Here is a 57,671-nt window from a genome sequence, read left to right as displayed (position 1 = left end):
TTTCATGAATACCTTTTACTGATGAGCGATTGAACAGTCTTCAAAACAACGTGCGCAAACCATAGAAATAACCCTAGCCAGATCGAAATCACGAAACCGGGGATATTGGTTGGGAAGACCAAAAACGAAAGGAACCAGAACGAGACCAAAAAGACCAGCGCGTATACCGCAAAGGTAATTCTCGAAGTCCTGAGGCACCCCACAACAATCCCTGTGATCGCACCGACGGCGACGCCGAAGCTTAACATGCCCCAAAGCCCCAAGTCGTTTAACAGGGAGGCTGGCCCAGGCACCCAAAACCCTTCAAAGACTGAGGCCGGCGCTTCCGCACCTAATCTTACGAAAAGGACAGAAAACAGCCCCTGAGGGGAAATCCAGCCACCCGACCAACCAGACTGAATGATTTCCTCAGTTAACCAGGCCCCATGAACACCATACAGAATCACGAGATGGAGATAATTCGCCAAGTCCTTTAAAGGCCCGGTTTGAACACCGAAATCACATTCCAGCGAAGTGTTTTTCGTGAGGTGCCCACAAATATTGAGAAAATAGGAAAGAGAGCCTCCATCTCCGAACGCCTGGCTTCTGACCCAGAAAAACAGACCAAAGGAAATCGTTGCGAGTACCGCGAACAGTAACAATCGGGAATAGCTAAAGAATGAGGGGCGGTAGGGTTTCCCTAATAAGCGCCGCACCACGAAGCTGGCAAGGCACACCATGATCGTGAGGAGGATAGCCGTCCGGCCTCCCATCAAATAGCTGATGCTGGCCAATTCGAGCAGTATTATTACGGCAATGGCAAAACGGACACGCGGCTTTCTTTCTTCCCAAAGGAGAACAAGGCGAATAAGCGGGAAGAGAAAACTGAACAGGAAAAAATTACCAAATACGCTGAAGAAAGAACTCGCATGGTCACCCTGATTGAGCAGCGCCCTGCTCTTTGCTACCCCAACTGAGAAATACTCAATCCCTCTCAGGAAATATCTATCGTAAAAAAACGCGACAACTGCCACGGCTCCTATCACAAGCAAGACAGCATCCCAGTGAATGTCAGAAGCTTCCAGCGAACTGCCAACATGCTCCGGCTGACCAGGGATTAGCGTCACTACAAGACCAAAGCCTACAATAAAGGCTATGATCCACACCTCCATGAGCCCCAGATACCCCCAAGAATAGCTGCCGAATACCCAGCCTGTGTACGCAAAAGCCAAAAAGACCGCTGCCAGGGGCAACAGCATCCACGCAGAGCCAATTCGAGATCTCATATCAAGTGCCGCAGCGCCAATTCAAGGCCTGCCTTCCTCGTTTCGGATCACTCCATTAACTCGCTGAATAAAATAATAGAACAGCACCACAACAACGGCCGCAACGAACGATTGCAAAAATATCAAACCAACAGCGAGAGCAACACCAATGCCGATCGGATCGTCTGAACGCTGGGCAATCACTTTTGCTTCAGCTGATTGAATCCCCTCAAGCCTTCCTCTTACCGACATCAGGTATTCGATAGCTGAGGATTCTGAGGACTCAGAGGCATTGTCAATCTGACCGACGCCAGGCGCCCGCTCCGCTGCTTTAATCTGGGCTTTTAGCTTCTCCCTCAGAATTCGCTCCAACTCAGCCTGACTCACTACCAGTTTTTCTGCCACAGATTGATGAAACCATCTAATGCCGTCACCTGCACTTGAGGGAGCAACAGTCGACAGAAGAAAGTGTGTCCTACCAACTTCAGAAAAGTCGACATTAAATTTCGGCGTGTATCCTCGGCCATCTTTGAACGCACTGGCAACTTCAGGCAACCAACGACTCTCAATGTTTGCAAGAACGTCGTCTCTCGATTCCAAAAGTGTTCCCTCTCCGTCCTGTGCAAGTTTGATGAGAGTGACGTATTTATAGGAAGAAGGCGTGAGTAACACATACCCTAGCCCAATGCACAGAACCATCAGAAAAGTCGCTACAAACAGCTTTTTTTTCCTGATAAGCGCAACAGTTAGATCAACCAGAAAATTTTCTGATGAAGACATTCAGCCCCCCCAGGAAAAAGTGTTTGAGCTGTCAAGTGAAGACTCAGGGCACCAAGCTACTACACATATTCTTGCCTGAATTGCCTTTTCGGGTTTGATACGGCCTTTATTCGAACAAATCGCGCTTTACCGCCGTAAACGCTTTTATTTCCTGACGAGCCTTTTTTCCAACCACTTCATTCACATACTTCGGCGCCAAACCGTACCCTGGCCTCACGCTCCTGATCGCGTCAGCAGAGATTACTTCACCTTCGTGGATATCTTTCACAAAATAGAGGGAGCGCCTGAACTGAACGTTTCCTTGTTCACTGGATTTACGCCCATAATCCACTCGTCCCAGAGCAGCCCATGCCGTTTTGCTGCCCCTGCAAAGTGCGGCAAGATCCGCTGGCTCCAAAGAGAAACTGTCGTCGGGGCCACCCCCTTTTCGATCCAGGGTGAAGTGCTTCTCGATAAGTGAAGCGCCCAGCACAACACTGGCAATAGCTGTGGTGTTATCTAACGTGTGATCGGACAAACCCGTTACCAATCCAAACCGATCAATCATGTCCGGTATCGTGCGGAGATTATAATCTTCGGCTGGAGCGGGATAGCCGCTGACGCAGTGCAGAATTGCCAGCTCTTTACACCCGCCTTCCCTGGCGGCGGCAATCGCCTCTTCAATTTCTTCTGCATCCGCCATGCCGGTAGAAATGATCATAGGCTTGCCTGTGGCTGCCACATAGCGGATCAGCGGAAGGTCCACTGCTTCAAATGATGCAATCTTATAGGCAGGAGCATTCAGATCTTCGAGCAGATCCACCGCCGTTGTATCGAAAGGTGAGCTGAAAATCGGAATGCCCACTTTTTTGGCATGCTCAAAAAGTGCCCCGTGCCATTCCCAGGGTGTGTGAGCCCACTCATAGAGCTCATGGAGCGTTCTTCCATCCCAAAGACCACCCTTTATCTGAAAATCCGGAAGGTCCGAATTGAGAGTGATAGTGTCGGGAGTATAGGTCTGAATTTTCAGCGCATCTGCGCCGGCCTTTTTCGCCTCCTCAATTATCCGAAACGCAGTCTCGATATTGCCGTTATGATTGGCAGACATTTCGGCGATGATGTAGGGCTCATATTCATTACCAATGGGACGACCCGCAATCTCAATTGTCTTCATGGTCTGCTTTCTCCAGAACAATCTTGTATTTCTGACCCAGGTACTCAAACCAGGCAGGGTAACGCCCGGGGTCGCAAATCCTCAGAAGGTCGAACTGTTCCGCAATACTTCTATAAGGATCAATCTCGCTATCAGCCGGGGTGCGGCGCTCATAGTACGTGGGGGCGATATCCTTGTTTTGCTGGTAGGGTTCTATCCGACGAAAGTTTTCAACCGCTTCATCCATGAGTTCAATTTCTGCCTGAAAGAGGCTTTCATTCACCTCATACCAGAGTGCGGTCTTTTCCACAGGTATTGAGCGCTTTAACCAAATTCGCCCACTATCCACTTTGTCTTCGGCTTCCAGCAGACTGAGGGTAATGTGCTCCGCCCCCTGCACAATCTCCCAGATGTGTGGGCTCCATCCCCGCCCTCTCGGCAAATCACTTGCGTGCAACACCAGTGTGTGACTGAAAAGCGAACGGTGTTCAGCCTGAATAATCTCTGAACACGACACCAAAAAAAGGATATCCCCGCCGGTCAGTTCTCTGCGCTTTCGAACCAATTCAATGGTGTGGTCGTTGCGTTTCTGATCAATCCACTCCTCTAGATAGGCATTTACCGGATGATCAGCATCGCTACACAGAATGGTTATATTCATGATTTGCTTATCCTGATCATTTCCGAAACCAGGCGTGAAGTGCCTCGACCATCGCAGATTTTCCGCGCATTATCTGCCAGACTCTGCAACCGCTCGTCCGATCCCACCAGTTCGTCCAGGATTCCGCCAAGCTGATCGGCTATAGCATCTTTATCCAAAAGGATCGCAGAGCCACTTGTCGCCAGAGCGTTGCCGATAGCTCTCTGATTTTCGGCGAGTACCACCATAATCGCTGGCAAACCCAGGCAACATCGCTCCCAGGATGTGCTTCCCGCCGCACCAACAGAGATATCCGCACGGCACATTCGCTCGGCCATGTCACTCACGCTAACACTGACCGTCGCCCGGAATGGAAGTTCTCTAGCCAGCGCTCTCACTTCTTCCAGGTATGGCGCGGCAGCACCCAAGACAATATCCAGTTCCGTATCAAGTGGCAAAGAACTGTGAGTGAATGCCCGCATCACTTCTGCTGTAACGTTGTCAAGGTCGACTCCGCCCAGGGAAATCAGGATTCGCTTTATTGACGGTTTCGCGCGCCGCTTAAGGGCGCTGTCCCTGAGCACGGGAAATTCGGGACGCAAGAGGGCAAAGCGGGGCCCAATAAGCTTACTGCAGCGCGTCGGAACCTTATGGCTATAATCAGACGCCTCAGTTCCCAGATTCTGATCAAGCAGAAGGTCACATTCATGAACTCTATCTGCCAGATCGTCAATAACCATGACCCGTCGGGCGACAGTCGCTAACCTTTTCTCCCAACGGGAATCCAATGCATAGTGATCGGCGACCAGCCAATCCACTTGCAGTGCGCCGATCGCAGCAAGCGTTTGCTCCGCATCTGTTTCCCAATCAACACCCAGCCAATCTGAATAGGCTTTACTGTTAGCTTCAGCCGGTTTGGCAACGGGCTCATCTGTGTTGGCGAGCAGGTGACACGTAAAGTCCTTGCTGGCAATAAATTCACCCAGGTGGCCGGCATGATCACGACAAACAAATTCACAACGATGACCCTGGCGTCGAAGTTCCTCCGCCAGGGTCAGACAACGCATTACGTGTCCTGAACCGATCCTGAGTGAGGCGTCAGCCCTGAAAACCACATTCATTCGGTCACTCTGGCGCTTTTCATGGCCCTGAACATCCATTCTGCACGGGTCCAATCCTCGGGTGTGTCGATATCCTGAACCCTGTGGCGCGGAAGCCTGACCGGCACAGCACCTTCGCTGAATATCGGGCGCTCCTCAAGCCAGGCCTGGGCCGTACCCCAGTAAAACTGGCCGGCATCATGCCATGCTTCCTCCAGATCCTGGGATCGTGTATTGAAGTACTCAGGGTGGAACATAGCTACCCTGCCACTTTCAGTAATCCGGATAGCACGCTGAATGGGGAAGCCATAACTGGTCACAGAGAAGGCGTAACTCGCGCGCTCACGATAAATCTCATCCCAGGCCCGCTCAAGATCCTCGGGAGAAATAAACGGAGCCGTTGCATAGATGCAGCAGGCGTAATCCACCGGCTCGCCATGTTGGTGGAGCCACTCTACAGCATGCCTGATTACAGGTACCGTCCCAGCGTAGTCATCTGAGAGCTCCGGTGGCCGAAGAAATGGCACATCGGCCCCAAACCGCTTTGCGAGTTCGGCTATTTCACGATCATCGGTAGACACAATGATTCGATCGAAACAGCCGCTTGCCCTTGCTGCCTCGATAGACCACCCAATCATTGGCTTGCCACAGAAATCCCGAATGTTCTTGCGCGGAATTCGCTTGCTACCGCCCCTGGCAGGAATAATCGCTACGCGTTTCAGAGATTTCATGTTGCTTTACCCAGCACTTGCTTTAGCACCGATACAACCTGGTCCTGCTGCTGGTCAGAGAGGCCGTGGTACATGGGGATGCTGATGGCCTCGCGGTAGTAGGCCATGGCTTGAGGGAAATCGTTCTCCTGGAACCCCATCTTTTCGTAATGCGGCTGTGTGTGCACCGGAATGTAATGCAAATTCACCCCGATGCCGTGCTCTCTCAGTGCTTCGAAGACTGCTTGATGAGATAGCGCAATTTCATTCAGTTGCAGGCGGATTACATAGAGATGCAGGCCGCTGTAGCTATCTGGATGCTGCCAGGGAAGCGTCAGCGGGAGCTCCGCCAGTAATTGATCATAGCGCTTCGCAAGCTCATGGCGACGAGCGACGAAATCGTCCAACCGCTGCATCTGGCTAACACCCAGTGCCGCCTGGAGCTCTGTCATACGGTAGTTATAGCCAAGGTCAACCTGCTGGTAATACCATGGGCCATCCGGTTCATGGGTCATTGATGCCGGGTCACGGGTAATACCGTGGCTACGAAGCAGGTCCATCTTCCTGGCTAAGCCATCATCGTTGGTCACAGCCATGCCACCTTCGGCTGTGGTGACAATTTTAACCGGATGGAAACTGAAGACGGTGATATCGCTGTAGCGGCTGTTGCCAATGAACTCGCCCTGGTACTTACCACCTATCGCATGGGAGGCGTCTTCGATCACTCTGAAGCCGTACTCTCGTGCCAGCTCTGAAATCGCCTGCATGTTGCACGGTTGACCGCAAAGGTGCACTGCCACCACCACCTTGGGAAGCCTACCTTCCTCCCTGGCCCGCTCGAGCTTCGCTTTGAGTGCCACTGGGCAAAGGTTGTAGGTGTGCGGATCAATATCCACGAAGTCGACCCGAGCGCCACAGTAGAGACCACAGTTGGCAGAGGCAACGAAGGTTACGGGCGATGTCCAAAGCCAATCGTCCTTCCCCAGTCCAAGCGCCAGACAGGCAATATGCAGAGCTGAGGTCGCACTGTTTACGGCCAGAGCATGTTTCGCCCCGACATGGTCAGCGACAACCCGCTCAAACTTCGGAACCATGGGGCCCTGAGTGAGAAAATCAGACTTCAGAACATCAACAACAGCATCTATATCACCTTGGGAAATCTCCTGCCGACCGTAGGGAATCATGGCTCAGATACTCCCTATTTTATCCCGGTTCGCGTCAATCCAGGCCTGAAGAGCCTCTGGCGTCATCCATTCGGAATTGTTTTCACTCGAGTATACGAATCCCTCAGGCACCTTTTTGCCGTCCTTGATCCGGTTCGCATCGGAGCTCCAGTCGTGAATAGCGGGAAGGATCTTGAAGTGCTCAGGGTATTCGTAGGTGTAGTAGGAATCCTCGGCACCAATCATTTGCTCGTGAAGCTTTTCGCCCGGCCGAATGCCAACAACTTCCTGACGAGCTTCCGGTGCCACGACCCGTGCAAGATCGGTGACCTTCATTGACGGAATCTTCTTGACGTAGATCTCGCCACCTTCCATGTCCTCAAACGCATGCCACACCAGCTCCACGCCCTCTTCGAGCGAAATCATGAAGCGGGTCATACGTTCATCAGTGATCGGAAGAACCCCTTTGTCCTTTACTGACATGAAAAAGGGAATTACGGAACCACGCGACCCCATCACATTGCCATACCGAACAACTGAAAACCGCGTTTCATGGCCCCCGGCGTAGGAATTACCGGAAACAAAAACTTTATCCGAGGCCAGCTTGGTAGCGCCATACAGGTTAATCGGACTGCTCGCTTTATCCGTAGACAGTGCGACAACGCGTTTGACCCCCTTATCAATACAGGCGTCGATAAGGTTCATCGCACCGATGATATTGGTCTTAATACACTCAAAAGGATTGTACTCGGCGGTTGGTACAATTTTGGTCGCTGCAGCATGTACAACGAAATCGACTCCATCCAGGGCACGATACAGCCTGTCTCTATCGCGAACATCACCAATGAAAAAGCGAACCCGGTGGTCGCCCTCAAACTTCTTGGCCATCTCCCACTGCTTCATCTCATCGCGTGAGAAGATGATCACACGGCGAGGACTAAATTTTTCCAGCAACATTGGAACAAAAGTATGCCCAAAGGAGCCAGTGCCCCCGGTAATCAGAATGGATTTATCGTTAAACATCGAAAACTCTCTTCTCTATCAATTTAGACAGACTGGCTGAATCCTTCGGAACCTCGGAAAACCAAAACCAGCTGTTTCGAGATCCCCATTGCCAGAGCTGCTGCACACATGGCTACGGGAACCGCCCAATAGGTTGTAAATACCGAACATAAAGCCCCGCCAGCTACGAACACCAAAAGGCCTAGCATGTTAGATAGGATAATCGGCTTGTCCAGAGACATCGAATACAAACTGTAATGCGGCACCATACCTGCGACAAAAACTCCCATCGCGAGAAGGCAGGCCCAAAAAAGTGGCCAGTGTTCAAAATACAGCGGATTGGGCATAAAACTGAACACCGCCGGGCCCAGAACCCCGCCTGCCACTAGCAACACAGCGAGCCAACCAAGCGTCTGCCGGGCAAGAGAAGCCTTTAAATCCTCGAACCCCGCAACATCGCCCCTCTTGAAGCACTCAATCATTTTAGGGTAAAGAAAAGCAAATACACCGGCATCCATAAACGCTAGCACAGCCCCGGCAATCCCGATGAAGAGTGTATAAACCCCGAGCAGCTCGCTACTGTTCACAAAACCAAACCAGTACCGATCAAGCGTAAAAATTGCCCTCAGTGCAAGGGTTGCCACCAGCATTGGGAAGGCAACCCTCAGGCCGACACGGATCCAGGACCAATCGACGCCTTTAACCAATCCCCGCCACCGGAATTGGAGAAAGACCGAGCTACCCAACAGAACGCTGCACGTTGATCCAATGATCCAGAACAACAGAAGGTGCTCAAGGGTTCGGAATGCCGGGTCAAACCAGATCGCGAACATAAAGGCCAGTGCCCAAATTCCCTGGCGAACGAAAAGCAAAAACGTACCCAGAACAGGCCGCCCCATCGCAATGGCAAGCCGCATGATTTCCTGGCCCAGATGCTCAACAATGATTAGCCCCATCACCCATGCCATCATCCACCAGGGGAGCAGGTCACTGTAAAAAAGGAAAAATGACCAGGGCAGGATCAGGCAGTAAAGGCTCAGGAACAGAACCCCCTGAGACGTTAACAGGCCGGGCCATTGTTCGCGGGAACGCCCCAACAAATCCCGTGTGCTGAATACGTAGAAATCAAAACCCACGAAATACAGTGAGTAGCCCACTGTGGCCACTACAAGGCCATAGAGCCCGACCTGTGAAGGCTCAAAGTAAAGCGCCAGGACAAAGATCAGCGAAAACCTGACGGCAAGTGTCAGGGCGCGAATACAAAGGCTGGCGATACGCATGTTCATGGATTAACAAGCAACTTCGTAGGAGAAACCGTAAACGTGCAAGTTAACAGATTATTCTGGGGGAGTTCGGCTTTTTTAAAATAAAGAGGGCACCGATCAGGCGCCCTCTTTGCTTTCAGCCAGGCCAACGAAACGGCCCTTGTTTTGGGATCAGCCTAGCCATCCAACGCCGACAAAACCTCCAGAATGCGTGCGCAGGCCTTGCCATCTCCATAAGGGTTGTGAGCAAGGCTCATTCGCTGATAAACCACATCATCTTCCAGCAAAGCCGAAATCTTACCAGATATTCGATCCACATCTGTCCCGACCAGCTCAACCGTTCCCGCTTCCACCGCTTCGGGCCGTTCAGTTGTATCCCGCATCACAAGAACCGGTTTACCCAGTGAAGGTGCTTCCTCCTGAATACCCCCCGAATCAGTAAGTATGAGGAAAGATCGGCTCATGAGATAGACAAACGGCAGGTAGTCGAGAGGCTCAATAAGGTGAACGTTTTCGTGCCCTTTCAGAAGCCGATTCACCGGCTCACGAACATTCGGATTCAGATGAACGGGGTAAACGATATCCACATCCGGAAACTGCTTCGCAGTGCGGTTCAGTGCTTCGCAAATCCGTTCAAAGCCGCCACCGAAGCTTTCCCGGCGATGCCCCGTTACCAGAATCAAACGCCTGCTGCCATCCAGAAAAGGAAAATGCTTTGCCAAAGCGCCGGACAATTCAGGGTCCTTATCGAAACGCTCCACAATCTCGAACAGCGCATCAATCACGGTGTTGCCGGTAATGTGCACATCACTGTGGGCAACGCCTTCTGCCATCAGGTTATCGGCAGATTTTTGCGTTGGCGCAAAATGCAGCTTTGCCAGCGCGCCGGTGAGCTTCCGGTTTGCCTCCTCCGGCCAAGGCGAGTACAGATTTCCGGTACGCAAACCCGCTTCTACATGCCCAACCGGTATTTGCTCGTAATAGGCTGCTAGAGTAGTCGCAAAGGTTGTTGCCGTATCGCCGTGTACCAACACCACATCAGGCCGGGCTTCCCTCAGCACCTCCTTCATGCCGTGCAAGATCCCGGTCGTTACATCGGTAAGGTCTTGCCCCGGCTTCATGATGTTCAGATCGTAATCCGGCACCAGTTCAAACAAAGACAATACCTGATCCAGCATCTCGCGATGCTGGCCGGTAACGCACAGCAAGGATTCAAAACGCTTATCTTCCTGCAAGGCCAGCACCAGGGGCGCCATCTTGATCGCTTCCGGGCGGGTACCAAACACCGTTAATACTTTCAAACCTGTCTCCCTACTCGTTCTCTAGCGATGGCGTTCACGCCCGGCCACTGGCAACAACATCAATCACACAACCCGGAGCGATGGCCGAATAGTCCAGCCCCCGGAACTGCTTGTGCGACACAAGGATGACACAGATGTCTGCCTTATCAATCGCTGCTTCGGCAGTAACCAGGGAGCAACCTTCCAGAGACCCGGGCACCTCCTGAATATTGGGCTCCACCAGCAGCAAAGGCTGTGGGAGCTCTTTATGAAGCTGCTCAGCGATTGCCAGAGACGGGCTTTCCCGCAGGTCGTCAATATCCGGCTTGAACGCCAAGCCGAACACCGCCACTGACACATCACTGGCCGTGCGGCCAGGATTCTTCACCAGGAAATCACCAAGGGCAGACTTAACTTTCTCAATTACCCATTGTGGCTTACCGTCGTTCACTTCCCTGGCCGTACGGATCAACCGCGCCTGCTCCGGCGTCTCGCTCACGATAAACCAGGGGTCCACTGCAATACAGTGCCCCCCGACACCCGGGCCAGGCTTGAGGATGTTCACCCGCGGATGGCGATTTGCCAGCTCAATCAACTCCCACACATCAATCTCAAGCCTATCGCAGATCAGTGACAGCTCATTGGCAAAGGCAATGTTCACATCACGGAAGCTGTTCTCCGTCAGCTTGGCCATTTCTGCGGTTCGGGCGGTCGTCTTCACGCACTCGCCCTCCACAAACAAACTGTAAAGCTCGGCTGCAGCGTCTGAGCATTTCGGTGTCATGCCACCGATCACGCGATCGTTCGACACCAGCTCACGGATAACATGGCCAGGCAAAACCCGCTCGGGGCAATGGGCAATACGGATATCCGACGCCTTCCCACCCGTTTGCGGAAACACCAGATCGGGGCGCGCCTCTGCCAACCATTCGGCCATGCGCTCCGTGGCCCCCACGGGGGAGGTGGACTCCAGAATGACCAGATTCCCCTTCTCCAGCACTGGCGCTATCGCCTTAGCTGCAGACTCGATGTACTTAAGATCGGGAACATGCTCTTTACCGTCTTCCGCCTTGAAAGGCGTAGGCACCGCGATCAAAAAGGCGTCCGCAGGTTCCGGATTCAAGGTAGCTCTCAGGTAGCCCTCCTTCACGGCAGCATGGACAATCATGTCCAGGTCGGGCTCTACAATGTGAATATCGCCACGATTAATGGTATCCACAACCTTCGGGCTAACATCCAGGCCAATCACCTCACACCGCCGGGAAGCGATCACAGCCGCCGTGGGCAAACCAATATAACCGAGACCAACCACGGAAATCCGGTTGAACGCCATTCAGACAGACTCCTTAAAAACGAAAGAAAAAGACAAAAGAGAAAGGAAGGAAAGAAAACAGAAGAGTACTCAGGCTTTGCGCCTAAACCTGAGCTTTTCACGCAGCAACAACCATGCGAACACCGAATTGGTGACCAGGTAACGCTTCCACATGCGCCCAGGCTCCTGCAGGACACGGTAAAACCACTCCAGCCCGGCTTTCTGCATCCACACAGGCGCCCGCTGGACCTTGCCCGCCACCACATCAAAGGTGCCGCCAACGCCCATTACAAAAGTAACGCCCAGCCGGTCTCGCCATTTATTGATGAAGTTCTCTTTCTTGGGCGAGGTAATGGCAACAAAAAGAAGCTGTGCTCCGGAAGCGCGAATGCGCTCGACCATTGCCTCTTCATCATCCCAGAAATACCCGTGGTGATAACCAGCAAGTTTAAGATCAGGATATTGCTGCTGGACGCGGCGCGCCGTTTCCGACACCACCTCATCCTTTGCTCCCAACAAAAACACCGAGTAACCCTTCTGCTCGCTCATCGCGAGCAATTCATGGAAAAGGTCAATGCCGGCAACCCGCTCGGGCACATTGTGCCCGAGCGCCCGAGCACCTAAAACCACACCCATTCCGTCAATATTGATGATGTCGCATTCTCGAACGGAGGCATCGAGTTCCGGATCTTTGCGCATGTTTACGAGTTTGGCGACATTCACTACCACATGCTGAGTGAAACGCGCGTTCGCCAGAGCCTCGTCAATGACACCCACTGTTTCATCCATGGTGGCCACATCTACCGGGCTTCCCAGAATATCAATCCTCCGCACGCTTGGCCTCGTTACGATTATAGAGTTCTCGAGATAGCCCAGAACTAAGCTGAACCTTACTTTTCTCAATACTCTGCATCCAATAAAAAATCGATACCAGCAAGAAAAGCTGCTTCTCTAAATTCCGCTTACCACGCAGATGCGAATCAAAAATCCGAGAGACCTCTTCAACATTGAATATCTTGGAAAAGATCCCTTGGCTCTTCTGCAACATCTTTTTATATTCTTCGCCCCTCTCTCCCATGAACCATTTTTCTGTCGGAGATTTAAAGCCTTTCTTTTTCCTATGAACGATATCGGGCGGCAATACACTTTCAGCGAACTTCTTGTGGATATACTTACCTGCACCATTACGAATCTTAAAATCGAGAGGCAAAGATTCTACGAAATCAACTAAATCGTTATCCAACATAGGTACTCTCGCCTCAATCGAGAAATGCATAGAAATCTTATCCGTATACAACAACAAGTCATCACTCAAATTCATACGAACGTCATTCGACATCATCGCGCTTACGGAGTCTCTTCCTTCGTTGTAAAGCAAATTCCGCCAGTAATCGACCACTTGCCCGCTTTCGACATCGCAAACTCCTATCAAATCGTAGATACTACGATCATTGAAAAGCGTATAAATCTTTTTCCAACGTTCAGTTATATCTTTTTCTCCCAGCGCATAGATAGCTCTAAATAACGATTCATTTTTTACAAGGCTAAGAAACGGCGAAAAAAATTTAAAAACGAAGGGAGGAATCGCACCGTACAACATCTCGCCTCTGTAGCGGTTATATCCACCCAAAGGCTCATCAGCCCCCTGACCAGTAAGCACAACACTAACGCCAAGCTCCGCAACCCGCTTATTCAAATAATACATAGGAATGATAGACGTAGTTCCCAACGGTTCCTCGACAATCTCTACGCAACGCCCAAAAGCATCCTCAAATTCGTCACGCGAAATGCGAATTTCATGATGTTCCGTTCCTAGTATACGAGAGGTTTGGCGAGCATCTTCTGTTTCATCGCTGTCGTCTTCATCTAGAAAGCCAACAGTAAACGTCTTGATAGGCTTTGCACTATATTTTTGAGCGAAGAAAGCAACCAGAGCGGAATCAATTCCCCCGCTCAAAAGAACTCCCACCTCGACGTCAGCAAGAAGTTGCCGCTTGACGGCTTGTTCAAACAGACGGCCATAATCATCTATAGCCTGATCCATCGCTATTGAAATCGGCCCCTTAGGCTTACAAACGAAGCTCTGAGCCCGAGTCCCGCTAGTACACAAGTCATACGTAAAAATATGACCCGGACGAAGCTTTTCTACATTGTTAAATATTGTCAAAGGCGCTGGAGCAAAGCGCAATTTAAGTAACGTAGCTAGGTTCTGTTTATCGATAATAGGCGCGTTGAGCAAATTTAACGGCCGAATTTCAGACGCAAAAGAAAGTGCCTTATCACTCAATGAATAATAGAGCGGTTTTACACCGTACCTATCCCGAGCTAGATGAACCTTAGCGGCTTCCAAATCAAATACTGCGAGCGCAAAAATCCCATTAAAATCCTTTACGGACTCGATCCCGAAGCGTGCCAAATAGTTTACAACTGTCTCTGTATCACTGTGGCCCTTAAACCTCAAATCAGGGAGCCGACCTCTCAACTCTGCATGATTATATATCTCACCGTTATAGATGATTAAATACCTACCACACGATGAAAACATCGGCTGGTGGCCTGCCGGTGAAAGGTCCTGAATTGCAAGACGAACATGACCAAAACAGACAACCCCAAATTCCGATGATACGTGGACGAGATCTTCGCTGTCAGGCCCCCGATGAGATATGACTCGCAGAACGTCGATATCCAAAGGCACGTTAACGGAGCCTATCAATCCACACACTGGAATCTATCCCTAAGTTTTTTTGCCATTTGCACTTCAACGCTTTTCGAATCGAACTGTTTTGATCGATTCAACGCACTACGCTTAAACATACCCAACGTAAGTTCTGAGGAATCCATGAAAAACTCAATACACTTTGCAAGTTGATGTTGATCACCAGGTTCAAAAAGCAGGCCATTACTATGGTCTTCAATATAGCTCGGCAGGCCACCAATTTCCGATCCGATGACCGGAATACCACAAGCCATCGCTTCTAAGCCAACAAGCCCCAAGCTTTCAGGGAGCGTTGTCGGAAAAACAAAAACATCCATCAGATTAAAATATCCCGGCAGATCCCGGTGAGCTTTTGGCCCCAAATACTGGACAGAGTCCTGCAACTCCAAACCTTTAATTCTCTTTTTAAATTCTTGAATTTGGCCCCCTCCACCTATAACCAACGCATTAAAGCCCCGCCCACGCGACTTAAGAATTCTAAGAGCCGACAAAAGGACATCCCATCCTTTTCCCTGATCTATTCTCGATACGAATCCGATAGTAAAGGCTCTTCGATCTTCGTTTGTAACATCAATAGGTCTAAACAGTCGTGTGTCTATGCCACCAGAAGGGGACACAAAAATATTCTCATGGTCGTATTTATGTCTGGCAAAGTTTGCGAAATAGTCCGAAGGCACTACCAACAGATCGCTCTTTTTTATAGTGTCTTTTACAAGAGAGCTAATAATAGACTCGTATAGTATATCGTCACCATGTGCATTCACAACCAATGGCGCCTTAACCCAAGGACGTGCAAAACAAACAGGCAATAAGGAATGTTCAGCATAATGAACGTATACGACGTCAAAATCGCTTTTAAGCAGCTTGAAAAAAGACAAGAAGAAAAATTTCGTATATTCTTTTAATTTAGAGAAGATTGAACCGCCAGTGGTCTTAATCACGACACGATTTACGGTAAACCCTTGAGAAAGGAGTTGCTCTTCAGAATTCTTTACGAAGACACCGAAATACGGAGCCTCCGGAGAAGGATACATATTCGAAATAAGCAGAATCCTCAAGTTCAAGCCTCAACTTTTTGAAGTTTTGTAGAAGCGAATAAGGCGCCAATTAATGCGCCCGCAACTCCGGAGTTAAATATGTGGCCGCTTGACAAGCTCATAGCCACGACTAACAGAATTAAGAAAAGGATATAACCAAAGTAAGGATTGTTTTTACTGCCAAGAAGGTCGAGAACCTTTAAACCAACAAAACCATAGCTAATCACCACACCAAGGAGACCGTACGCCATTAAAAAATCGAGAAAATCGATTTCTACCATCTTTCCGTCAGGAACAAGCTGGAACCACGACAGCCCCGTCCCTAAAACAACCTCCGGCAGCGAGTATAAGCTAACGAAAACATCAATAGCATCTGACGCCCAAATATTCCTGCGACTGAATATTAGGGTTATTACGTCCACTCTTTCGTAAAAATATGTTAGACGCTCCATAAGATTTGATTGAAATAGTGCATAGTAACCAAACGAAAATGCAATACCAGGAATAATCATTATGATTAGAGCCGAAGATCCGAAATCCTTTTTCGATACTTTTAATACATTCAATTTCTCAGAGGACTTTATTAAAGGAAAAAATAGAGTCGTTAAAATAGGAGCAAGCAACGAGACTTTTGAGGTCAAGAGCGCCCCCATAAAAAGCATTAATAGACCCACCAAAAGAAACTGAATATATCTAGATTCCTGAATTAATTTCATCTGGACTATTCCGCCGCTGATGACGATTGAGGCAGTGATCTCGTTGCCAGCAAATATCAGACCTTTTGTACCAATCGCGTTTTCTTCATTGCCGTACATTGGGTAGCCAAGACCCAAAAACCCTATAATGAAATTAAGTGTTAGAAAAAAAATTGCATAGCTTGCGACTGTAAAGATCAACGTTCCTTTGCCTTCGAAGACTAATCGACAGAAAAAAAGATAGAATATTATTATGGAAAAATATTTAACCAACCAATCGGAACTCTTAAACGCCCCGACCATTTCAGAAAAAAGTGTTGCATGAAATAGAAGATAGCCCAGAACTGTGAGAACCATTGCAGAAACAATCAGTAAAAACGATCTACTCTTCGACATGTAGAGCATCACTAGAGCCAAAACAGCGGTTTTATATACCACTGAAACAGAAGTAAACCCTAAACGAAGAAGTACACCGTTTACCATGTCGACTAAAATAAATCCACATAACAAAAAAACAATAAACTCTCGCAGGCTGGCTAGTGAACGTCCGTTATACATCTCTGGTCGCTCACTATTGAGAATTTAACATGACGAAAACCAAAAACCATATAAGCCAAAAAAACAGCCTTGGGATAGAACTCTTCCGCGCAAAGAAATTATCCGCTAAACAGTTATTAGCTAAATTCGTTTGATATATGTTCATAAATAGCAGAAAGATCCAGGTTCTCTTTGACACTACTGAGGTTCCAGCCCCCGTTATAAACTACAGCAAGAGGTTTATGGCTTTTTATACAAAGCAGCTCTCCCTTTGTTATGGACATTAGGTTAAGTGGGCCTTTTGGAGGGATAAATTTGCGAACGAAAGACGGAGCTTTATCTGAGATTAGATACCCGTCCGGTACATCAATTACAATATCAGGATAATACTTCGCAGCCGCGCTGTCACATGGGCTTTTATGATAAGCAGTGATCCCGTGTTCCTTCGCAATCGGATTTCCATTTATAGCAGTGACAATATCATGAGCAACTTTCGAAGCTTCATCAGGTCCTATCGGACCACCGAATCGTACCGAATCATTCAAATAAATACCCTGCAACCAATCTCCAGATGTCTTACAGAATGCGTAGGTTTGCTCTTTCTTAAACGGAGCCGAAGAATATAGAGCATCATGTATTGTCTTTTTCTTCCTAAGCTTTGCCCGCCACGAAAATGGGATGAATTTTTTTAACGCTTGGGAAATGTATCTTGCGCGAGTTTTTGTGTTATCAGCTACCTGCAGACCGATATCCTGAAGTAAGATATTGGGGTTTACATCCCAGATCCTAGGAGTCAGCCCATGATCAGCAGTAAAAATAATTTGGGCGTTAGGAAAAGACTCGTGTAATTTCTTAATTTCTTCATCGAACTTCTGATAATAGCTCTTAATGGTATTAATGAATTTGTAGTCGATATTCTTTTGACCATCATTTAATCTTTTCAACTCAGGAAGCAAAACCCACTCCGCTAAATTTGCCGAAGATTTAAATACGATCATTCCAAAATCAATGCTGTGCTTTTTCGCCAGGCGAATAAAAGAATGGGTTCTTCGTTCATTTTTATGAACAAGAATTGAAAAAATTTTCTCAGGGTCAGTTATACCCTTATCAACCATCATTGGAACGATGCGCTCGTCGACGATATACCCCTCTTCAACAAGTTCCGAATGCTCTTCTCTCGGAAAACATAATTCTGGGGTAGGTGTTTGCACAACTGGAGCACCGCCCCCACCGCCGGATATCATGAATCCGTTTACCGGTGGCGCTGGAAAAACTGTCGGTAGATTCATAACTCCGACTTTGTAGCCTCTCTCAGACAAGAGCTGCCATATTGGTTTAACAGCCTCTCCTAGTCCGGGTACGTCGTTCAAGCTAAACTTCAAATTCCACTCATAGCTTCCATTGGCCATAGGCTTATCGTAAAGAGCGCCGGTTTCCAACCCATTTTTCCCCGTAGCAATCTCTAGCCACCCGCGACTAATAAGATCCTCTTTTAACTCAATCGAGGAACCTTGATCTAAGAGGGACTTCATGTATGGCGTCCATCCTCTTGAAAAAGCGTCCAAGTGCGCCCCATCCATCCCAATAACCAACAGCTTCATGGTTCAATCCTTTCACGTTTTAGTATGTTCAAAATCCCTATGCTTTCTATTCCCAGTCGTTTCTTGACAAAATGCCTTAGTATAATATTCCAAGTAGCTAGAGAAACTGCCGTAGCCAAAGCAGCTCCTTCGATACCAAAAGGCGGTATTAGAATGAAAGCAAACGTTATATTAACACCCAGACTTACGAACATCCCTTTCATTGCATCAGTCTCGTGGCCAGTCATATTCAAAAGAGCACCTACAGAGCCAAAGGCGGCATTTACTAATTGCCCGAATGTCAGAACAACTAAAGCCACAGCACCATCTGAGAATTCGTGGCCAAAGATAAATTCAAGAAAATCACCCCCAAAAACAATGAGCGGAACTCCAGGTATCAGAGCTAAAATAAAGATACCTAACGAACTCATTGTTATCATTTTCTGTAAATCTACAAGCCTTCCGGACGAAAACAGTTTGGAAATTTGTGGATGAAGCATTTGATTAATTGCCGAAAGACCAAACACGACTAACATCCCCAGCTGTCCAACGGCTCGATATATTCCAACTTCTGTATCGGAATGAAACATACCTAGGATTAGTAAGTCAGAGTAGCTGTACATAATCTGCAACCCTCCGACAACCGTCAGCGGGTATGCTGATCTCTTCCAATACCCTATATCCATTCGACTTGGCCCGAACCTTCGCTGTTCTCTTGGTATAACTAGGTAAAGGAGAATAGAACTTAACGCAAACGCAGTACCAATCGAGAAAACGTAGGAAAACATTGCCAGGCCGGGGGTCACCGCCAACGGCGAGCCAAAGACAAACACTGAGCCGACTAACAAGAGTGTCAAAGCAGGACGGACAATCGCGTCAGGTACAATTCCGAGTACAACATGTCCCAAACCTCGTATTATCGCTGAGTGATTTATAGTTAAACCAATGAAAGGGATAAATAATAGCCCTACGATCATAAGATCTAAGCGCTCCTTACTTATCCAGTCTGTTCCCATCTGTTCTATTAATAAAACGCAAATGATAAAAATCGAGGACGCGACCAAGATCACTCCTACGACCCAATACCAAAGCCCTTTTATCGTTGGCCAGTCATAATGAAGTCGAGCCTTCGCAGTCTCCCGCACAACCAGATTCGGCAAGCCTGCTTGAATAGGGATTGAAAGAAAAAAGAGTAATGAAAGGACAAACGAATAAAGACCATATCCCTCTGCCCCTAAAGAACGAGCTAAAACTATTGCGAGAGCGAATGCCAAGCCCGTTCCTGCAACCCTTACCCCGATAACGCGCAAACCGTTGCGAATCAGTTGATGTATTTGAGCCACACTCTTCCCATCAAGCTTGTCTAGCATCGACTTCAGTAAGTCGTTCGACGAAAGGCTTGTGCTTTCTTCGAAGTAACTCGTTTTGGCCTTTTAGGTGCTCAGATACCTCTTTTGGGTTTTGCAATATCTCGCCTGCCAACTGAGCTATACGATCCATCTCTGAATACTCAACACAGAAATGCTCAGCTTTGATATTCTGCATATAACCCCTAATCTTGTGTTGCGTATTTATGGCAATTGTCGGGGTGCCAATCGAAGTTGCTAAAATCGCCACATGCATCCGCGTAGAAATAAAAAGTTCTAGCTGCGACAGCAGGCTTGTGTATTCATCAGGGAAATATGCTCGATTTTCAAGTATTGACGTATCGAATTGGGTCCGAAGACGCTCTTGTAAACTCATACATAAAGAATAATCCTTGCTAATACCATCTACCTGATAGTTAGAAGGCATTATGAGTATCTGATATTGCTTCGGATCCAACTTTTCAACTTGCTTCCCAACCTCCTCGACAAAGTCTAAAGGAGTTCCTTTCTCACGCTTTGGTGGATTAGATATAGTAATGCCGATTACTTTTTTTTCTCTGTTTGGCAGATAGCGGTTTATATCAGCATCTCCAATTTCCTGCTGTATAGCGACATCCGGTACAAACATCACCACTTCTCGAGAAAGCCCAAGTGACAACAAGGTATTATATGACTCTTCGTCACGTCCGGCGATGATCGTCGCGTCTTTCAAGGCTAACTTAACAAGAGCCCTCGTCCATCCCATTTTCAGCGGCCCAATGGTTTGCGGAAACACTATTAGTTTTTTTCCTTTTTTGCTTGCAAGCCAATAAGTAAATAACCAAAAGGGCAGCATCTGATAAAAAGTATCAGAAATCATTTCTCCGCTTGAACTAACACATATATCCGAATCGTTTATTGCCTGAACGGCATCCTTCTGCTCTTTTGAAAAAGTAAGCTTTTCGGATGGGACCCTGAATGTCAGCTCGTTGAGGATTTGGAGAAGCATAAAAAGCGCCTGCCTCGTCGCCCACAAAGATTTCCCTAAACCGCTTTGGCCGAACCAGAATTTGCCAAACATTGGCGAGTGCAGGCGATCCGCACTATACTTCAAACTGTTTGTTTTTTTGTCAAGGGTTATTATATCGAATCTACAATCGCCCCATGCGGCTTTGCACAATTTAATTGTGTTTTCAAGAAGAGCACCATTTCCCACGTGTATGGTGCTAAACATATCCATCAACAGTACTTTCTTCATTTCGAGCCCACTAATAATTATTTACAGTCATTTTGCGTTTAACTTCGCATGAGATAGTCAATTCTTGTCATCGCTTTCGTACCGAGAACTGAGAATAAATGATTTTACGAAAACTATAAAAAAGCCCACTATCAAACCAAAAAATGTCGACAGCAATACGATTAGAGGCCTCCTCGGTTTATAGGGCTCGTCTGGCGCGACGGGCGAGTCAATAGTTTCAAAAACGTACTCGTTTCTGGCGTTTGCGAGCATTATTGTTCTCGTTTCGCCTTCAATCAATTGATAAAAAACTTGTTGCATGCCTGTGATATTGGTTTGCTCTAGCTTTTCCTCTAAGTAAGCAATACTAGCTCGGGCTTGCTGAACGTCCTTTGAGCGCATATGCTCATTCACCCCCTTTACCAGGGATTCAGCCCATTGTGCCGCTGTTTCGGGAGAATAATGTTGAACGCTCACAGTAATTAGGCCTGTATCTTTTGACTCAGTCACTTCAATATGATCTTCCTTTAGCCGCTTAACAAGAAGCCAAGGAGATGGCTTCAAGCTTTTCCCAGAACTATCATATTGCCACTCTTCTGTTTTGGGATTATAAATTTCATAATCGTATTCCCACTCGTCAGTTTCTTTATCCCAGCCTTTTACAGAAAATATCAGTGGCTCTAAATCATACCGATAGATAAAGTCTTCCAGAAAGGAATGCGATTCAAGCACCGCTTTTGCTATTGACGTTTTCGAAGAATTCCCACTATTAAGGTTTATCCCTGCGATGGAAGCTAAACCGCCAAGTTGGCCAGAAAGGTTGGCAATACTCCCGCTGTCGTCTTGAGTCGGAGCTAGAAGTACCGATGCCTTATATATATCGGGTTTGACAAGAGCATACCCTATCCCTCCCAATGCAAATATCAACGCGGAGACTAGGATTAGCCACTTCGCTCTCCAAGCAATTGAAAACAACTCTCTAAGGTCAATGTCATCGTCACTGAAAGATCCATTGGCTTGATTCATCAGAGGTTCCCCACTGCAGCAGCACCTAGGGCAATCTGGTAAACGATCTGGCTCACGTTAGTCCAAAGCTCAAGCTGATTTAAACGGTCAACATCAATCGGCATGATAACGGTATCGCCAGGCTCCAGTTGCTGGCTTCTGCCGCCGAACCAGCGGCTCTTCTCGGGCAACATGACGGAACCATCCGCCTTAACGACATAAACGCGGCTTTCATCCGCCTGGCGAGTGGGTCCGCCGGAACGCTCCAGATAGTCATCCACGGTTAGCCCGGCTTGGTGCAGGTGGCTGGTCGGGAACTGCACTTCTCCAAAGACCGTTACGGATTGGGGGATAGTCGGTACCGTGAGGGTGTCGCCATCCTGCAACCGAATGGATTGGTAATCGGGGTCATTGAGAACACTTGCGAGATCTATAACCAGCCTGCCCACCGGCTCACTTCCCTGTACCTCTTCAAGAAGGTTCTGTACTTCCTGGGTACGCTCGGCACTCTGGCCAGAGAAGTTATCGCCCTCCAGTTGAACCCCTAGCAGATCTCCCTGCAGGCGCTCTTCGGCTTCCCTGAGGCGCTGAGCCTCCAACTGGCGGAGTTTTTCACGGGAGAATACCGCCCCATTAGGGAAAGCATTGGCTGTGAGGCCCCCGGCTCTCTCCAGCACTTCCCTCAGGGTTTCGCCATCCCGGAAGGTATATTGCCCGGGGTAACGAACTTCGCCTTTCAGTTCAACTGTTCGGGTTTTGGCGAAGTCCGGTATGGATTTGATCAGGATTCTGTCCCGGCTTTCCAACTGGAGGTTTGCTTTTCCGGCCATGGCGTCCGCAAGGTCAACGTTCAGGATCCGGGTTTGGCCGGTGCCGTTCTCATCAACGGTATAACGCGCCACTTCTGCCTGGTACAACGAGGCAGAGTCTTTCAAACCACCGGCCACGAAAATAGCGTCGGTCAGGTTACGGGTCGCCGGCATCGGGTATTCACCAGGGTAACGAACCGGGCCGGTTATCTGGATGGTCTGTTGCGGATTGTCGGGGCTTGCCTGAGCCTTAAGCCGCTGGATAACCGGAGCGAATAGAATTTCCCGGGTGAAGGTTTCTGGCCCCGCTTCTTCCTCGATTGCTGCCTTCTCTCCGTTCAGGCGCTCAGTGGTCTCATCGTCTTTCGTATCGAGAATATCCACCTTTCCTGCGTCTGAGAAAAAGAACAAACGGTCTCTTTCCTCCAGCTGCAGGTCGTGCTCACTCCCGGGGTTGCGAACGGCCTTGCGCAAGCGGAGGTTCAGCACGGATATGCTGTCATCGGACGGATTGGTTCGTACGATGGCCGCGTACTGCTTGTCCGCTACCGGCAACAAATCACTGTTCAGATTATCGATTAGTGAGGTAACCCGCATTCCCGGCATCCATGCGAATTTACCGGTTCTCGTCGCCGCCCCTTTTACTTCAACGTACTGCCCTGTGACATCTGAAATTGAGGGTATCTGGACTCTGTCGCCGGCCTGGATTCTAGCGCTTTGTCCTTTCGGCGAGGTGTAATCGGCTTCCGCAATAATCCGCAGGAAATCTTTGTTGGTGCGCTCAATATTGATCCGTTGTGGATAGGCTTGCGGTGTCAGACCTCCAGCCATACGAATCAGGTCAGCAAGGGTGTTGGTTCCCTGAAGCTCGTACAGAGCGGGCCGATAAACCTCGCCATTGATACCGGCGCGCTGTCCCACGGGCGGTATAAAGACCACGTCGCCCGGTTGCAGACGGCTGTCTGCTGAGCTGTCGCCGGCCATGAGCAGATCGTAAAGATCGAGCGTACCCACGAGCTTGCCGTCGCGCTTGTGCTGAACGTTCCGCAGTGAACCTGTTTGCTTGATGCCACCGGACACATAAAGTGCGTTCGTGATGGTAGAAAGGGAGCTCACGCTGTAGGAGCCGGGATTCCTGGCCTCACCCAATACAAATACGCGCATGCTGCGAAGTTCGCCAAGGGAAACGCTAGCCTCTACACCAATGTACTGCTCTGAGACTCGCTTTTTGATCTGTTGCCGCACCTCATCGAAACTCAGGCCGGCAACGCTCATTGGGCCAGACTGTGGGAAGCTGATGGTACCATCACGGCTGATAGGCAATTCCAGGTTCTGGTTTTCTTTGCCCCAAAGCTGAATGCGCAACACGTCGCCAGGCCCGAGAGTGTAATCCGAGGGAACAGGGATCTCAGTCACGGGGGCGAAGGTGGTGGGATTACCGGCAAAGAGGTCGTAGCCAAATGGTCTCAGCCCGTCATTCTTCTCTGCTTGCTCATCTTCTTTTCGCTTTTCGGCCTCGGCTCGTTCCCGCTCTTGATCATTTACTCCAGAAACGGGCTCGACAACCTCTTGCCTTTGGGGGCGCTGCGTCTGGCTATTGGTTCCTGTCAGGCTGTCGAGGTCCACTCCGTACTGCCGGGCAAGGGACTCCTGCTGGGCTCTGGGCAATTGCTTGAACTGCTCGATCTGGGCGGGGGATATCGATTGCCCATAGCTGGCAAGGGGCAGCAAAAGAGCTAGGGAAGTAAGTAGTTTTTTAACCGTCACTGTTCTCAATCCGGGCCTGTAGAATTTGAATTAGAAGCGGTACTTCCAGGAAGCAGAGAGGGACCAACGGTCCTTTTCCCCGCCCAGAAGTTGAATTTGTTTGTCGGTCAGTTGAAGGTTCAAATCCAGCCACCCACCGAGCACTTCGTTTCCGTAACCGAGATTGGCTATCGCAACTTTCTGAGCGCCATCCGGTACGCTGTAAAACACCTCGTCGTCGGGCTGGCTCACTCGGTTGCCGCCGTCCTTGTTGAGGTTGGCGTAGGTCAGCGTTGCGGTCAGGTTGCTGCCGTCCGGCAGGAAGGTAAGCAGGCCTAAAGATAACGCTTCCGCGTCCGCATCGAAGCTAGAGCCTATCGCCCTGCCGTAGTATTGATAGCCAGTGGTGTAATTGAAATGGTCGTAGGCGTAATCAGGCCTGGGATCGCCGATGAGGTCCTCGGCCAGAGTGTTGGTAAACTCGACGAACCACTGCTGGTCAGAGCGGAGCAACTGGGTTGTCCAGTCCACGCCAAACAGCCAGGATTTACGGGAAGGCAGGTAACCGGCCTCGTCTTCACCCATCATCTGGACGTAAAGCCCCATGGTCTGGTTACCCAGAGGGAAGCCGTAACGGGCATCAATGGTTGCTATCTGGTTGCTGGCATCGTCTTCTGCCGTTTCCCCTTCCTCAACGTTATCTTTGCCGATCAAGGCGTCCCATATCGTAGAAAGCCCCTCTGGCCTGCCCTCACCACCAAACATAATGGTTCGGGAAAGCCCGATTTCGAGTCGCTCAATGGGCGCAAAGGTCACCCTCATACCTAACATTTTGGCATCGGGTATAGCCCGCTCTTCTTCCAACTGCCCCAGAAACAGGTTCAACTTCCAGGGGCCAATCCATGACAGAAAATCGGTTTCCGGTGCCAGGCTGGCTTTTCTGTCAATCCATACGGCTGGAATGGGTCTGGCGTTGTTGGAGAGAATCATGGTGGATTGCCAGCCTGGCCCCCACCAACGATCAATAGCGCCAACCCCTAACACCCAATTGCCCGCTGTCGCAGCAATGTAAGAACCATCAAGCCTGAACTCCTTGCCGTCAGCCGGGTCTGCGACAACCGAAGGTGAAACCCCTACAGCCCACGCTTCACCCTGCCACTGAAGGGTTGCGGCCAATTGCCCTTTCTCCCGGGGAAGATCGTGGAAACCGCGCAGGAAGGCCGGCTCATTGGAGCCCTCGAGCGTAAGCTCGCCACGAAAGCCACTTTCCGCCTGCTGCTCCCTTTCAAACACCAGGTAGGCGCGCTGGGTAGCCACTGAACTGTCGCTGCTTTCGCCCAGCCCACGTTCAACATCTGCCCAGTTAATTGGCCAGGTGGTTGTAGAAGCATCAAGGTGGCCACGGTCTGACAGCTTTTGGATGGAGTGGCGTGCACGAGCATCGCCAGCACCAAGCCACGGAGCGGCAAGAGTGTGCAACGGGGCTGCCAAAAACACCCCCGCAGAAAGTATTGTTATAAAACGTCGCATTGATTCAAGCCGAAAAAGTCTGGTTAGTAGATGTCTTTCGAGATAAGTGTCAGCGGCGTTTTTATAAGAATCTTGATATCGAGCCACAGGCTCCAGTGGTTGATGTAATCAAGGTCCAGCTCTACCCGCTTCTGCATCTTGTCGATGGTTTCTGTTTCTCCACGGTACCCGCTTATCTGCGCCAAGCCGGTAATTCCCGGTTTGATGCGGTGCCGCGCCATGTAGGCAATGATTTTATCGGAATAGTAGTCGTTATGGGCAATAGCATGCGGCCGGGGGCCGACGAGGGACATATCCCCTTTTAGCACATTGAAGAGCTGAGGCAGTTCATCGATTGAGGAGCGGCGCAGGAATCTTCCAACCGGCGTTACCCGGGGATCGTCCTTGGTGGCCTGCTTTACTTTCTGATCATCGTGGATACGCATTGAGCGGAACTTCAGCACTTCGATAATGTTGCCGTTCCAGCCATGGCGCTTTTGGCGGAAGAGCACAGGGCCTGGCGAACTGAGTTTCACCGCAACGGCGACACTCAACAAAAGTGGGCTGAGCACCAGAATACCAATTAACGCGCAGGTTCTGTCCATAATGGACTTCAGGAAGGCACTGCCCGGGTAGGAGGTGAGCGGGCTCTCATTAAGGTTGATAGCGGGCATTCCGCCCAGATTGTAAATGCTGTGGTTCAGCAGCTTCAGATTGGCAAAATCGGGCACCCAGACCACATCAACGCTGGCATCAAGCAGATCAACGTACAGACCTTCAATCTGGTCCGTTTCCTTGGCGGGTAGCGCGATGTAGACACGGCTGACGCGGTTATCGCGGAGAATGGACCGTAACTGGCTGACCGTTCCCAGAGTTGGATAATAGGGTGTTTCGGCGTCACCGTTGTGGGGATCCTCATCATCAAGGCAAACCATGCCCAGCATACTTTCCTTTCGCTCGTGGCGAAGCTTGGTTGCAAGGGTAAGGGCGATGTCACCACAACCGATAATCACTGAAGCATTCGCAAAGCGGTGGCGTTTATCCATTCTGCGAACAACCTTGTGCACCGGCACGAAAGCCAGCGCCTGGAGCCCGAAGCCTACTGCTACCCACTGCAATATCACTTCCCTGGAATAGCTTTCACTGGTTTTGGTAACGAATGCGATGAATGCAAGCATAGCCACCAGAGTCGACCATGCAGCAAGAATCCTGGCGATTCCCACCAGGTAGCCACTGCGAATACTGTAGGCTCGAAAAACAGCGAAAAGAGGAATGGCGAGCAACGAAGAAACTACCGCCAACATTCTGTAGTGCGACGCCACATCGCCACCCGTTTTTTCAACGGCAAGCCAAATAAGGAGGCTGCACTGAATAAACGTGGCTACAGCCCACTGCACCCAAAAGGCAAACTGAACGCGACCACTCGCCTGTGGCGCAAGGGGAAACTCATGCGTTCTTTTTTGGAGCGAAACCCTGTTCAGGGAAACTCCGGGAATCTGGGGTCTGGACATGTCATTCATTTAAGCTGGAATCTCTCAAGCACGCTACCGCCCCACCGACCAGGGCCCAGTGTTTTAAGGTCAAACAATAAAATAATCTGAAAAGCGACAGGAAACAGGCAAAAGGAAGGGAACAACTGAATCCCAACTGTATCCTTGTCGGTAGATGAATGTTCTGTTTCAGAAGCGTGACGATTCTACGTCATCGCCTGTGACAAGCAAGTGACAAAAAGTCTGACACTTTGATTTCAGGGAGTTGCGGCAGTAAAGAATTGTTAAAGAGTTGGAGGTGCAATTATTGTCAGCTGCCGCAGCGGAAAGGAAGGCGACTTTTTGATCCGTCACCTTTTTAGAGCGGAGACAGGAACACTCACCACTTGCTGTTTTTGCATAAAGTTTATCAGCACGATTGCACGCGCTTCACCATCATAGGACTGGAAGATGGCGTTGATACCTTCAAACGGCCCTTCATTCAATTGCACAGCCTGGCCCGCCTTTATACCACCCTGCTCTGCCACTGAGTCGAGGCTCTCTTTGATATGCTGGATCACTGCATCGCTTATGGGTGCGGGTTTGTTGGCAAAGCCCACAATGCGAAGGACTCCCCGAGTGGAGCGGAGCTTCGACCACATTGGGTCGGTCTGCTCAAGATTTACAAACAAATACCCGGGGAACAACGGTTCCAGTTTTTTCGAGCGCTTTCCGCCCTTGATTTTCTCCACACTGATTTTTGGGTAAAAGCAGGCAATGTCTTGGTTCTGAAGGTGCTGAAGAGCGCGGTCGCCCTGAGCGGGCTTGTGTTGAAGTGCGTACCAGGTCATGGCCGGGGACTGTACCAGCTTCCCGATGCAACGAAATACGGATTTAACACATTCTGTTTACCATATTTGAGGGGTTCCCCATCCAGTGTCTGCACTTTGCCGCCGGCAGCCATCAGCACGGCTTGCGCAGCACCGGTATCCCATTCAGAGGTAGGGCCCAGCCGTGGATAGATATCCGCATGCCCCTCGGCGATACGGCATAATTTGAGGGAGCTGCCCGCCTGCACCAGCTCATGTTCACCCAATGCCTCGATGAATGCCCGGGTTTCCTCGTTCAGGTGGTTTTTGCTGGCAACAACCCGTTTCAGGGGTTTAGGTTCTGCCACACGGATGTGATGGACCCTGCCGGTACGGTCCCGCATGTGGGCCCCTTCTCCCACAATCCCCCAGAAAGCCTCTTTCAGGGCAGGCGCGATGACAACCCCCATCACTGGCTGGCCATCTTCGATCATGGCGATATTTACCGTGAACTCGCCGGTGCGCTGGGTGAAATCCTTTGTGCCGTCGACGGGATCCACCAGCCAAAAGCGGCGCCAGTGTTTGCGCTCTTCCCAGGGGATATCGCTGCCCTCTTCCGAAAGGATCGGGATATCCCGGCTGATGCTTCTAAGCCCATGGGTGATGATGTCGTGGGCAGCGGTGTCTGCAGCGGTAATTGGCGAATCGTCTGCCTTGTAGCTCACTTTGAAGTCAGACTGGTAAATGTGCAGCACTTTCTCACTGGCCGCATCGGCCACTTTTATCACGTCCGGAAGGATGGAGCTGTAATGCATGTGATTCGCTTCCTGCTTCAGATCAAAACGTTATGAACTATCATAGGCAATAGTAACACTCCCTCAATAAAGAACGAGAAGGATGGCTCTATGAAACTTCGCTTCCTTGGCGGCACAGGAACAGTCACGGGCTCCCGCTACCTGCTTTCAGATGAGAAGCATCGGGTGCTGGTGGATTGTGGCATGTACCAGGGCGTAAAGACCCTGCGCCGGCGCAACTGGGCGAAGTTTCCCGTGGATCCCTCCACTATTGATGCCGTGGTGCTCACCCATGCCCACATTGACCACTCCGGCTACCTGCCAGCCCTGGTGAAAAACGGCTTCAAGGGCAAGGTTTACTGCACCAAAGCCACCCACGAACTGTGCAAGGTTCTGTTGCCAGATGCCGGTTTTTTGCAAGAGGAGGATGCGAAGTACGCGTTTCGCAAGAAATTCTCCAAACACGAAAAACCGGAACCGCTGTTCACCGAGAAAGACGCCTGGGAAGCCCTCAAGCATTTTGAGTCCCTCTACTATCATGAGACGTTCGAGCCGGTAAAAGGGTTCCAGGTAACCTTTACCCCGGCGGGTCATATTCTGGGTTCGTCCTGTGTACATGTTCATCACAAGGGCGCAGACAGAACGGTGGTGTTCAGTGGTGACGTTGGGCGTCAGAACGACATTATCATGCGCCCGCCGGAGCCACTCGAGAAGGCCGATGTGCTGATCTGTGAGTCAACCTACGGGGATCGGGCCCACGGCGAGACGGATCCGGAGGCGGAACTGGCCGAAATCATTACCCGCACGGCGGGGCGTGGCGGTATCGTGCTTCTCCCGGCCTTTGCAGTGGGCCGTGCGCAAATGCTGCTGTATGTGATTCACAAGATTATGGGGGACGGGAAGATACCCAAACTGCCGGTTTTCCTGAACAGCCCCATGGCCATCAAGGCTACTGAGATCTTCTGCAAGCATCATAAAGAGCACAAACTGAACGCCGCTCAATGCGAACTGATTGACGAAAAAACCGAATTTGTCCGCAAGGTGGAGGAATCCATTGAACTGGATGCGGTGCGATATCCCTGCGTGATTATTTCCGCCAGTGGAATGGCCAGTGGTGGACGGGTCCTACACCACCTGAAAACGCTACTCCCAAATCCCCGCAACAGCGTGGTGTTCGCTGGTTTCCAGGCGCCTGGCACCCGCGGTGATGCACTGGTGAACGGTGCGGAATCAGTGAAGATCCACGGTGAGTACTGGCCTGTGAAGGCGGAGATTCATAACCTGGATTCTCTCTCCGCACATGGTGACTACAACGAGATTCTGGCGTGGCTGGAGCAAAGCTCGTTGAAACCCGAAAAGGTTTATGTCACTCACGGGGAGCTCGTCGCGAGTGACGTTATGCGCAAACGGATTCGGGACAAGTTTGGCTGGGATGTTGAGGTGCCGGAGTTGTTTGAAGAGGTTGAGGTTTGAAGCCTCCAGACATCAGCTCTCAGCGCAGCCTGGAGGCAGATATGTCGCACTCCAGTCTGCAGCGCCACCCGGATCAATAACGCACGTCCAGACACCAGAGACATTTCGAGCAAGTCGAATGATCGCGCCTGACACAGCGGGATGAGCATTGCCCCCCATTGTCACCTGCATATGACCGGAACCGTCACTATTGAGTACACTTATATTCGTTGAGGCGTTGCCCGTCGTAAGATCCGAAGGTACATAGCCCAGGCTAGCATTAGTGACGCTCCCCATCTGCGACACTCGCTCCTCAAATCCTGTTTTTAAAGCCGAGAGTTCTCCAACCACCCGAGTTATCTGGCTTTTTGGAACGAATTCTCGATAGACGGCGACAGCGCTGGCAGAAATGATTCCCAGGATTGCGACCACGATCATCAACTCGATCAAGGTGAAACCACGCTGATTAGGGCGGTGGACATCAAGTACCATGTTCTCATCTCTCCAATCCAGAAGTTCGTATCTTTCATGGGATATGCAAAACATCCGCCAACTCTTATTGTCACGAAGAGTTGCCATTTACGGTACGTATTGTCTTGGAAAGTAACCGTGATACCAAAATCTGGGGAAGAACGAATCTGCGGATTGCTCCAGATATAACGGTTTGTCCTCTAGCATCGCCTGATGGTAATTGAAAACACCAATTAACCATACAGTCATAACGCAAGCAACTAAGAGACTTGACACCGTTGCCAAAAATTTCCGTTGGCCTGAATATCCAGAAAAACGCATTCCGCTAGTTTTCAATCTAGTCTGAAGGAGCGCCCATAGTGCCGACAAAAGAAACACCCCTACCAGCATTGAAGATGGCACAATGAAAACCGAGGACATGGAGGCATGAGCAAGCGCTCCAGTGACAGAAGCAACGAATCCGCACAGCACTATACGCTCCTTTGAGGAGCTGACATGATTACCCAGCCTTGCAACTTGAAGCACTCGCCTTACTAAACCAAACAGAAGCGCGGCGAGCAGCATAACCGTGACCCACCCATACTCAGCTGCCCACATAAGATACATGTTATGGGGATGGCCAAACGGCTTGGTACTCGTATAGCCATCTGTTAGCGGTTCATGCAGTAGCCACGATTGGGGCCCCATTCCGAACGGTAGGTTCTGACCGCTCATGGCTAACGCTTCCTGCCACATAACAAGGCGACCAGAAGACCCGGTTCCCAGTTCGCGACCCCCTGCCTCCAAACCAAGGAGCAGCGGAGCTAGTATTGACAGACAAACCCAAAGGACTACTCCAACCTTTAAAAATAAAAAAAACTGCCGAAGCCAGGGCTCGGAATCGCGACGAAAAACAACCCATACGAACGCTGCTCCAAATCCGATACTGAGCAGAGAGCCCCGTGCGGATGAGAGCAGCGCTATCCAGACCCAGACTCCCCCACCGAGAATGATCGCCACTCTCCACAAGCGGAAATTTGCAGACTTCGCAACAGTCAGCGCAAGCGGTAGGAGAGGAATCAACCAGGTAAAGAGCTGGCTCCAGTAACGAATATTTACGAACCCCCAGGGAAGGTAGTCAGATAATTTCGATGCAGGCTCTGACAACCAGAATAGGAAATAGACGAGGGCCAAAGCCGCATAAGCGACTACACCCGCGCCCAGGAGAACCACTGCGGGGACAATGTAAGCACTTGGAGCCCAATGCTGCCCCAGCACCCCCCCTAGAATTACCACGGTCAGCAGGAAGCCGATGTAAAGGCCCGGTTCTATCCACTTAAATGGATTCTCAGATACAAACCCGTGCCCGAGGATAGATACACTTACAACTGCAACCAAAGCTAACGGCCATAAATGCTTCCGAGCAAATCCCGGGATGAGCACTAATAATCCAGCCCCGACAGTGACAAAAACCGCCAGCAAGAAACAAAGGGCTATACGCTGTGCGGAGTAGCCACCTGAAGGGAGTGGCAGAAGCCCCCCAAAAAGGCTCAATGACATGGCAACCAAGAGCAAACAGCAAAAAAGCAAGATCAGCTTGCGGGGCCTGCCTCCTCCGCGGACGCCTGGTTCAAGCTGCTTCATAAGCTCTTTCAACCTTCGCCTGGACTGGTGGTGCCTTCACTCCGATTGACCCAATACATCATGCCGTCGGCCAGGCACCCGTGAATGTAGGCAATATCAAACGTAGCTCCAAGCCGCTTGGCTTCGAGGAGCTCCTCCGCCAAACGCTCTACCGAGTTTGGATAAAAACCGACTGTTTCCTTTACTCTGGCGCAGGCCTGCTCTTTTGGCCCTTTGATAGATCGCAAAGCCGCATGTCTCAGCATAAAGACCATTTCCGGGCGCCATGACATATACCTTTCCAACTCCTGAATCTGAGCATTTACCCCAAACAACGACACTTGTTCTCTTATGATTTCAGCTTTCAAAGCTTCGCCACCGACGAATCGATTCCTTTTGGCATCCAGAAAGGCGTATTGCTCTTCGTCACCGAGTTGCGCTTTGTGAAAACCCCTAACTGAGGCCCAAACATCGTTTGCTACATAGGCAGTGGTCAACAGTGCGGTAGCAAGCACAGCCCCCCCAATCGAGACGGGCAATGCTGCCACTGAAAACCTGAGCACTATTCTGCCGTCTACCTGGGCTACCAAAACGATCGCCAGCGCGAAGAAACTGAAAAACCAGAAGGAAAACTCAACCATGTTGTTGATAAACAGGGCTCCCAGCAGAGAAAAAACAAAAAAATCTCTCGGCTTGAATGAGCATCGGTAAAACAGGAAAACGAGGTACCCTAGAACCAAAAACACCGCCAATAGCCCAAGAACGCCCAATTCCACTAGCACATTTACAAACAAATTGTGCCCATGAGTCCATAATGTTCCCATTCTTATGGGGTTTTCGACTGCCTTGTCAGCCTCAAGACTGAAAACACCGTACCTCCCCGGCCCGAAGCCAGTAAGCGGATCTTTCGCAATTTCCCAATAACCCCCTAGTTTTCGCCATTCTTCTGCCCGGTAATTGTCTGTGAGCCTGAAACGATCCGAGATAGACTCTTCTTTATCCCGCTGTATAAATCCAGACTCAGCAAGAGCGTCTGTGAACGGTCGGCTGATCGTGGGAAAAAGAAAGGTAATTGCGGTTATGGTTACCACAATCAAAACAAGCTGCTTCCCTCGACCGAAACATACCCGCGAGAATAATTCCCGCCTGAAGTTTGGAGGAGACAAAATCAGCTTCGCCGAGGGCAACACTATTATCAGTAAGACGAAAGCGACAAAGGCCCGACTACCAGTCAAACCGGCTGCCATGGCCAGATAGGACACCGACAACAATACTGGGAAGAATCGCATCCGGTTGGTAATCAATAAAAAGGAGCTTGAGAGCACGCCAATTCCAAGAACCAGCGCGGTAAGGTTTGCCTGATTCAATGGTCCCAACAAACGGGGAGTTTCACCCGTTATCCAGGGTAAGAGAAACTTTAATACTCCGTAGTGCCGCAGGAGTCCGTAGGTCGCTGTGATAAGGGCAATCCAGTAAAAAGTCCTTGCCAGCAGAGGGGTCAAATCGACCCCCTGCTCACGCAATGTCGCGACGGAAGCGGCAACCAGAACGCCGGAAAGAAGAAAGATCAGGTAAGAATAATCGCTAAACAAGAATTCGCCTTGCACAAGCGATGAAAAGACTGTCAAAACAGCGAGCAGAAGAATCATCAATCCCGATATGGGAAGCGCGATCGCTTGCTTCCGATAACTTGCTAAAGTAGCGCAAAAAAGAATGCTGGCGACCAACATACTGGCCAAATCGTTTGGAAGGTCCTGGTAGGGAAAAAGATGAAAGGGCAGCAGGAATCCTAAACAAAATAAGAGAACCAGCAAAAATCTCAGCACCTTAACAACCTCCGAAAAGCTTTTACCTAAAAAAAAGGCGCCCTTGACGGGCGCCCTTAGCTCCAAATCTTAGGATTAAGAGTTGGTGCAGCCTGCAGGCACGTAAGTGGCCTTCCAGTCAGAGGCGGAACCTCCGTCGATACGACAAGCCCAAGTACCATCAGAGGTACGGCTCAGCTGGATAACCGCGTCTTGAATGCCAGCGCCAGAGTTGCCACCGAGAGTAACGGACAGTGCGCCAGCGCCACCGCCGAAGTTCAGGCTAGTCGTACTGGTGATAGCATCAGTCAGATTAGACTGAACGTGGCCAAGATCACCCCATGTGAAGGATGTGTTACCACGGGTCAGGTTCTCTTCAACCGCAGTGCGCAGTGAAGACAGCTCACTGTATGCGCGGTTAACCTGGGTGCGAGCGGTGTAATCCTGATACTGCGGAATAGCGATGGCAGCAAGAATACCGATGATCGCAACAACGATCATCAGTTCGATCAGGGTAAAACCTTTCTGAGCGTGATTGATTTGCATGTTTTTCATTATCGACCTCTGCATTTGTCGTTGATCAACTCTTTACGGCCCGGGCCCGGTGGAGTCACGCCCCGTGACCGGTGGTTTGAGCCTGAGTTTTAGAATGCACCGACCATGCCAACATTGTTCTAACCTGGAATTTTTAAAATATGTGCAGCGTTTCAGGGGCCTGGAAGCACATGAGAACCCGATCACACAAAGGATTGGCACGGCTCCGGTTGCCCGCAGACGTCAATGGGTGACATATTTGGTCACCTTTAATCGCTTAACCGGTTTTGGGCTTGATGAAGAAAGCTTACTGAGCGCCCTCTTGAATAACACAAGAAACCGCTTATTTTGACGGGTGCTTTCCAAACCTGCGCAGGCCAACTAAACTCACTTCAATTGACAAAACCTCCGTTTCAGTAACTTAGGCAGCGTTTCTTACTTAATTTATGTCTACCAACAAAAGCAACATCACGCTCACGGGCCTTGCGAGGCGCTTCGTGGATGACGGTCTTCTGGATGAAGCAACTGCAAAAGATTCTTTTTTACAGGCATCTCAGAACCGTATTCCGTTAATTACATACCTCACGCAGAACAACCTCGCCGACAGCTCCAAACTGGCGTTTTCGGCCGCCATGGAGTTTGGCGTATCGGTGTTGGATCTCTCTGCGTTCATGCCCGAGATGATGCCCGAGAAGGTGGTGGACGAAAAACTGGTCCGCAAACACAACGCTCTTCCTTTATACAAGAGAGGTAATCGCCTGTTCATCGCAGTCTCGGACCCGACTAACATCCAGGCTCTTGATGAAATCAAGTTCAATACTGGTCTGAGTACCGATGCAGTTTTGGTAGACGATGCCAAGCTAAGAGACGCCATCGACAAATATCTGGAATCTCAAGACACCACGATGGGTGATCTTGACGATTCTGATTTAGAAGGCGTGGAAACCGAAGCTGGAGACCAAGAAGACGAGGGTACTGTCGTCGCCAGCGAGGTGGATGACGCCCCTATCGTCAAATATGTGAACAAAATGTTGCTGGATGCGATTCGAGGAGGGGCCTCGGATATTCATTTCGAACCCTATGAAAAAGTCTATCGAGTTAGATACCGCACAGACGGCATATTGAAAGAGGTTTCCCGCCCCTCCATTAAGCTGGCACCGAAGATCTCAGCCCGTGTAAAGATCATGGCCCAGCTGGATATTTCAGAAAGGCGTGTACCTCAGGACGGCCGTATCAAGATGAAGCTGTCCAAAACAAAAGCCATCGATTTCCGTGTAAACACTCTGCCCACCCTGTGGGGTGAGAAGATCGTTTTGCGGATTCTTGATCCCAGCCAGGCGAAACTGGGCATTGACGTGCTCGGTTATGAGGAAGATCAGAAAGAGATGTACCTGGAGGCCCTGAAACAGCCACAAGGCATGATTCTGGTGACGGGCCCAACCGGCTCAGGCAAAACAGTTTCTCTGTATACGGGCCTGAATATTCTGAACACCCCGGACATCAACATCTCTACTGCCGAAGACCCGGCAGAAATCAATCTGGAAGGCATCAACCAGGTTAACGTGAACAACCGTGTGGGTCTGGGTTTTGCCGAAGCCTTGCGAGCCTTCCTGCGCCAGGATCCCGATGTAATCATGGTCGGTGAGATTCGGGATCTGGAAACGGCCAATATTGCTATCAAAGCGGCACAGACCGGGCACCTGGTTCTCTCCACCCTCCACACAAACAGTGCACCAGAGACGCTCACCCGTATGATGAATATGGGCGTACCCGCGTTCAACATCGCTACTTCGGTGAGCCTGATTATTGCCCAACGTCTGGGCCGGAGACTGTGCAGCTCATGCAAACAGCCCTTTGACGTCCCGAAAGACGTGCTGTTAGAGGAAGGGTTCACACAGGAACAAATTGATACAGGCTTCACGTTGTACCGCCCCAAGGGCTGTGATAAATGCAATGGAGGATATAAAGGCCGCGTCGGGATTTACGAGGTGGTCAAGATTACCGACGAGCTGGCGAACATGATTATGGAAGAAGCCAGTTCCATCAAAATTGCAAAGCAGGCTCAGGCCGAGGGCTTCCGTAACTTGCGCCAATCGGCACTTATGAAAGTGATCGAGGGCGTAACAAGCCTTGAGGAAGCCAACCGCGTGACGAAGGATTAAGCATGGCAGAGAAAGCACAGAAGCTGGAATCGTACGTTTGGGAAGGGAAAGACCGAAAGGGCAATAAGTCCAAGGGCGAGCTAACTGGCTCCAACCTTGCGCTGGTTAAGGCCCAACTTCGCAAGCAAGGCATTATTCCGGATAAGGTCAAGAAGAAACCCAAGCCTCTTTTCGGTGGCAGCAAGAAGATTACCCCCTTCGACATTGCTATGCTGACTCGACAGCTGGCGACCATGATGAAAGCCGGTGTGCCTCTTGTGCAGAGCTTTGACATCGTTGCCGATGGCCTCGAGAACAAAGGCCTTCAGGAATTGGTTATGAGTATACGAAATGATATTTCGTCAGGTACCAGTTTCGCAGGCGCATTGCGTAAACACCCCAAGTATTTTGACGACTTGTACTGCAACTTGGTCGACTCGGGTGAAAAAGCTGGCGCGCTCGAGGCCATGCTCGACAGGATTGCCACCTATCTGGAAAAAACAGAACTACTCAAGAAAAAAGTAAAGAAGGCGATGACCTACCCGATCGCTGTAATCGTCGTGGCGATCATTGTGACAGCCATCCTTCTCGTGAAGGTTGTGCCGCAGTTCGAAAGCTTGTTCCAGGGTTTTGGCGCAGAACTTCCCGTTTTCACTCAATTTGTTGTCGAACTTTCCGAATGGCTCCAAAGCTGGTGGTTCGTGGTCTTGCTGGGAATTGTTGGCACCATTTTCCTGTTTAAAGAAGCCAAGCGTCGCTCGCAGAAGTTCTCCGACTTGGTTGATAAATATGTTCTGAAGCTGCCCGTTGTTGGAGAAATCCTCGATAAGTCTGCGGTTGCCAAGTTTGGCCGAGTTCTCTCAACGACCTTTGCTGCCGGCGTTCCGTTGGTAGACGCTCTTGACTCTGTTGCCGGCGCGACAGGTAACGCCGTTTACCGGGATGCTATTGACCGAATCAAAAACGATGTATCGAGCGGTACCCAACTGCAAGCCTCCATGCGTCAGCAGGATATCTTCCCTGTGATGGCCGTGCAGCTAACCGCGATCGGCGAGGAGTCCGGTAACCTGGACGAGATGCTGGCCAAGGTGGCGGAGCATTATGAGGCAGTGGTCGACGACATGGTCGATAACCTGACTGCCCTGATGGAGCCAATGATCATGGCGGTTCTGGGTGTTCTGGTTGGTGGCTTGATCATCGCCATGTATCTGCCGATCTTCCAGATGGGTCAGGTGGTTGGTTAAACTCACCGACCCGAAGCCCCGCTAGACCTTAAGTGGGGTCAGAAGAAAAAGCCCTTCTGGCCCCGAGTTCGCCCGCCTGATTTTCGGATAATTGATGATTACTCTGGACGCCTTTCTCGCCACTCCCTGGCTGCTTTTCATTTCCGTTACCCTGGTATCCCTCTGCATCGGCAGCTTCCTGAATGTTGTGATTCTGAGGCTGCCAAAAATGATGCATCAGGACTGGCGCTGCCAGTGCGAGGAATTCCTTGAGCTGCCTGAAACACAGCGTAAGGATGAAGAGCGGGTTACCCTGTCCAAACCGGCCTCCACCTGCCCTTCCTGCGGCCATGGCATTCGCGCCTGGGAAAACATCCCTTTAGTCAGCTGGCTGGTTCTTCGGGGCAAATGCGCATCCTGCAAGGCGCCTATCTCGCCACGTTATCCAATCATTGAGGCGGTAACTGCGATTTTCTCGGTGGTGACCATTGCAGTCATCGGTCCGAACGAATCCGCCCTCTGGGCCTTGTTGCTGGTGTGGGCTCTGGTGGCCCTGACCGTTATCGATTTTGACACCCAGCTCCTACCAGACAGCATTACGCTGCCCCTGATGTGGCTGGGCCTCGTGTTGAATTATTTTGGCGTGCTGACGGACTTCAACAGTGCCTTCTGGGGTGCGGTGGTAGGTTATCTCTCCTTGTGGTCTGTTTACTGGCTGTTCAAGCTGGTCACCGGCAAGGAGGGCATGGGGCACGGCGACTTCAAACTGCTTGCCGCACTCGGCGCCTGGCTGGGGTGGCAGTTGTTGCCAGCGGTGATTCTGCTTTCCTCGGTTGTAGGTGCCGTTGTCGGTATCAGCCTGATGGTGTTCAAGAAGCATGGGCGGGAAGTTCCGATTCCGTTTGGGCCCTACCTCGCGACGGCGGGGTTGATTTGTCTGTGGTTTGGCAGTGAGATTCAGGCGTTCTGGTACGGATTCCTGGGAGTCTGATTCATGAAGATTGCTGGCCTTACCGGCGGGATTGGTTCCGGAAAATCCACTTTGGCTCGCTTGTTTGGTGAGCACGGCGTGCACTGGGTGGACGCCGATGATGTTGCCCGTGAGGTGGTTGAGCCGGGAACGCCTGCACTGGAGCAGATTTCAGAGCATTTTGGGAAGAAGATCCTCACTTCTGAGGGTGCTTTGGATCGGGCGCAGCTTCGTGGGATTGTCTTTGAGAAGCCGGAAGAGCGTTTTTGGCTGGAGTCGCTGCTGCATCCAATCATCCGCGAGGAATTGATTCGGCAGTTGAACCCGGAAAACTACCAGCTTCCCTACGTGCTCCTGGTCTCCCCTCTCCTTCTCGAGACCGACCAGCACGAGCTGGTTGACCGCATTATCGTGATCGACGTGCCTGAAGAAACCCAGATTGAGCGCACCATGGCCCGGGATACCAATTCCCGGGAGCAGGTTGAGCGGATCATTGCGGCTCAGATGCCGCGCGAAGATCGGCTGGCGCGGGCGGATGAGGTGATTGATAATGACCGCCCTCTGGATGAAGTAACACGTCAGGTGCGGGAGCTGCATGAAAAGTTGCTGGTGGACTTTGGCTGACTGGTTTTCCCGCTATCGTATGGCAGTCCTTGCGGCTGCACTTTCTCTGACGGTCTCTTCTCCAAGCTACAGCATTGAGCCGGTGTTTGAGGTTCAGGAGCGTTCCGTGGCTGAGATTCTCTCGCCGGGCCAGCTCCCGATCGGGTTCTATACGTTTGAGCCGGACGAATACTGGGCCGATCCCCGGGACTCCTACTGGCTGAAGTTCAGTAACTGGGTGCTGCGGCAGGAGCGTCTTCACGGGCAAAAGATCCAGTCGGTTGGCCAGTGGGCAGACCGTACCTTATCGGGCAGCGCCCAGAGCCTTCCCAACAACGAGAGCTACCTGCGCATTGGCTTTGCGACAGAATCCGAGTACGGCGATCCGGCACAGTTTGAGCCTGAGGCTCGGTTCCGGCTGGATATTCCCACCACCCGCCGGAAACTGCGCCTGGTGATCGAGAGCGAGAGCGAAGACCTGATTCCTCTCGGGGAGCGCCAGCGGGACCGGCAGCTTACGGAGCCCGAGCGTTCCGATACGGAAGCCACAGGTGCACTGCGTTACCTGACCCAGATTGGTGACGCCATCAACTTTTCCAACGACGTGGGTGTGCGCCTGCGACTTCCTCCAGACGCGTTCTGGCGGGCAACGGCTGAGAAACGTTGGCGGCTGGACGACAAGTGGATTCTGAACGCTCAGCAACGGTTCTATTATTTTCATCAGGATGGCTGGGGCGAGCGAACCTGGATTGGCGTTGGGCGCCCGGTGGGCAATGACTGGTATTTTCGCTCGTCTTCAGAACTGGAGTGGGTGCACAACGACAAGGAATTTGTTGCGGCTCAGATATTCAGCCTGCGTAAGCGCATGAATAACCGCTTGATTGTAACGCCCCGACTGGGCGTACTTGGGGAAAGCAAGCCTTCCTGGCGCACCACATCAGCGTTCGGGGATCTCACGTTCCGCTACCGTCTACACAGCAACTGGCTCTATGCGGAGCTGATTCCAGCACTGGAATTCCCCCGGGAGGAGAGCTTTAAAGACCGTGCTTCTGTGGTGTTTCGGGTGGAAATGTTTTTCTCCGGTATCATTGAGGATGATCGTTTGTAATGCCAAGACACCCCTCGAAACCCGCGACCGAGGCCCTTACTCTCACGCCTATCGCCATTACCCGCTCATGCTTTCAGGACAAGTTCGGGGTGCCTCGCCAGCCGGGGTTGACCCGTCACGCCCGCGCCGACCTGATCATCCAGCCACCGTTTGACCGGGAAGATGCGTTCCGGGGGCTGGAGACCGCCAGCCACTTGTGGCTGACCTTCCAGTTTCACGAAGCTGTACGCGCTGAATGGCGGCCAGTGGTGCGCCCTCCCCGCCTGGGCGGCAACCGCAAGATGGGGGTGTTTGCCAGCCGCTCACCGTTTCGCCCCAACAGTCTTGGTCTGTCGGTGGTGCGCAATGAGGGGCTGATTCGCAGAGATGGCGAGCTTATTCTCCGTATCAGCGATCATGACCTGATCGAAGGCACACCGATTCTCGATATCAAACCCTACCTTCCCTTCGCCGATTCCGTGCCCGAGGCCACCCTGGGCTGGGCAGATTCTCCGCCCACGGAACGGCTGGAGGTGGTTTTTCTGCCGGAAGCGGAGGCGCAGATCCGTCAGCTTTCATCGGAGGACTATCCGGAACTGCGCCCGCTGATCGAGGATGTGGTCGCATACGATCCACGTCCCTCCTTTCGCAGAGGTCGGGAGGAAGAGCGCATTTACGGCGCGCATCTGTACGATCTGAACGTGCGATTTCGATTCGTGAATGATCATTCACGGAAACGTGTCGAAGTGCTGACGGTCTGTTAAACTGCTTTTGGTGATTTTGTAGTCGACACAGGGAATATGTGCCTTGCCTTCAAAGCGGTTCTTCAAACGATTGGGAATACGACCACTGGCGGCAAGGTTGCTCGCCTACGTATTGCTGTTCAGCCTTTTTCTGTCTCTGGTGGCAACGGGCGTTCAGCTGATCGGAGAATTCGAGCGGCGCAAGAACGATCTGCTGAATGACCAGACACGGGCCGCCGAGTTGGTTTCCGGAAGCATGAGCAACAACATCTGGCTGATGAATTTCAGCGAGGTGGCCAACAGCCTGGATGATATGAAAGCAGTGCCCGCTGTCCAGTACGGGCGGGTGGTGACCAGCACCGGCGAAACCTTCAGCACCGGCACTTACCCTGAGGGCCGGGTCATATCGCAGACCTTTCCACTGGTTTTCGACCGCTCCAACAACCGCAGTCCTGAGAACGTTGGCACGCTCACCGTCACCTCCTCCATAGACCAGATCTACACAGACCTGCGTAACCGCGCGCTCCTGAACCTTTTGTTTCAATCCATTGTTGTCATGCTGGGCACCCTGGGCCTGCTGGTGATCGTTCGTTTAACGCTGTCCCGGCATCTGGAATCCATGGCCGATTACGCCGCCCGACTGAATCTCGACGCGCTGGTAGACCCACTGAAGCTCAAGCGCAAGCCCCGAAAAACGCCGGATGAACTCTCGGAGCTGGAGCAGGCTCTGAACAAGATGCGCCTGCAAATCCTTGAGGACACCCGCTCCCTGCGCCAGACCACAATCCAGTCCCAGGGTGAACGGGACGAGGCAGTGCGGGCCAATCACGCCAAGAACCAGTTCCTCGCGAATGTCAGCCACGAACTGCGTATTCCGCTGCAATCAGTGCTGGGCTACGCCAACCTGCTCACCGATACGCCGCTGGATCAGGAGCAGCGGGAATACGTGCTGACCTTGTTGAGCGCCTCGGAAAGCCTCTCGGCCATCATCAACGACCTGCTGGATATCTCCAGCATGGAAGCGGGCAAACTGGTACTTGAAGACATCCCCTTCGACCTTCGGGAAACACTCAATGATCTGGTGCACATGCTTGGCTCTCGAGCCCGGGAGAAGGGCCTCGCACTAGAGCTTCGGATCGACGAAAACCTGCCCTGGGCGCTGAAGGGCGACCCGGTTCGCATTCGCCAGATATTGTTGAACCTGACCTCCAACGCCATCAAGTTTACCGATTCCGGCCATGTGCTGATCAGTATCGAGGTGTTGGGCCGCCGGGACGACAAGGCACGCCTGCGTATTGCCGTGGAAGACACCGGCGTGGGTATCAACCCGGAAGATGTTCCCCTGGTTTATGAGCCCTACGTGCAGCTTGGCCAACAGTTCCAGCGTCAACTGCCCGGTGCAGGCCTTGGCCTCACTATCTGCCGCCAACTGGTGGGCCTGATGGACGGGTCCATGGATCTTGAAAGCCGCCCCGGTGAAGGCTCGACCTTCTGGATGGAACTGACTCTGCCCGTGGCCCCGGAGAACGCCGCACGGGTTCGGCCGGATACCCGGATGGTGAAGAATCGCAGGATTCTGGTAGTGGATTCCTATGAACTATCCCGCAAGATCACTCTGGAAATGCTGTCCCGGCACGAAGTGCACATCGAAGCGGTGAAATCCGCCGGCGAGGCGCTGACGTCCCTGCGCACGGCGTTCGATGGCCAGCAGCCGTTCGACGCGATCATTCTGGATGGCTTTGTGCCGGATATGGACAGCGACCTGCTGTGCCGGCAGATCCGTAGCAACCCGCTCTGGTCAGATATGCGCCTGCTGATCCTGTCGTCCAACCCCCAGCGGGGCGACGCCGAACATTTTCGCCAGGCGGGCGCCGATGCCTTCCTGAGCAAATCTCTGCGAGAGTCCTGCCTGACACCCATCCTCAACCAGTTGTTTGCCGATGCAGCCAAAGATGAACGGCGCTTCCTGACCCGATTCTCGCTTCAGGCTACCACCGATACCGCCCGGCGCCGGGAGCTTCCATGCGGCCGAATGAAGGTGTTGCTCGTGGAAGACAACCCTGTGAACCGCACCCTGACCCGTCGACTGCTGGAGAAACTCGGTTGCGACGTGATGACCGCCAACGATGGCGAGGCTGCGGCCAGCCTCTGGCAGTGGCACCCGTTCGATCTGGTGTTCATGGATTGTGTGATGCCCCGTGTGGATGGCTTTGAAGCCACCCGACGCCTGCGGGAATGGGAGAAAACCCACAACCGCGTGCGTATCCCGGTGGTCGCGCTGACCGCCAGTGCCATGGAAGAAGACGAGGAACGCTGCCGCCGATGCGGTATGGATTCGTTTGTTGCCAAGCCTGTCAATATTGAAATGCTGCGGGCAGTACTGGAACAATATTGTCAGGCGTCTGCTGCCTCCTGAGACCGGCTTACCGAACTACGGGCACAGACATCCAAACACGTTTCCGATACCCGAAGGCAACCATGAACGTTGAATGCCCAACCTGTAAAAAGTCCGTGGAATGGACCGAGACCAATCCCTGGCGCCCTTTCTGCTCCGAGCGTTGCAAACTGATCGATCTGGGAGCCTGGGCCAACGAGGAATACCGGGTACCCGCAGAGAACGCATCACCAGAAGATCTGGACCAGGGCGGCGAGACCACCCGGCACTGATCTGCGAAAAATGAAAGTTAACGGGGACTTACTGGCATTTAAGTTGAGTGGTCCGGTGCGTCCCGTTAACATACCGCCAATTCTGCTAAAAACGTAACGAAGGTGCACAACTATGAAAGCGTCCCGGATTTCCCTGATGGTTCTCTCACTGGCTGCCGCGCCTGCCTTCGCAGGTGACGTGGATCTTAGCCTTACAAACGACTCGGTGAAGGGCCAGGTAAACTTCTTCGGCACCAACAACGATATCCAGCTTGGCACCGGTTACACCTACCACGAAGGTGGCCGCGATATTTTTAACGCCGATTTCCATGCCCAGGGCCGCACTGCGATCGGTAACCTGCCGACTACCGCCGGCATCGGCATGCGCGGCATCTTCTGGGATCAGGGCCGTGCAGACGGTGGCGCTCTCGGTCTCGGCGGTTTCGCAACCGTCAACATCCCGAACGTGCCGGGCCTGTCGTTCACTGGCGGCCTGCATTACGCACCCAGCATTCTCTCGTTCGGCGATTCCGATGACATGACCAGCCTGGAGCTGCGTGGCAGCTATCGCGTGATCCGCAACGCGGAGGTTTTTGCTGGCTACCGTTACCTTAACACCGATATCGAGAATTCCTCACGAGACGTTAATCTCGATGAGGGCGTTATGGCCGGCATGAAGATTTTCTTCTGATTCATGCCTCATCTGAAACGGGCCCGTTCTCCCGGGCCTGTTTCACTTTCCCTCCCTGACTCTTTCGTGCTTTTCCTCACGCTTTCCCGAGAATCCGACTGTTAGACTGTCTGCCTGTATTTTCTGCACGGATAGCCAGGCATGCGATTCACACTCGGTTTACTCCTCTCCTCGACTCTGGTGCTCACCGCGGGATGCGGAAGTGGCGAAGATGCCATTGCCGGCGCGGCCGGACAGCCCAATGACTTCGCGGGAAACAAGAACCCGGTCGATGATTTCAGTTCCGGCAGCACCGGCGATTCCTCGAACACAGGCGGCCTGGCCAGCAATGAAGTCCGGGTAACCATGGAAATACCGGGTGGTGTCACCAGCGACGGCGAGCCTACCCGCCGCAACCTGAGAATCGTGCAACCGGACAGGGTGAGTGTTTACTACACCAACCCGGCCTTGCAGAACCTGGGCGAGCCTCCCATTTCCAGCCGCACCGACAGCGAAGGTTTCACCATTATCGAATTCACAGAAGGCCTGCCCCTTGGACCGGATGTGATTATCGATGCCAGTTATGGCAACACCCGGATGCGAGCCCTGGCGGCCGATGCAGACCGGGATGTGAAGGTGAATCCTTTTTCCGAATATCTGGTGCGTAACACGCTCAGCAGCTATACGGCCGGTGAGTTCCAGACCATTCTGGATTGCGTTGCCGATGAAGGCGGCGAGCTATGCCTGAACAAGTATGTGTGGTCGACCCTCGCCGATCAGGTCCACGACTTTGAAATTGAGATTCCATCCAATGTTGGCCTCGGCGGTGCCCTGGATATTCTCGAAGATCGGGGAGACTTTGCCCGTTACGTGAGCGCAATGGCCGACTACGCGGTGCTCGATGAGACGTCCTCGGGAAAGATCAGCGCCAGTTCCGCAGACTACAATTCGGTATTTCTGGGTATCGAGCTGGGGCAGACCTTTCTCGAGTCTACCCTGAGCGGGTCCGGACAATGGGGTGTTCGAACGGCCCAGGAAGAGGTGCTGACCGATGATAATGGCACCGGCTATGTCTATCCGGCTCTCACCCTGACCAGCTTTGATGCCTTCAACATCCGAGTGACCTCTCTGGCCAACGATATCCCATACGATCGCGAGGCTCTGATTCACCAGGCGGGAAACGACTTCTTCGTTCGGGGCTCTGAATACTGGGAACGGAACACTCACTCTTCATCCCCCGGAGCAGCCACGCTGTTGGAAGACACTCGCCTGCTGGCAGGCCGGGCCCTGTATCAGAGCATTACCGGCCGGGGCAGCTCGAAAATTATTGGCTGGACTCGCAATCCCTACTATCTGGACGCCTTCACAAGTGCGCCTGAGGATGAAACCACGGGGCCCGACCGGGTGATCAGCGGCTACTTCAGCGCTGGCAAAGCTATCGAGCTGGAAGCGGACGGCGACCAGTTGCGACGGCTGGGTACTCTGGAGGATCAGTATCTGTCGGTTCTTGAGGTCAACCTCCTCAGGAAGGAGGGATTCGACGCCGACAGTCTGAATGGCCGCGACTACAACATGCTGTATCTTGGAACCCGATTCAGCGACGAGACAACGCCTCTCACCATCGAAACAGGCGTTGGCCAATGGCAGATTTCTGGCGGTACAGTTAACCAATCCCAGAGCTTTACGTCATTACAACGAGACAGTTCAGGAACTGTCTCGACGGACTCCAGCGGTACCCGAGCAGAATCCTGGACCCTGAGCAACCGAACCTCGCGGCTCAGCAACGGGGATGTGGATATCGGACGACTGAACCTGGACATAACCACCGCTTCCGGTGATTTCCAGCAGCCAGATATTGGTGTCGGTGCCAGCACCCCGGATGGCACCCTGATGGCATTCAACCTGGACGATAGTCCGCTAGGCGACGGTATCCTGATTGCCGCGGAACAAACCGCGAACACCGCACCGGCTACGGGACAGTTCAGGCTTCAGGGCGTGGCCCTGGCCCTGACATCGCAGACGAACCGCCTCCGACATTTTGACAATGCCCTGCTGACCATCGAATCCTCAAGCTCGGCAACACTCTCGCCGACTTCGCTGACCAGCACCCATTCCGTTGATGACGAGACCGTGACAAAACCTGCGCTGGAGAGCCTGGCGGACATCGACCTGGCGCTCAGCCAACTGGGCGACGGGAGGGTAGAGTTCACCTCAGGCAACCTTGTGCTTGAGGGTTTTCACACCGCCAGTCAGGACCAGTTCTATTTGCGTTTCCGATCCACAGGGGGTGGTGAGGAACAGATCGGTTTGCTTGTTGCAACACGACTGCCCTGACGGCAGTGGCATCCGACAAAACCCAACTGGCAAACGCTCTCGTATAACCTGTTATAATCATTGCTATATCGATTGAAACGAGAGGTTTTATGTCTGCGGGTAAACGGGCCGTCATACTGATGCTCCCCCTGATTGCATTTGCGATCGGCGGTGGCTTTTATACGCCACAGGCCAGTATTGACCGGATCAACTCCGATAACACAGGCTCCGAACCCGCACTGTCTTCTCTGCCTCCGCTCCCGAGCTGGGCCAACGACGACCTGCCGGATTTTTCTCAGTATCAGGACACCACAGAGAAGAAGGCCGCGTTCTTCTCGTTTCTCTACCCACGGATTGTTCTGGCCAACTCACGGATTCTGATTGAGCGAGACTACCTGGATAGCCTAGCTGCGAAGGAGACATTGACCAGCAAGGAGTATGATTGGCTGGCCCAACAGTCTGAGCGATTAAGAGTGGATGCCGAGCCCGGCAGCGACGAGCAGTTTGCCCTGCTACGCAAGCGTCTCGATGTGATTCCTCCGTCTCTGATCCTGGCACAGGCCGCCAACGAATCCGCCTGGGGCACCTCCCGGTTTGCCACGAAAGGTAATAACCTTTTTGGCCAGTGGTGCTTTTCGAAAGGCTGCGGACTTGTTCCCCGCGGCCGAGCAGAGGGCGCGAGCCATGAGGTGGCCAAGTTCTCCTCACCCTACCGCTCGGTTCGTGCGTACATACAGAACCTGAATCGCCACCCGACCTATCAGTTGTTGCGAGACGTCCGCCTCGAAGACCGCCGTGATAATGCCCCTCTCTCAGGCCTGGAGCTTGCAGAGGGTCTGCTTGGCTACTCCGAGCGCGGAGAAGAATACATTGAAGAGATCCGGGCAATGATTCACTACAACAACCTGGAGTTTTACGACGACGATTTCCGCAGCGTGGTTAGAAACCTCGAACCCGGCAGCCTCGAACAGCTGGCTTCTACCGAAGCGGAAACCGGTTTGCTACCCCGCCAATCATCACTGAAAACCAACCCGGCTGAAGGTTAGAGACTCCACCCCATGCTCGATTTTCTTCCCGCGCCGCTGAAGGGGACTTTAGCGGCTCTGCTCATCCTGTGTAACACATTGGTGCTGTTTCCGGTTCTTCTGGTATTCGCCCTGCTCAAACTCGTGCTGCCGCTTAACCCCGTTCGTAAGGCCTGCACGGTGATTCTGAACAACATCGCGTGGGTCTGGATCGGCTTCAACAACCTGCTAATGGATTTTCTGCACAAGGTCACATGGGACGTTCGCGGGGTCGAAAATCTCAGCCGGGAGCACTGGTACTTTGTCACCTGCAACCACCAAAGTTGGGCCGACATTCCCGCCATTCAATATGTACTCAACAGCCGGATTCCCCTGCTGAAGTTCTTCCTGAAGAAACAGCTGATCTGGGTGCCGTTTCTGGGGGTTGCCTGGTGGGCGCTGGATTTTCCGTTCATGCATCGCCACACCAAGGAACAGATTGCCAAACGCCCTGAGCTCAAGGGAAAGGATGTAGCGGCCACCCAGGCTGCCTGCGAGAAGTTTCGCTACACCCCGGTAACGATCTTCAACTTCATGGAAGGCACCCGTTTTACACCCGAGAAGCATGATCGCCAGAATTCACCCTATAAGCACCTCTTGAAACCGAGAGCAGGCGGAACGGCTTTTGTACTGGACGCGATGGGCGACATGATTCACACAATGCTGGATGTCACGATCGTATATCCCGACGGCAGGGCGGGCTTTTGGGATTACCTTTGCGGGCGAATCCGAAGGATTATTATTGACGTTCGGACGCGGGAAATTCCAGGCGAGTTTCTGGGAATGGATTACGAAAACAACCGGGAGACCCGGATTGCATTCCAGCGCTGGGTGAGCCAGATTTGGGCCGAAAAAGATGCGCGAATCGATGAGCTTAAAGCAGCCCAAGCTCCCGGGCCCGGACAATAGCCTGGGTTCGGGATTTCACTTCCAGCTTGGCATTGATTCGACGCGCGTGGGTTTTCACCGTGTGCAGGGAAATATGCAGCTTGTCAGCTATTTCCTGGTTTGAAAGCCCTTTTGCAATCAGCTCAAGCACGCCCTGCTCCCGCTCACTGATGGGCTCCGCCAGGGTGTCCAGGGTACCCGCGACCTCACGCAGCTCGAACACCTCGCCCAGCGCCTCTTTAAACGCACTCTCGGGAAGCTGACCAAAGCCCTTCGTCATTAGCTCCTGCAATTCGTTCCTGAGCTCCCGGAAAGGACTGATGAAATGCTCTGCAGCAGCCTCATTGACGACGGTAGACAGAATCTTCAGGGCAACCACCGGTCCCTTTTCATCCAGAACGATCACAGCCTCAAGCAAGCGCATGTGGAGCTCTACGCCCCATGGAATGGCTCCCTCATATCGTTCACGGATACCCTGGAGTGTTTCCCGGGCTTTTATCAGATCACCGCGGGCCAGGTCGACCCGAACCTGAAGGCAGTCCAGCAAGCCCGGCATCATGGGGAAAAGCTCCGGTACGCAGCCCGCTTCCCGGTAAGGAGCAAGCTTTCGAACCGCCTGATCGGCACTGTCGATCTGATTCTGCGACAACCAGCAGTTGGCTTTCAGGGCCTCGAGAACAGGTACGAACAGGGATTCGTCGACTTGCCAGGAATGCATGGTACGCTCGGCCCGACCAATCCAGACAAACGCATCCTCCAATCGCCCCTGGGCCCGACACATCAAGACACGAATGGTCATCGCCAGCAGCAGTCCAAGATCCCTGGTCTGTTCAGCATGTCGCCCACAGGTGACCAACAGGCGATCTGCTTCCGCTTCACGGCCCTGATGCCAAAGCACAAGCACCAGATTCAGTTGCAGGCGGGTTTCACCAATCCGGGCAGGACGCGAGAGCTCCTGCATGGCGGTATCGAGACCGGTGCGCAACAATTGCTCTGCATGTTTCAGGGCGCCTTTGCCCAGTTCGATCCGGGCATGGGCATAAACCGCCAGTGCTTCCGAACCGGAATCGCCCGCTTCTCTTGCCAGTCTCGACGCAGCCCGGTTTGCTTCCCGGGCCTCCGGGAATCGACCCGCGGCGCACAATGCACTGGAACGGACCATCTGCGTGACAAGCTGGCCCTGAGTACTGAGTTCCCCGTCAGCCAGGGCCTCATCAGCCATGTCCAAAGCCGGCCCAACACTGCCCTCGCCCCGCAGGATAAACGCTTTCAAGGCACGAATCCGTGCAGCCTGCTCCTGTCGGTCGGTCACAGCCAGACCATCAATCAGCGCTCGAGCCTGGCGGAACTGGCCGCTAATTGCATGAACCCAGCTATAGACAATTCTGAGACGCACGCTTCGTTCCAGGAGCTGGGCCGGCAGACTCTTTCGAAGGCGCAGGAGCGATGCGGTATCCTGACCCAACAGCAAAGCCTCTGATCCCTCAGCGGCTATGCGGATGACTTCCTCGGCATCTCCAGACAGTAGCGCGTATTTCAATGCTTCCGGGAACTGGTCGCGCACGCCAAACCATCGGCTCGCCTGCAGCATCCGCTCCGAATAACCGGCCATTACGGGCGACTTCAGCCATTCCTGCAACAACGGGTTTACACGGAACCAGCGACCACGGCCCGGCATCGGCTTCAGGGGCAGCCCCCGCTCGGCAGCCTGAGAGGGAACAAAGCCAGCTTCAGGCAGGAGTCGCTCAAGCGCCAGGAACAGTTCATCGGAGCACAGTTCAAGTTCTGCAATACCCCGCATGGACCGCATCTGCCCCGGGGTCAGATTGCCAAGCACCGACTCCTTCAAAAACCTTTCAACGCTCGGTGTTTCCTGAATGGGTTTGCGCTCGATATTCTGAGCAACCTCCCGACGATACAGCGCCAACGGCGTCGCCCAGCCCTCGGTCATATAGTAGAGGTTATCGACAGCAACGCTGGTGAGTTCGCTCTTCGTCGTGGCGGACCGGAAAAACTCGAAGGTTTCTGAACGGGAAAACTCAAGCGTTTCAGACCCGATGCGGGTGAAACGGTTTTCCAGCTCGAGGCTGTGCGTTTCGAAAGGTAGCGCCTTACGGGAGATAAGAATGATGGACGAACCACTCGGAAATTCCATCACCAGCTGTTGAAGCAGGTCCACTACGGCGGGATTGCTGAGATTTTGGAGGTTGTCGAGCACCAGGACCCGTGGCTGGCCGGAACCCTCTCGCGCCAAAGCGACCTGCATCATCGAAAGGGTATCCGAGAAGGTGGCGCCGCTATGGAGCCCCTGCTCCGGGGTTTCAGGCAGATCCAGGGCAATGGCAAGCAAGGTCAGGAAGCGGGATGGTGCATTATCCTGGGAGTTCAGCGTAATCCAGCGGACTTGATCGGCAGCCATTTGAGCGCTGACGAGGCCGCTGACCACAGCGTGGGATTTGCCGTAACCACAGGGCGCCTCCAGAAAAAGAACACCTCTGGAAGTCAGTGCTTCGGAAATCCTGGTATCAAGCTTTGGCCGAACCATTGAATCGGACGGAACCGGGGGAATATGAACCCGTTGTCTGAGCAGGTCCCTGATTAACTCGCCCCGTTGAAGACCACTGTTCGCTGACTGGAATTCGTCGTTGGCTGCACAGCCATCATTGAATGGTTTCACGCACTGCCCCATTTAGCTCCGGCTCGCACTGCCTTGCACCGCCGGAAAAGTGGATCTTGCACTGACTTTTCAATGGCGACCGACATCGGGTACGCCTTTAGTATGATAAGAAGGTTAAACCAATTGAGGGGTGGGCTGCAAAATTTTGACGTGAAAGGGTTTTCCAGGGTGTAAAAAAAACGGCGGGCCGTGAGGCCCGCCGTTTTTTGGTCTTCTGTAGAACCCTTACCGGGTACCGGCGCGGCGCAATGCGGCCGGCGTGTAATCCCTGGAGCGGCGCTCAACGCCAAACTCATACGGATTCTCTTCCTCGTTGGTCAGACCAAGCGCGAGGTAGCGGCCAGAGAGCAGGTCGTACAGCGTCTCTATGGCGTACCAGGGCACGTTCTGATCGTAGAACTGCATATTGTGGGCTTCTGCAACACGCCAGAGTTCGCCACGGCCGTCGTAGTGATCAATGACAGATGCCTGCCAGGAGTCTTCATCAATGTAGAAGTCACGCTGGGCATAGATGTGGCGGGCCCCTTCTTTCAGGGTTGCGCGAACATGCCATACACGGTGCAGCTCGTAGCGAGTGTAATCCTGATTGATATGACCAGCCTGAATAATCTGGTCATAGCTCAGACTGCGATCGGTCAGCTTGTAGGAGTTGTACGGAATGTACATTTCCTTCTTGCCAACCAGCTCCCAGTTGTAGCGATCCGGAGCACCGTTGAACATGTCGAAGTTATCCGAAGTACGCATACCGTCAGACGCGGTACCCGGTCCGTCATACGCTACCTGAGGCGCCCGACGAACCCGACGCTGACCGGCGTTGTAAACCCACGCACGGCGAGGCTCGGCAACCTGGTCGATGGTCTCGTGTACCAGCAGTACGTTACCGGCGAGACGTGCCGGAGCGGTAATGGCCTGCTTGAAGTAAAATAGAACGTTCGCATCCTCGTCCGGATTGTAATCCGAGAGGTAGGTACGCCAGGTAAGCTCGTCCTGGAATTTCACAACAGAGAATTCACCACCTTCAGTCGGCGTCACCTGACCAACGGTACGCTGTACAGAACCACCTCTGTAACGGGTAATGTGGTTCCAGATTGCCTCCAGACCATTCTGGGGAATCGGGAACGGGGTGGCAGACTGATAGTTCCCCAGACCGTTACCGTCCTTGATCAGCTCAACCGTGGTCGCGTTTTCAACGGTCTGCTCCATGACCTCTTCAGGATAAGCAGCCGTACGATGGGTTTCATACACCGGCATGAAGTAGTCATCGTAGCGCTCGATCATCGCAACCTGGCCCGGGGACAGATTGTCTTTGTACTGCTCGACGTTACTCTGATCGATGGTGAACTTGGGCTGCTCATCCGCGAACGGATTCACATAGATGCCGTCATTGTTGTAGCCGGGAGGCGGCGTTGTCAGACCACCGGTCCAGGCAGGAATGGCGCCACCGTTACCGGCTTTTTCTGCACCCATCGGTGTCAGCGAGTTACCCAGCTTGGCCGCTTCTTCAGCAGAAACCGCACCCCAGGCCTGGCCGGCAAACATGCTCGCTGCCAGGACGCCTGTGGCCAGTAGTTTCTTGTTAAGTTTCATTTAAATTCCCTCGTTCAACGAATTCTTTCCGGGTTCAGAATGAGTATGAAACGCTAGCACTCACGAAATCACGGTCAGTCAACTCGTTATACGGCTTGCCGCCGAAAAAGTTTGTGTAACCGATGTTGCCGGTAATCTCGTTCTGATAAACCGCCTGCAGAGACAGGCCAATGGCCTTGCTGCCTTCGTTAAAAGCACCACCCGGCTGCGGGCCGTAGCCCTCAACATCGTGGCTCCAGGCCAGCTGCGGTGACAGGTTAACACCGGCCACGGCGTCCAGGTAATCCCAAACCAGACGGGTACGGTAACCCCACGAGAAGTCGGTTGTGAAGCCTTCGTTGTTACAGTAGTTGGTGTTGATGTTCAAAGCCCGTCCGGTTGAGCCGCTGCCATCACAGGCGCCACCCGGCAACTGGCCAATACCAAAAGTACCGGACCTGCCGTAACGGGCTGTGTCATAATCCGGAAGGTCGTGAACATAGGTGGCACCAAATTCGGTGATCAGAGAGAGACGGCTCGCGCCCATCACCTGATCGAAGAACTTGATCAATGTGAACTGCGCCTGAGATACACCATACTCATCCCAACCTCTTACAGCTTCGCCGTTGAGCGATCCACCGGCTTCAGCTTCCCGGATAACCTGCAACTGACTGGCTGGCTCGCCAGTTTCCGGGTTCACCACTTCGTTGCCACCGTAGAGCAACTCGAAGGCGTTCCACTGCAACGGCTGTTTGTCACGGTAAGAGTATTCAGCACCCAGTGACCATCCGCCCGGGGTGGTGGTATTGATACTCACGCCATAGAGGTTAATGCCCTCAGGATACTCAATGAAATACAGCGGCAGGTTTTGACCATTCGCAGGGTCGCGGACGATACCGCTCACGTAAGGGAGACGGCTGTTGTATTTAATGTAGTAGAAGCCTAGCTCCGAATCATTCAGTTGGGGCACGTACCAGCGCAGAGCAACGCCGAACTGGTCTTTGGAATCCGCTTCACGATCACCGACACGGTCAGATACTAGGCCTTGGGCGAGTGCCTGGGAGTCTGACAGTTGGCCAGCAAGCAGTACCGGGCCACAGCCATCGGGCGCAAAATCGTTGGTCGAGAAGAAGGTGCCGCAGTCGTCTGGACGGATGGGCTCCCAATCTGCCTGAACAAAGGTCTCTACCGTCACATTCTCGGTAATGCCAGCAGACATGTAGAACATTTCAACCGGCAACAGGGCATCTTTCAGCTCAGAGCCCGGTGCGCGAAAGGCGGGCACATCTACAGGGTTGATAACGTTGATGCCGCCCTGAATAAAGGTGCTCTCACCCCAGCTCACGACCTGCTTACCGTAGCGCAAGCTGACCGGAACGTTGCCAAAATACCAGTCAGAGAAGACGTAGGCGTCAAGAATCTCACCACCGGACGCATTGTCCTTGGCATCGGGGTTCAGCCCGCGCTGTTGGCCAACGTAGTCTACTGCCCTGCTCTCGTCTTTCAGTTCAAAATCGTACCAGTAACGGCCACGCAGAAGACCGCCGACCCGGGTCAGATAGGGGTTATCAACGTAATAATTGAGGTAAAGTTCACTGTTACCTTTGACGATCTTGGAGTAGGTGTCTCCGCTCTCGAAGTTGAGGTTACCGTCGTCGTAGTTGTTGGTGGACGCGCCAATGTTTTCCAGCGCACCGCCTGGTGTGTACTCAGGCCCAAGGTTACCCTGTGCGATCAGACGCTTGTCTCGATCCTCAACTCGCCAACCTGCACCCGCGGACAGCGTGGTGTTGAACTGGGCTTCCACATCTCCCACGTAGAACGAATAGGCGGCTGCGTGACCGGACACTCCCGCCGCAACTGCCACGGCAAGCGGTAATTTGGTCCAACGCTGCCATTGATGTGTTTTTCTTGTCATTGGAAGGCTACTCCATTGTTGTTCTGAGTCGCTGCTCTGATTATTGGTGTTCACGATGTATTGGAGGCTTCGTGCACAGTGCTCGTGATGTTGGCACTATAGCTAACGCCTTCGGGCGCTTTGATCAGTCAAAAGTATGATTTTGCTATCATCCCCCTGTAAACGCCGTTTGCCGCCGGGTTCCGTCGCACAGAATCACTATAGACAACAAAATTAGATGCAACCACTTTGGTTTTGGTGGTTTTTTTCGCTTTAAACTTGGGAGCAAGCACTGCCGCCGGGGTGAGCCTTCCGGGAACCGCTACGAGCACATCCATGTGCGCTTGTTTCGGGCCATCCATGGCCCTCTACATTCCCGGAAGGCTCACCCCGACGTCAGCGCCCATAGTTCCGATGTAATCTGCGACTCAGATGTCACCAGATTCACGACAAAAGGAAGCTTCGGCACCAGTGCCTCGAAAAGCCTTCTCGTATTGTCAGGGGCAAGGGGCGGTCGTCTTTCTGAAACTGTCGGCAGCATGGATGCTGCCGTCAAGCCTACAGGGACGTATTTACGGCGTGTTTCAGAAAGACGACCGCCCCTTGTCCAACAACCGAAGCAAAAGAGCTATACAGGATTCCTGCTTAAAGCATCTCAATAGCCATGGCCGTAGCCTCGCCGCCACCAATGCAAAGAGCTGCAATGCCCTTCTTTTTGCCGTAACGCTGAAGAGCATACATGAGGGTGACCAGCAGGCGGGAGCCGGTGGAACCGACGGGGTGACCCTGGGCGCAGGCGCCGCCGTGGATGTTGACTTTTTCGGGGTCGAGGCCGAGTTCGCGGATCGGCATCATGGCGACCATGGCGAAGGCTTCGTTGATCTCGAAGAGGTCGACGTCGTCTTTGCTCCAACCGGTTTTGCCGAATAGGGTTTCGATAGCGCCAACCGGCGCGCAGGTAAACTCGGCAGGATGCTGGGACTGGGTGCTGTGACCGACGATTCGCGCCAGGGGTTTGAGGCCGCGTTTTTCAGCCTCGGACTCGCGCATCAGGAGCAACGCAGACGCGCCATCTGAGATCGAAGAGGCATTCGCCGCTGTGACGGTACCATCTTTGGCGAATGCCGGGCGGAGGCTCGGGATCTTGTCGATGTTGGCGTTGTGGGGTTGCTCGTCGTCCTCGACAATCACTTCGCCTTTTCGGCTTTTCACGGTTACCGGAATGATCTCGTCTTTCAGCAGGCCTTCCTCAATGGCTTTTTTGGCCCGAGTGAGGGAGGTGATGGCGTATTCATCCATTTCTTCCCGGGTGTAGCCTTTCTTGTCCGCCATTTCCTGGGCAAAGGCGCCCATCAGGCGACCAGTTTCGGCGTCTTCGAGGCCGTCCAGGAACATATGATCCTGGGGTGCCTGACCCGGGCCCATGCGGTAGCCGCTGCGAACACCCTGCAGGATGTAGGGAGCGTTGGACATGCTTTCCATACCACCGGCAACCATGATGTCGTTGCTGCCGGCTTTGATCAGATCGTGGGCGAACATGGCGGCTTTCATGCCGGAGCCGCAGAGTTTATTGATGGTGGTAGCCCCAGTGTGATCCGGAAGACCGGCCTTGCGCATGGCCTGGCGCGCCGGGCCCTGTTTTAGGCCGGCAGGCAGGACGTTGCCCATGATGACTTCCTGCACGTCCGCGGGCTGCAGACCAGCGCGTTTTACGGCCTCGGCGATGGTGATCGCTCCAAGATCGGTTGCGCTGACACTGGCCAGGCTACCCTGGAATCCACCCATGGGGGTACGAACCCCGCTCACGATAACGACGTTGTCTGTGCTCATTTCTGAATCTCTCTGTTGGTTGTCTGGCAGGTTCTTGTCGGATTGCGCTGTGCTGATCCGACCTACGCAGGGCTGTTTTCTTTTTTATGGTTTGTGCGGTGCTTCGAGGTATTCCCGGGACTGCATTTCCAGCAGTCGGGATTCGGTACGCTCGAATTCGAAGCCGAGGCGGCCACCGGTGTAAAGCTCTGTGATAGGTGCCGCCGCCGAGATGATGACTTTAACGTTGCGGTCGTAAAATTCGTCAATCATATTAATGAACCGGCGCGCCTGATCGTCCTTTTCTTTTCCCAGGACGGGCACGTTGCTGACGATGATGGCGTGGAACTGCCGGGCCATCTCGATGTAATCGTTCTGGCTTCGTGGGCCGTCGCAGACGTCTTTGAAATCGAACCAGACCACGTCGTCTGCGTGCGCCTGGGCCGGAATTTTACGGCCGTTGATTTCCATCGTTTTGCTGTGTTTTCCGGCCTCAACCGCCAAAGCATCGAAACTTTTTCGCAGGCTGACATCTGCATCTTCATCAAGAGGCGAGTGGAACAGTTCCGCCTGCTCGAGAGTCCGCAACCGAT

The 57,671-nt window shown here is 52.5% G+C and carries 47 protein-coding genes (1 of these 47 only partly in view); 13 read left to right on the top strand and 34 right to left on the bottom strand.

Annotated elements, in window-relative coordinates; genetic code table 11:
- Positions 1-2: 2 nt before the first annotated feature.
- The 24 genes from MDHKLMBL_RS01570 to cysQ all read right to left on the bottom strand — a co-directional run bounded on the left by MDHKLMBL_RS01570 (position 3) and on the right by cysQ (position 28,938).
- Complete coding sequence (locus tag MDHKLMBL_RS01570) at positions 3-1,265, bottom strand: hypothetical protein (protein ID WP_104269974.1); 1,263 nt, start codon at positions 1,263-1,265, stop codon at positions 3-5.
- A 21-nt stretch (positions 1,266-1,286) separates the two neighbouring features.
- Positions 1,287-2,024 carry a Wzz/FepE/Etk N-terminal domain-containing protein gene (locus MDHKLMBL_RS01565; RefSeq protein ID WP_104269973.1) on the bottom strand — a complete coding sequence of 246 codons (738 nt, stop codon included), beginning with the start codon at positions 2,022-2,024 and terminating at the stop codon, positions 1,287-1,289.
- A gap of 106 nt (positions 2,025-2,130) precedes the next feature.
- Complete coding sequence (pseI, locus tag MDHKLMBL_RS01560) at positions 2,131-3,177, bottom strand: pseudaminic acid synthase (protein WP_104269972.1); 1,047 nt, start codon at positions 3,175-3,177, stop codon at positions 2,131-2,133.
- Positions 3,164-3,817: a formyltransferase family protein gene (locus MDHKLMBL_RS01555; protein ID WP_104269971.1), complete on the bottom strand. Its 654-nt coding sequence runs from the start codon at positions 3,815-3,817 to the stop codon at positions 3,164-3,166. Before MDHKLMBL_RS01555 ends, pseI begins: the two co-directional genes overlap by 14 nt.
- The gene (gene pseG / locus MDHKLMBL_RS01550) at positions 3,814-4,863 is read right to left on the bottom strand and encodes a UDP-2,4-diacetamido-2,4,6-trideoxy-beta-L-altropyranose hydrolase (protein ID WP_241956155.1); all 1,050 of its coding nucleotides are present in this window, start codon (positions 4,861-4,863) and stop codon (positions 3,814-3,816) included. The genes MDHKLMBL_RS01555 and pseG overlap by 4 nt, the downstream gene beginning before the upstream one ends.
- A 50-nt stretch (positions 4,864-4,913) precedes the next feature.
- The gene (gene pseF / locus MDHKLMBL_RS01545; protein ID WP_104269969.1) at positions 4,914-5,627 is read right to left on the bottom strand and encodes a pseudaminic acid cytidylyltransferase; all 714 of its coding nucleotides are present in this window, start codon (positions 5,625-5,627) and stop codon (positions 4,914-4,916) included.
- Complete coding sequence (pseC, locus tag MDHKLMBL_RS01540; protein WP_104269968.1) at positions 5,624-6,790, bottom strand: UDP-4-amino-4,6-dideoxy-N-acetyl-beta-L-altrosamine transaminase; 1,167 nt, start codon at positions 6,788-6,790, stop codon at positions 5,624-5,626. Before pseC ends, pseF begins: the two co-directional genes overlap by 4 nt.
- A 3-nt stretch (positions 6,791-6,793) precedes the next feature.
- On the bottom strand, positions 6,794-7,792 hold the full coding sequence (gene pseB, locus MDHKLMBL_RS01535; RefSeq protein WP_104269967.1) for a UDP-N-acetylglucosamine 4,6-dehydratase (inverting): 999 nt from the start codon (positions 7,790-7,792) through the stop codon (positions 6,794-6,796).
- Positions 7,793-7,815: 23 nt separating this feature from the next.
- Positions 7,816-8,928, bottom strand: a complete 1,113-nt coding sequence (locus MDHKLMBL_RS01530; RefSeq protein WP_146083398.1) for a lipopolysaccharide biosynthesis protein — start codon at positions 8,926-8,928, stop codon at positions 7,816-7,818.
- Positions 8,929-9,212: 284 nt separating this feature from the next.
- Complete coding sequence (gene wecB, locus MDHKLMBL_RS01525; RefSeq protein WP_241956167.1) at positions 9,213-10,292, bottom strand: non-hydrolyzing UDP-N-acetylglucosamine 2-epimerase; 1,080 nt, start codon at positions 10,290-10,292, stop codon at positions 9,213-9,215.
- A gap of 79 nt (positions 10,293-10,371) precedes the next feature.
- Complete coding sequence (gene wecC, locus MDHKLMBL_RS01520; protein WP_104269964.1) at positions 10,372-11,649, bottom strand: UDP-N-acetyl-D-mannosamine dehydrogenase; 1,278 nt, start codon at positions 11,647-11,649, stop codon at positions 10,372-10,374.
- 69 nt (positions 11,650-11,718) lie between these two features.
- Positions 11,719-12,417 carry a WecB/TagA/CpsF family glycosyltransferase gene (locus tag MDHKLMBL_RS01515; RefSeq protein WP_206748287.1) on the bottom strand — a complete coding sequence of 233 codons (699 nt, stop codon included), beginning with the start codon at positions 12,415-12,417 and terminating at the stop codon, positions 11,719-11,721.
- Between the two features lie 31 nt (positions 12,418-12,448).
- Positions 12,449-14,323: an asparagine synthase (glutamine-hydrolyzing) gene (gene asnB, locus MDHKLMBL_RS01510; RefSeq protein WP_199185472.1), complete on the bottom strand. Its 1,875-nt coding sequence runs from the start codon at positions 14,321-14,323 to the stop codon at positions 12,449-12,451.
- A gap of 14 nt (positions 14,324-14,337) precedes the next feature.
- Positions 14,338-15,402 (bottom strand): glycosyltransferase family 4 protein, encoded by a 1,065-nt coding sequence (locus MDHKLMBL_RS01505; protein ID WP_146083397.1) that lies wholly within the window; start codon positions 15,400-15,402, stop codon positions 14,338-14,340.
- 2 nt (positions 15,403-15,404) lie between these two features.
- Positions 15,405-16,634, bottom strand: a complete 1,230-nt coding sequence (locus tag MDHKLMBL_RS01500; protein ID WP_104269960.1) for an O-antigen ligase family protein — start codon at positions 16,632-16,634, stop codon at positions 15,405-15,407.
- 116 nt (positions 16,635-16,750) lie between these two features.
- Entirely contained in the window at positions 16,751-18,214 is a 1,464-nt protein-coding gene (locus MDHKLMBL_RS01495) for an alkaline phosphatase family protein (RefSeq protein ID WP_104269959.1), read from the bottom strand.
- Complete coding sequence (locus tag MDHKLMBL_RS01490; RefSeq protein WP_104269958.1) at positions 18,211-19,563, bottom strand: flippase; 1,353 nt, start codon at positions 19,561-19,563, stop codon at positions 18,211-18,213. Before MDHKLMBL_RS01490 ends, MDHKLMBL_RS01495 begins: the two co-directional genes overlap by 4 nt.
- Entirely contained in the window at positions 19,547-20,797 is a 1,251-nt protein-coding gene (locus MDHKLMBL_RS01485; RefSeq protein ID WP_104269957.1) for a polysaccharide pyruvyl transferase family protein, read from the bottom strand. Before MDHKLMBL_RS01485 ends, MDHKLMBL_RS01490 begins: the two co-directional genes overlap by 17 nt.
- A 57-nt stretch (positions 20,798-20,854) precedes the next feature.
- A complete protein-coding gene (locus MDHKLMBL_RS01480; RefSeq protein ID WP_104269956.1) occupies positions 20,855-21,802 on the bottom strand; it encodes a Wzz/FepE/Etk N-terminal domain-containing protein in 948 nt (315 codons plus the stop codon).
- Positions 21,802-24,357 carry an SLBB domain-containing protein gene (locus MDHKLMBL_RS01475; RefSeq protein ID WP_104269955.1) on the bottom strand — a complete coding sequence of 852 codons (2,556 nt, stop codon included), beginning with the start codon at positions 24,355-24,357 and terminating at the stop codon, positions 21,802-21,804. The genes MDHKLMBL_RS01480 and MDHKLMBL_RS01475 overlap by 1 nt, the downstream gene beginning before the upstream one ends.
- A 30-nt stretch (positions 24,358-24,387) precedes the next feature.
- Complete coding sequence (locus MDHKLMBL_RS01470) at positions 24,388-25,833, bottom strand: capsule assembly Wzi family protein (protein ID WP_425269221.1); 1,446 nt, start codon at positions 25,831-25,833, stop codon at positions 24,388-24,390.
- 56 nt (positions 25,834-25,889) lie between these two features.
- Positions 25,890-27,365, bottom strand: coding sequence for an undecaprenyl-phosphate glucose phosphotransferase (locus MDHKLMBL_RS01465; RefSeq protein ID WP_425269217.1), 1,476 nt, complete (start codon positions 27,363-27,365; stop codon positions 25,890-25,892).
- A gap of 320 nt (positions 27,366-27,685) precedes the next feature.
- A complete protein-coding gene (rfaH, locus tag MDHKLMBL_RS01460) occupies positions 27,686-28,165 on the bottom strand; it encodes a transcription/translation regulatory transformer protein RfaH (protein WP_104269952.1) in 480 nt (159 codons plus the stop codon).
- Entirely contained in the window at positions 28,162-28,938 is a 777-nt protein-coding gene (gene cysQ / locus MDHKLMBL_RS01455; protein WP_069183109.1) for a 3'(2'),5'-bisphosphate nucleotidase CysQ, read from the bottom strand. The genes rfaH and cysQ overlap by 4 nt, the downstream gene beginning before the upstream one ends.
- A 90-nt stretch (positions 28,939-29,028) precedes the next feature.
- Between cysQ and MDHKLMBL_RS01450 the strand changes: the two genes are divergently transcribed.
- Entirely contained in the window at positions 29,029-30,390 is a 1,362-nt protein-coding gene (locus MDHKLMBL_RS01450) for an MBL fold metallo-hydrolase (protein ID WP_104269951.1), read from the top strand.
- 12 nt (positions 30,391-30,402) lie between these two features.
- Here MDHKLMBL_RS01450 and MDHKLMBL_RS01445 read toward each other — a convergent pair whose 3' ends face one another.
- From MDHKLMBL_RS01445 to MDHKLMBL_RS01430, 4 genes are all read right to left on the bottom strand, one after another.
- Positions 30,403-30,861: a pilin gene (locus tag MDHKLMBL_RS01445; protein WP_104270132.1), complete on the bottom strand. Its 459-nt coding sequence runs from the start codon at positions 30,859-30,861 to the stop codon at positions 30,403-30,405.
- Positions 30,862-30,948: 87 nt separating this feature from the next.
- Positions 30,949-32,463 carry an O-antigen ligase family protein gene (locus MDHKLMBL_RS01440; RefSeq protein WP_146083396.1) on the bottom strand — a complete coding sequence of 505 codons (1,515 nt, stop codon included), beginning with the start codon at positions 32,461-32,463 and terminating at the stop codon, positions 30,949-30,951.
- Between the two features lie 8 nt (positions 32,464-32,471).
- A complete protein-coding gene (locus tag MDHKLMBL_RS01435) occupies positions 32,472-34,268 on the bottom strand; it encodes an O-antigen ligase family protein (RefSeq protein ID WP_146083395.1) in 1,797 nt (598 codons plus the stop codon).
- A 75-nt stretch (positions 34,269-34,343) separates the two neighbouring features.
- Positions 34,344-34,802, bottom strand: coding sequence for a pilin (locus MDHKLMBL_RS01430; protein ID WP_104269948.1), 459 nt, complete (start codon positions 34,800-34,802; stop codon positions 34,344-34,346).
- A 425-nt stretch (positions 34,803-35,227) separates the two neighbouring features.
- Between MDHKLMBL_RS01430 and pilB the strand changes: the two genes are divergently transcribed.
- The 12 genes from pilB (at position 35,228) to yihG (ending at position 49,150) form a co-directional block, all read left to right on the top strand.
- Entirely contained in the window at positions 35,228-36,943 is a 1,716-nt protein-coding gene (gene pilB, locus MDHKLMBL_RS01425) for a type IV-A pilus assembly ATPase PilB (RefSeq protein WP_104269947.1), read from the top strand.
- A 2-nt stretch (positions 36,944-36,945) separates the two neighbouring features.
- A complete protein-coding gene (locus MDHKLMBL_RS01420; RefSeq protein WP_104269946.1) occupies positions 36,946-38,166 on the top strand; it encodes a type II secretion system F family protein in 1,221 nt (406 codons plus the stop codon).
- 94 nt (positions 38,167-38,260) lie between these two features.
- A complete protein-coding gene (locus tag MDHKLMBL_RS01415) occupies positions 38,261-39,136 on the top strand; it encodes a prepilin peptidase (RefSeq protein ID WP_104269945.1) in 876 nt (291 codons plus the stop codon).
- Positions 39,137-39,139: 3 nt separating this feature from the next.
- Positions 39,140-39,739: a dephospho-CoA kinase gene (gene coaE / locus MDHKLMBL_RS01410; RefSeq protein WP_104269944.1), complete on the top strand. Its 600-nt coding sequence runs from the start codon at positions 39,140-39,142 to the stop codon at positions 39,737-39,739.
- Entirely contained in the window at positions 39,732-40,826 is a 1,095-nt protein-coding gene (locus tag MDHKLMBL_RS01405; RefSeq protein ID WP_104269943.1) for a hypothetical protein, read from the top strand. The genes coaE and MDHKLMBL_RS01405 overlap by 8 nt, the downstream gene beginning before the upstream one ends.
- The gene (gene tsaA / locus MDHKLMBL_RS01400) at positions 40,826-41,569 is read left to right on the top strand and encodes a tRNA (N6-threonylcarbamoyladenosine(37)-N6)-methyltransferase TrmO (RefSeq protein WP_104269942.1); all 744 of its coding nucleotides are present in this window, start codon (positions 40,826-40,828) and stop codon (positions 41,567-41,569) included. Before MDHKLMBL_RS01405 ends, tsaA begins: the two co-directional genes overlap by 1 nt.
- Positions 41,570-41,612: 43 nt before the next feature.
- Positions 41,613-43,964, top strand: coding sequence for a response regulator (locus MDHKLMBL_RS01395; RefSeq protein ID WP_104269941.1), 2,352 nt, complete (start codon positions 41,613-41,615; stop codon positions 43,962-43,964).
- 62 nt (positions 43,965-44,026) lie between these two features.
- A complete protein-coding gene (gene yacG, locus MDHKLMBL_RS01390; RefSeq protein ID WP_008170214.1) occupies positions 44,027-44,215 on the top strand; it encodes a DNA gyrase inhibitor YacG in 189 nt (62 codons plus the stop codon).
- 112 nt (positions 44,216-44,327) lie between these two features.
- Positions 44,328-44,885, top strand: a complete 558-nt coding sequence (locus tag MDHKLMBL_RS01385; RefSeq protein WP_014577720.1) for a YfaZ family outer membrane protein — start codon at positions 44,328-44,330, stop codon at positions 44,883-44,885.
- A 141-nt stretch (positions 44,886-45,026) separates the two neighbouring features.
- Positions 45,027-47,198 carry a hypothetical protein gene (locus tag MDHKLMBL_RS01380; protein WP_104269940.1) on the top strand — a complete coding sequence of 724 codons (2,172 nt, stop codon included), beginning with the start codon at positions 45,027-45,029 and terminating at the stop codon, positions 47,196-47,198.
- Between the two features lie 89 nt (positions 47,199-47,287).
- Entirely contained in the window at positions 47,288-48,223 is a 936-nt protein-coding gene (locus MDHKLMBL_RS01375) for a glucosaminidase domain-containing protein (protein ID WP_008170208.1), read from the top strand.
- A gap of 12 nt (positions 48,224-48,235) precedes the next feature.
- A complete protein-coding gene (gene yihG / locus MDHKLMBL_RS01370) occupies positions 48,236-49,150 on the top strand; it encodes a 1-acylglycerol-3-phosphate O-acyltransferase, YihG family (protein ID WP_104269939.1) in 915 nt (304 codons plus the stop codon).
- On the opposite strand, the gene MDHKLMBL_RS01365 is transcribed toward yihG, so the two are convergent.
- The 6 genes from MDHKLMBL_RS01365 to zapE all read right to left on the bottom strand — a co-directional run.
- Complete coding sequence (locus tag MDHKLMBL_RS01365) at positions 49,116-51,818, bottom strand: LuxR C-terminal-related transcriptional regulator (protein WP_104269938.1); 2,703 nt, start codon at positions 51,816-51,818, stop codon at positions 49,116-49,118. The two genes, yihG and MDHKLMBL_RS01365, sit on opposite strands and share 35 nt — an antisense overlap.
- 213 nt (positions 51,819-52,031) lie before the next feature.
- Positions 52,032-53,393, bottom strand: coding sequence for a DUF1329 domain-containing protein (locus tag MDHKLMBL_RS01360; RefSeq protein ID WP_104269937.1), 1,362 nt, complete (start codon positions 53,391-53,393; stop codon positions 52,032-52,034).
- A gap of 34 nt (positions 53,394-53,427) precedes the next feature.
- Positions 53,428-55,290 carry a DUF1302 domain-containing protein gene (locus MDHKLMBL_RS01355; RefSeq protein WP_104269936.1) on the bottom strand — a complete coding sequence of 621 codons (1,863 nt, stop codon included), beginning with the start codon at positions 55,288-55,290 and terminating at the stop codon, positions 53,428-53,430.
- 128 nt (positions 55,291-55,418) lie between these two features.
- Positions 55,419-55,631, bottom strand: a complete 213-nt coding sequence (locus MDHKLMBL_RS01350) for a hypothetical protein (protein WP_008170200.1) — start codon at positions 55,629-55,631, stop codon at positions 55,419-55,421.
- Between the two features lie 283 nt (positions 55,632-55,914).
- Entirely contained in the window at positions 55,915-57,099 is a 1,185-nt protein-coding gene (locus MDHKLMBL_RS01345; protein WP_104269935.1) for a thiolase family protein, read from the bottom strand.
- A gap of 84 nt (positions 57,100-57,183) precedes the next feature.
- On the bottom strand, positions 57,184-57,671 hold the final stretch of the coding sequence (zapE, locus tag MDHKLMBL_RS01340) for a cell division protein ZapE (RefSeq protein ID WP_169702221.1). Its footprint extends 610 nt past the window's final position; the window shows 488 of its 1,098 coding nt (coding positions 611-1,098); its start codon lies beyond the right edge, outside the window; the stop codon is at positions 57,184-57,186.

The organism is Marinobacter flavimaris, assembly GCF_002933295.1.
Lineage (GTDB): Bacteria > Pseudomonadota > Gammaproteobacteria > Pseudomonadales > Oleiphilaceae > Marinobacter > Marinobacter flavimaris.
Note: the sequence above shows the minus strand (reverse complement) of the source record. Positions and strands in the feature narration are given on the sequence as shown.

Excerpts from the sequence above, each read along its gene's own strand:
- MDHKLMBL_RS01570 (WP_104269974.1), bottom strand. The coding sequence starts at position 1,265 with ATGAGATCTCGAATTGGCTCTGCGTGGATGCTGTTGCCCCTGGCAGCG.
- MDHKLMBL_RS01365 (WP_104269938.1), bottom strand. The coding sequence starts at position 51,818 with ATGGGGCAGTGCGTGAAACCATTCAATGATGGCTGTGCAGCCAACGAC.
- MDHKLMBL_RS01495 (WP_104269959.1), bottom strand. The coding sequence starts at position 18,214 with ATGAAGCTGTTGGTTATTGGGATGGATGGGGCGCACTTGGACGCTTTT.
- MDHKLMBL_RS01490 (WP_104269958.1), bottom strand. The coding sequence starts at position 19,563 with ATGCTAGACAAGCTTGATGGGAAGAGTGTGGCTCAAATACATCAACTG.
- MDHKLMBL_RS01440 (WP_146083396.1), bottom strand. The coding sequence starts at position 32,463 with ATGAAGCAGCTTGAACCAGGCGTCCGCGGAGGAGGCAGGCCCCGCAAG.
- pilB (WP_104269947.1), top strand. The coding sequence starts at position 35,228 with ATGTCTACCAACAAAAGCAACATCACGCTCACGGGCCTTGCGAGGCGC.
- MDHKLMBL_RS01345 (WP_104269935.1), bottom strand. The coding sequence starts at position 57,099 with ATGAGCACAGACAACGTCGTTATCGTGAGCGGGGTTCGTACCCCCATG.
- pseI (WP_104269972.1), bottom strand. The coding sequence starts at position 3,177 with ATGAAGACAATTGAGATTGCGGGTCGTCCCATTGGTAATGAATATGAG.
- rfaH (WP_104269952.1), bottom strand. The coding sequence starts at position 28,165 with ATGACCTGGTACGCACTTCAACACAAGCCCGCTCAGGGCGACCGCGCT.
- MDHKLMBL_RS01480 (WP_104269956.1), bottom strand. The coding sequence starts at position 21,802 with ATGAATCAAGCCAATGGATCTTTCAGTGACGATGACATTGACCTTAGA.
- MDHKLMBL_RS01445 (WP_104270132.1), bottom strand. The coding sequence starts at position 30,861 with ATGGTACTTGATGTCCACCGCCCTAATCAGCGTGGTTTCACCTTGATC.
- MDHKLMBL_RS01355 (WP_104269936.1), bottom strand. The coding sequence starts at position 55,290 with ATGACAAGAAAAACACATCAATGGCAGCGTTGGACCAAATTACCGCTT.
- MDHKLMBL_RS01450 (WP_104269951.1), top strand. The coding sequence starts at position 29,029 with ATGAAACTTCGCTTCCTTGGCGGCACAGGAACAGTCACGGGCTCCCGC.
- MDHKLMBL_RS01430 (WP_104269948.1), bottom strand. The coding sequence starts at position 34,802 with ATGAAAAACATGCAAATCAATCACGCTCAGAAAGGTTTTACCCTGATC.
- MDHKLMBL_RS01375 (WP_008170208.1), top strand. The coding sequence starts at position 47,288 with ATGTCTGCGGGTAAACGGGCCGTCATACTGATGCTCCCCCTGATTGCA.
- pseG (WP_241956155.1), bottom strand. The coding sequence starts at position 4,863 with ATGCGTTGTCTGACCCTGGCGGAGGAACTTCGACGCCAGGGTCATCGT.
- MDHKLMBL_RS01465 (WP_425269217.1), bottom strand. The coding sequence starts at position 27,365 with ATGAATGACATGTCCAGACCCCAGATTCCCGGAGTTTCCCTGAACAGG.
- MDHKLMBL_RS01565 (WP_104269973.1), bottom strand. The coding sequence starts at position 2,024 with ATGTCTTCATCAGAAAATTTTCTGGTTGATCTAACTGTTGCGCTTATC.
- pseC (WP_104269968.1), bottom strand. The coding sequence starts at position 6,790 with ATGATTCCCTACGGTCGGCAGGAGATTTCCCAAGGTGATATAGATGCT.
- MDHKLMBL_RS01485 (WP_104269957.1), bottom strand. The coding sequence starts at position 20,797 with ATGAAGAAAGTACTGTTGATGGATATGTTTAGCACCATACACGTGGGA.
- MDHKLMBL_RS01500 (WP_104269960.1), bottom strand. The coding sequence starts at position 16,634 with ATGTATAACGGACGTTCACTAGCCAGCCTGCGAGAGTTTATTGTTTTT.
- MDHKLMBL_RS01555 (WP_104269971.1), bottom strand. The coding sequence starts at position 3,817 with ATGAATATAACCATTCTGTGTAGCGATGCTGATCATCCGGTAAATGCC.
- pseF (WP_104269969.1), bottom strand. The coding sequence starts at position 5,627 with ATGAAATCTCTGAAACGCGTAGCGATTATTCCTGCCAGGGGCGGTAGC.
- MDHKLMBL_RS01380 (WP_104269940.1), top strand. The coding sequence starts at position 45,027 with ATGCGATTCACACTCGGTTTACTCCTCTCCTCGACTCTGGTGCTCACC.
- coaE (WP_104269944.1), top strand. The coding sequence starts at position 39,140 with ATGAAGATTGCTGGCCTTACCGGCGGGATTGGTTCCGGAAAATCCACT.
- MDHKLMBL_RS01420 (WP_104269946.1), top strand. The coding sequence starts at position 36,946 with ATGGCAGAGAAAGCACAGAAGCTGGAATCGTACGTTTGGGAAGGGAAA.
- MDHKLMBL_RS01350 (WP_008170200.1), bottom strand. The coding sequence starts at position 55,631 with ATGGATGGCCCGAAACAAGCGCACATGGATGTGCTCGTAGCGGTTCCC.
- wecC (WP_104269964.1), bottom strand. The coding sequence starts at position 11,649 with ATGGCGTTCAACCGGATTTCCGTGGTTGGTCTCGGTTATATTGGTTTG.
- tsaA (WP_104269942.1), top strand. The coding sequence starts at position 40,826 with ATGCCAAGACACCCCTCGAAACCCGCGACCGAGGCCCTTACTCTCACG.
- MDHKLMBL_RS01360 (WP_104269937.1), bottom strand. The coding sequence starts at position 53,393 with ATGAAACTTAACAAGAAACTACTGGCCACAGGCGTCCTGGCAGCGAGC.
- yacG (WP_008170214.1), top strand. The coding sequence starts at position 44,027 with ATGAACGTTGAATGCCCAACCTGTAAAAAGTCCGTGGAATGGACCGAG.
- MDHKLMBL_RS01515 (WP_206748287.1), bottom strand. The coding sequence starts at position 12,417 with ATGGATGAAACAGTGGGTGTCATTGACGAGGCTCTGGCGAACGCGCGT.
- MDHKLMBL_RS01415 (WP_104269945.1), top strand. The coding sequence starts at position 38,261 with ATGATTACTCTGGACGCCTTTCTCGCCACTCCCTGGCTGCTTTTCATT.
- cysQ (WP_069183109.1), bottom strand. The coding sequence starts at position 28,938 with ATGCATTACAGCTCCATCCTTCCGGACGTGATAAAAGTGGCCGATGCG.
- wecB (WP_241956167.1), bottom strand. The coding sequence starts at position 10,292 with ATGGCGCCCCTGGTGCTGGCCTTGCAGGAAGATAAGCGTTTTGAATCC.
- MDHKLMBL_RS01385 (WP_014577720.1), top strand. The coding sequence starts at position 44,328 with ATGAAAGCGTCCCGGATTTCCCTGATGGTTCTCTCACTGGCTGCCGCG.
- pseB (WP_104269967.1), bottom strand. The coding sequence starts at position 7,792 with ATGTTTAACGATAAATCCATTCTGATTACCGGGGGCACTGGCTCCTTT.
- yihG (WP_104269939.1), top strand. The coding sequence starts at position 48,236 with ATGCTCGATTTTCTTCCCGCGCCGCTGAAGGGGACTTTAGCGGCTCTG.